60 protein-coding genes (1 of these 60 cut by a window edge) are annotated in these 54,322 nt (G+C 60.7%); 40 read left to right on the top strand and 20 right to left on the bottom strand.

Annotated elements, in window-relative coordinates; genetic code table 11:
- The 4 genes from ahpF to galU all read right to left on the bottom strand — a co-directional run.
- Positions 1-1,170: the 5' portion of an alkyl hydroperoxide reductase subunit F gene (ahpF, locus tag ACLK1G_RS24490; RefSeq protein WP_420767717.1), read on the bottom strand. Its footprint begins 393 nt before the window's first position; 1,170 of the gene's 1,563 nt are visible here — the first part of the coding sequence; its start codon is at positions 1,168-1,170; the stop codon falls past the left edge of the window.
- A gap of 123 nt (positions 1,171-1,293) precedes the next feature.
- The gene (gene ahpC, locus ACLK1G_RS24485) at positions 1,294-1,857 is read right to left on the bottom strand and encodes an alkyl hydroperoxide reductase subunit C (RefSeq protein ID WP_011061677.1); all 564 of its coding nucleotides are present in this window, start codon (positions 1,855-1,857) and stop codon (positions 1,294-1,296) included.
- Positions 1,858-2,091: 234 nt separating this feature from the next.
- Entirely contained in the window at positions 2,092-3,447 is a 1,356-nt protein-coding gene (gorA, locus tag ACLK1G_RS24480) for a glutathione-disulfide reductase (RefSeq protein WP_420767716.1), read from the bottom strand.
- Between the two features lie 175 nt (positions 3,448-3,622).
- Complete coding sequence (gene galU, locus ACLK1G_RS24475) at positions 3,623-4,462, bottom strand: UTP--glucose-1-phosphate uridylyltransferase GalU (protein ID WP_039592970.1); 840 nt, start codon at positions 4,460-4,462, stop codon at positions 3,623-3,625.
- 233 nt (positions 4,463-4,695) lie between these two features.
- On the opposite strand from galU, the gene ACLK1G_RS24470 reads away from it, so the two are divergent.
- Positions 4,696-4,911 carry a hypothetical protein gene (locus tag ACLK1G_RS24470; protein ID WP_420767715.1) on the top strand — a complete coding sequence of 72 codons (216 nt, stop codon included), beginning with the start codon at positions 4,696-4,698 and terminating at the stop codon, positions 4,909-4,911.
- Positions 4,912-5,027: 116 nt separating this feature from the next.
- The gene (locus tag ACLK1G_RS24465; RefSeq protein WP_420767714.1) at positions 5,028-5,309 is read left to right on the top strand and encodes a hypothetical protein; all 282 of its coding nucleotides are present in this window, start codon (positions 5,028-5,030) and stop codon (positions 5,307-5,309) included.
- A gap of 14 nt (positions 5,310-5,323) precedes the next feature.
- Here the strand turns inward: ACLK1G_RS24465 and ACLK1G_RS24460 are convergent, their stop codons facing one another.
- A complete protein-coding gene (locus tag ACLK1G_RS24460; protein WP_420767713.1) occupies positions 5,324-5,674 on the bottom strand; it encodes a hypothetical protein in 351 nt (116 codons plus the stop codon).
- Positions 5,675-5,879: 205 nt separating this feature from the next.
- Here ACLK1G_RS24460 and ACLK1G_RS24455 point away from each other — a divergent pair, with 205 nt between their 5' ends.
- From ACLK1G_RS24455 to ada, 5 genes are all read left to right on the top strand, one after another.
- A complete protein-coding gene (locus ACLK1G_RS24455) occupies positions 5,880-6,182 on the top strand; it encodes a DUF1883 domain-containing protein (RefSeq protein ID WP_003182962.1) in 303 nt (100 codons plus the stop codon).
- Positions 6,183-6,209: 27 nt separating this feature from the next.
- On the top strand, positions 6,210-6,380 hold the full coding sequence (locus tag ACLK1G_RS24450) for a hypothetical protein (protein ID WP_420767712.1): 171 nt from the start codon (positions 6,210-6,212) through the stop codon (positions 6,378-6,380).
- Positions 6,381-6,515: 135 nt separating this feature from the next.
- A complete protein-coding gene (locus tag ACLK1G_RS24445; RefSeq protein WP_420767711.1) occupies positions 6,516-7,235 on the top strand; it encodes a 2OG-Fe(II) oxygenase in 720 nt (239 codons plus the stop codon).
- On the top strand, positions 7,222-7,902 hold the full coding sequence (alkB, locus tag ACLK1G_RS24440; protein WP_420767710.1) for a DNA oxidative demethylase AlkB: 681 nt from the start codon (positions 7,222-7,224) through the stop codon (positions 7,900-7,902). The genes ACLK1G_RS24445 and alkB overlap by 14 nt, the downstream gene beginning before the upstream one ends.
- A gap of 87 nt (positions 7,903-7,989) precedes the next feature.
- On the top strand, positions 7,990-9,063 hold the full coding sequence (ada, locus tag ACLK1G_RS24435; RefSeq protein ID WP_420767709.1) for a bifunctional DNA-binding transcriptional regulator/O6-methylguanine-DNA methyltransferase Ada: 1,074 nt from the start codon (positions 7,990-7,992) through the stop codon (positions 9,061-9,063).
- Here the strand turns inward: ada and ACLK1G_RS24430 are convergent.
- Positions 9,027-9,515: a GyrI-like domain-containing protein gene (locus ACLK1G_RS24430; RefSeq protein ID WP_420767708.1), complete on the bottom strand. Its 489-nt coding sequence runs from the start codon at positions 9,513-9,515 to the stop codon at positions 9,027-9,029. The two genes, ada and ACLK1G_RS24430, sit on opposite strands and share 37 nt — an antisense overlap.
- Before the next feature lie 148 nt (positions 9,516-9,663).
- Between ACLK1G_RS24430 and ACLK1G_RS24425 the strand changes: the two genes are divergently transcribed.
- From ACLK1G_RS24425 to ACLK1G_RS24390, 8 genes are all read left to right on the top strand, one after another.
- Positions 9,664-10,725: an NAD(P)H-dependent flavin oxidoreductase gene (locus ACLK1G_RS24425; protein WP_420767707.1), complete on the top strand. Its 1,062-nt coding sequence runs from the start codon at positions 9,664-9,666 to the stop codon at positions 10,723-10,725.
- Between the two features lie 238 nt (positions 10,726-10,963).
- On the top strand, positions 10,964-11,713 hold the full coding sequence (gene modA / locus ACLK1G_RS24420) for a molybdate ABC transporter substrate-binding protein (protein WP_420767706.1): 750 nt from the start codon (positions 10,964-10,966) through the stop codon (positions 11,711-11,713).
- Positions 11,713-12,393 carry a molybdate ABC transporter permease subunit gene (gene modB / locus ACLK1G_RS24415; protein ID WP_420767705.1) on the top strand — a complete coding sequence of 227 codons (681 nt, stop codon included), beginning with the start codon at positions 11,713-11,715 and terminating at the stop codon, positions 12,391-12,393. Before modA ends, modB begins: the two co-directional genes overlap by 1 nt.
- Before the next feature lie 3 nt (positions 12,394-12,396).
- Positions 12,397-13,476, top strand: a complete 1,080-nt coding sequence (gene modC / locus ACLK1G_RS24410) for a molybdenum ABC transporter ATP-binding protein (RefSeq protein ID WP_420767704.1) — start codon at positions 12,397-12,399, stop codon at positions 13,474-13,476.
- 121 nt (positions 13,477-13,597) lie between these two features.
- Complete coding sequence (locus ACLK1G_RS24405; protein WP_420767703.1) at positions 13,598-14,635, top strand: DNA topoisomerase IB; 1,038 nt, start codon at positions 13,598-13,600, stop codon at positions 14,633-14,635.
- 133 nt (positions 14,636-14,768) lie between these two features.
- The gene (locus ACLK1G_RS24400; RefSeq protein WP_030142235.1) at positions 14,769-15,332 is read left to right on the top strand and encodes an ATP-dependent Clp protease proteolytic subunit; all 564 of its coding nucleotides are present in this window, start codon (positions 14,769-14,771) and stop codon (positions 15,330-15,332) included.
- 223 nt (positions 15,333-15,555) lie between these two features.
- The gene (locus ACLK1G_RS24395; protein ID WP_003182983.1) at positions 15,556-15,735 is read left to right on the top strand and encodes a con-10 family general stress protein; all 180 of its coding nucleotides are present in this window, start codon (positions 15,556-15,558) and stop codon (positions 15,733-15,735) included.
- 61 nt (positions 15,736-15,796) lie between these two features.
- Positions 15,797-16,021 (top strand): hypothetical protein, encoded by a 225-nt coding sequence (locus ACLK1G_RS24390; protein ID WP_420767702.1) that lies wholly within the window; start codon positions 15,797-15,799, stop codon positions 16,019-16,021.
- A 179-nt stretch (positions 16,022-16,200) separates the two neighbouring features.
- Here the strand turns inward: ACLK1G_RS24390 and ACLK1G_RS24385 are convergent, their stop codons facing one another.
- Positions 16,201-16,953 carry an OBAP family protein gene (locus ACLK1G_RS24385; RefSeq protein ID WP_420767701.1) on the bottom strand — a complete coding sequence of 251 codons (753 nt, stop codon included), beginning with the start codon at positions 16,951-16,953 and terminating at the stop codon, positions 16,201-16,203.
- Positions 16,954-17,040: 87 nt separating this feature from the next.
- Positions 17,041-17,577: a DUF3087 family protein gene (locus tag ACLK1G_RS24380; protein ID WP_420767700.1), complete on the bottom strand. Its 537-nt coding sequence runs from the start codon at positions 17,575-17,577 to the stop codon at positions 17,041-17,043.
- A gap of 217 nt (positions 17,578-17,794) precedes the next feature.
- Here ACLK1G_RS24380 and ppnN point away from each other — a divergent pair, with 217 nt between their 5' ends.
- On the top strand, positions 17,795-19,168 hold the full coding sequence (gene ppnN, locus ACLK1G_RS24375) for a nucleotide 5'-monophosphate nucleosidase PpnN (RefSeq protein ID WP_420767699.1): 1,374 nt from the start codon (positions 17,795-17,797) through the stop codon (positions 19,166-19,168).
- A 52-nt stretch (positions 19,169-19,220) separates the two neighbouring features.
- Here ppnN and ACLK1G_RS24370 read toward each other — a convergent pair whose 3' ends face one another.
- Positions 19,221-19,883: an HAD family hydrolase gene (locus tag ACLK1G_RS24370; protein WP_420767698.1), complete on the bottom strand. Its 663-nt coding sequence runs from the start codon at positions 19,881-19,883 to the stop codon at positions 19,221-19,223.
- A 78-nt stretch (positions 19,884-19,961) separates the two neighbouring features.
- Positions 19,962-21,308, bottom strand: coding sequence for an MATE family efflux transporter (locus ACLK1G_RS24365; RefSeq protein WP_420767697.1), 1,347 nt, complete (start codon positions 21,306-21,308; stop codon positions 19,962-19,964).
- Positions 21,309-21,585: 277 nt separating this feature from the next.
- On the opposite strand from ACLK1G_RS24365, the gene ACLK1G_RS24360 reads away from it, so the two are divergent.
- From ACLK1G_RS24360 to ACLK1G_RS24305, 12 genes are all read left to right on the top strand, one after another.
- On the top strand, positions 21,586-22,803 hold the full coding sequence (locus ACLK1G_RS24360; RefSeq protein ID WP_420767696.1) for a methyl-accepting chemotaxis protein: 1,218 nt from the start codon (positions 21,586-21,588) through the stop codon (positions 22,801-22,803).
- A 9-nt stretch (positions 22,804-22,812) separates the two neighbouring features.
- Complete coding sequence (locus ACLK1G_RS24355) at positions 22,813-23,181, top strand: response regulator (protein WP_003180343.1); 369 nt, start codon at positions 22,813-22,815, stop codon at positions 23,179-23,181.
- Positions 23,182-23,196: 15 nt separating this feature from the next.
- Positions 23,197-23,481: an STAS domain-containing protein gene (locus tag ACLK1G_RS24350; protein WP_420767695.1), complete on the top strand. Its 285-nt coding sequence runs from the start codon at positions 23,197-23,199 to the stop codon at positions 23,479-23,481.
- Positions 23,482-23,520: 39 nt separating this feature from the next.
- A complete protein-coding gene (locus tag ACLK1G_RS24345; protein WP_420767694.1) occupies positions 23,521-25,617 on the top strand; it encodes a chemotaxis protein CheA in 2,097 nt (698 codons plus the stop codon).
- A gap of 32 nt (positions 25,618-25,649) precedes the next feature.
- Entirely contained in the window at positions 25,650-27,308 is a 1,659-nt protein-coding gene (locus tag ACLK1G_RS24340; protein WP_420767693.1) for a methyl-accepting chemotaxis protein, read from the top strand.
- Between the two features lie 39 nt (positions 27,309-27,347).
- Positions 27,348-27,884: a chemotaxis protein CheW gene (locus tag ACLK1G_RS24335; RefSeq protein ID WP_420767692.1), complete on the top strand. Its 537-nt coding sequence runs from the start codon at positions 27,348-27,350 to the stop codon at positions 27,882-27,884.
- Positions 27,881-28,717, top strand: coding sequence for a CheR family methyltransferase (locus ACLK1G_RS24330; RefSeq protein ID WP_420767691.1), 837 nt, complete (start codon positions 27,881-27,883; stop codon positions 28,715-28,717). Before ACLK1G_RS24335 ends, ACLK1G_RS24330 begins: the two co-directional genes overlap by 4 nt.
- Positions 28,714-29,211 carry a chemoreceptor glutamine deamidase CheD gene (gene cheD, locus ACLK1G_RS24325; protein WP_420767690.1) on the top strand — a complete coding sequence of 166 codons (498 nt, stop codon included), beginning with the start codon at positions 28,714-28,716 and terminating at the stop codon, positions 29,209-29,211. Before ACLK1G_RS24330 ends, cheD begins: the two co-directional genes overlap by 4 nt.
- A gap of 2 nt (positions 29,212-29,213) precedes the next feature.
- Entirely contained in the window at positions 29,214-30,293 is a 1,080-nt protein-coding gene (locus ACLK1G_RS24320; RefSeq protein ID WP_420767689.1) for a protein-glutamate methylesterase/protein-glutamine glutaminase, read from the top strand.
- A gap of 483 nt (positions 30,294-30,776) precedes the next feature.
- The gene (locus tag ACLK1G_RS24315) at positions 30,777-31,304 is read left to right on the top strand and encodes an HvfA family oxazolone/thioamide-modified RiPP metallophore (RefSeq protein WP_420767688.1); all 528 of its coding nucleotides are present in this window, start codon (positions 30,777-30,779) and stop codon (positions 31,302-31,304) included.
- A 68-nt stretch (positions 31,305-31,372) separates the two neighbouring features.
- Entirely contained in the window at positions 31,373-32,224 is an 852-nt protein-coding gene (locus ACLK1G_RS24310; RefSeq protein WP_420767687.1) for an HvfB family MNIO-type RiPP peptide maturase, read from the top strand.
- Positions 32,217-32,957: an HvfC family RiPP maturation protein gene (locus tag ACLK1G_RS24305; RefSeq protein WP_420767686.1), complete on the top strand. Its 741-nt coding sequence runs from the start codon at positions 32,217-32,219 to the stop codon at positions 32,955-32,957. Before ACLK1G_RS24310 ends, ACLK1G_RS24305 begins: the two co-directional genes overlap by 8 nt.
- Positions 32,958-32,984: 27 nt before the next feature.
- Here the strand turns inward: ACLK1G_RS24305 and ACLK1G_RS24300 are convergent, their stop codons facing one another.
- Positions 32,985-33,956, bottom strand: a complete 972-nt coding sequence (locus ACLK1G_RS24300) for a GlxA family transcriptional regulator (RefSeq protein WP_420767685.1) — start codon at positions 33,954-33,956, stop codon at positions 32,985-32,987.
- Between the two features lie 152 nt (positions 33,957-34,108).
- Here ACLK1G_RS24300 and ACLK1G_RS24295 point away from each other — a divergent pair, with 152 nt between their 5' ends.
- From ACLK1G_RS24295 to ACLK1G_RS24275, 5 genes are all read left to right on the top strand, one after another.
- Complete coding sequence (locus ACLK1G_RS24295) at positions 34,109-34,999, top strand: MBL fold metallo-hydrolase (RefSeq protein ID WP_420767684.1); 891 nt, start codon at positions 34,109-34,111, stop codon at positions 34,997-34,999.
- A gap of 190 nt (positions 35,000-35,189) precedes the next feature.
- Positions 35,190-35,492: an ArsR/SmtB family transcription factor gene (locus ACLK1G_RS24290; protein ID WP_420767683.1), complete on the top strand. Its 303-nt coding sequence runs from the start codon at positions 35,190-35,192 to the stop codon at positions 35,490-35,492.
- Between the two features lie 61 nt (positions 35,493-35,553).
- A complete protein-coding gene (locus ACLK1G_RS24285) occupies positions 35,554-36,528 on the top strand; it encodes a zinc-dependent alcohol dehydrogenase family protein (protein ID WP_420767682.1) in 975 nt (324 codons plus the stop codon).
- A 41-nt stretch (positions 36,529-36,569) separates the two neighbouring features.
- Entirely contained in the window at positions 36,570-36,863 is a 294-nt protein-coding gene (locus ACLK1G_RS24280; RefSeq protein WP_420767681.1) for an antibiotic biosynthesis monooxygenase family protein, read from the top strand.
- A gap of 270 nt (positions 36,864-37,133) precedes the next feature.
- Positions 37,134-38,066 (top strand): hypothetical protein, encoded by a 933-nt coding sequence (locus ACLK1G_RS24275; RefSeq protein WP_420767736.1) that lies wholly within the window; start codon positions 37,134-37,136, stop codon positions 38,064-38,066.
- A 28-nt stretch (positions 38,067-38,094) separates the two neighbouring features.
- Here ACLK1G_RS24275 and ACLK1G_RS24270 read toward each other — a convergent pair whose 3' ends face one another.
- The 3 genes from ACLK1G_RS24270 to ACLK1G_RS24260 form a co-directional block, all read right to left on the bottom strand.
- Entirely contained in the window at positions 38,095-38,349 is a 255-nt protein-coding gene (locus ACLK1G_RS24270) for a colicin E3-like toxin immunity protein (protein WP_420767680.1), read from the bottom strand.
- 10 nt (positions 38,350-38,359) lie between these two features.
- Positions 38,360-39,583 (bottom strand): colicin E3/pyocin S6 family cytotoxin, encoded by a 1,224-nt coding sequence (locus ACLK1G_RS24265; protein ID WP_420767679.1) that lies wholly within the window; start codon positions 39,581-39,583, stop codon positions 38,360-38,362.
- Positions 39,584-39,736: 153 nt separating this feature from the next.
- A complete protein-coding gene (locus ACLK1G_RS24260) occupies positions 39,737-40,477 on the bottom strand; it encodes a gamma-glutamyl-gamma-aminobutyrate hydrolase family protein (RefSeq protein WP_420767678.1) in 741 nt (246 codons plus the stop codon).
- Between the two features lie 146 nt (positions 40,478-40,623).
- Between ACLK1G_RS24260 and ACLK1G_RS24255 the strand changes: the two genes are divergently transcribed.
- From ACLK1G_RS24255 to ACLK1G_RS24245, 3 genes are all read left to right on the top strand, one after another.
- Positions 40,624-42,390, top strand: coding sequence for a S8/S53 family peptidase (locus ACLK1G_RS24255; protein WP_420767677.1), 1,767 nt, complete (start codon positions 40,624-40,626; stop codon positions 42,388-42,390).
- Between the two features lie 96 nt (positions 42,391-42,486).
- Positions 42,487-42,648, top strand: coding sequence for a DUF2986 domain-containing protein (locus ACLK1G_RS24250; protein WP_420767676.1), 162 nt, complete (start codon positions 42,487-42,489; stop codon positions 42,646-42,648).
- A 4-nt stretch (positions 42,649-42,652) separates the two neighbouring features.
- The gene (locus tag ACLK1G_RS24245; protein WP_420767675.1) at positions 42,653-43,453 is read left to right on the top strand and encodes a DUF6630 family protein; all 801 of its coding nucleotides are present in this window, start codon (positions 42,653-42,655) and stop codon (positions 43,451-43,453) included.
- A 106-nt stretch (positions 43,454-43,559) separates the two neighbouring features.
- Here ACLK1G_RS24245 and ACLK1G_RS24240 read toward each other — a convergent pair whose 3' ends face one another.
- The 4 genes from ACLK1G_RS24240 to gabT all read right to left on the bottom strand — a co-directional run bounded on the left by ACLK1G_RS24240 (position 43,560) and on the right by gabT (position 46,566).
- Positions 43,560-43,967: an ester cyclase gene (locus ACLK1G_RS24240; protein ID WP_420767735.1), complete on the bottom strand. Its 408-nt coding sequence runs from the start codon at positions 43,965-43,967 to the stop codon at positions 43,560-43,562.
- A gap of 74 nt (positions 43,968-44,041) precedes the next feature.
- Positions 44,042-44,530: an Lrp/AsnC family transcriptional regulator gene (locus ACLK1G_RS24235; protein ID WP_420767674.1), complete on the bottom strand. Its 489-nt coding sequence runs from the start codon at positions 44,528-44,530 to the stop codon at positions 44,042-44,044.
- A gap of 45 nt (positions 44,531-44,575) precedes the next feature.
- Positions 44,576-45,232 (bottom strand): HAD family hydrolase, encoded by a 657-nt coding sequence (locus tag ACLK1G_RS24230; protein WP_420767673.1) that lies wholly within the window; start codon positions 45,230-45,232, stop codon positions 44,576-44,578.
- A gap of 38 nt (positions 45,233-45,270) precedes the next feature.
- Entirely contained in the window at positions 45,271-46,566 is a 1,296-nt protein-coding gene (gene gabT, locus ACLK1G_RS24225) for a 4-aminobutyrate--2-oxoglutarate transaminase (protein ID WP_420767672.1), read from the bottom strand.
- 287 nt (positions 46,567-46,853) lie between these two features.
- On the opposite strand from gabT, the gene ACLK1G_RS24220 reads away from it, so the two are divergent.
- The 3 genes from ACLK1G_RS24220 to ACLK1G_RS24210 all read left to right on the top strand — a co-directional run bounded on the left by ACLK1G_RS24220 (position 46,854) and on the right by ACLK1G_RS24210 (position 49,589).
- On the top strand, positions 46,854-47,780 hold the full coding sequence (locus ACLK1G_RS24220; RefSeq protein ID WP_420767671.1) for a 2-hydroxyacid dehydrogenase: 927 nt from the start codon (positions 46,854-46,856) through the stop codon (positions 47,778-47,780).
- A gap of 201 nt (positions 47,781-47,981) precedes the next feature.
- Complete coding sequence (locus tag ACLK1G_RS24215; RefSeq protein ID WP_420767670.1) at positions 47,982-48,839, top strand: GNAT family N-acetyltransferase; 858 nt, start codon at positions 47,982-47,984, stop codon at positions 48,837-48,839.
- A gap of 42 nt (positions 48,840-48,881) precedes the next feature.
- Positions 48,882-49,589 carry a cupin domain-containing protein gene (locus ACLK1G_RS24210; protein WP_420767669.1) on the top strand — a complete coding sequence of 236 codons (708 nt, stop codon included), beginning with the start codon at positions 48,882-48,884 and terminating at the stop codon, positions 49,587-49,589.
- A 378-nt stretch (positions 49,590-49,967) separates the two neighbouring features.
- Here ACLK1G_RS24210 and ACLK1G_RS24205 read toward each other — a convergent pair whose 3' ends face one another.
- Positions 49,968-51,110: an HlyD family secretion protein gene (locus tag ACLK1G_RS24205; protein WP_420767668.1), complete on the bottom strand. Its 1,143-nt coding sequence runs from the start codon at positions 51,108-51,110 to the stop codon at positions 49,968-49,970.
- Positions 51,107-52,768 carry an MFS transporter gene (locus ACLK1G_RS24200; protein ID WP_420767667.1) on the bottom strand — a complete coding sequence of 554 codons (1,662 nt, stop codon included), beginning with the start codon at positions 52,766-52,768 and terminating at the stop codon, positions 51,107-51,109. Before ACLK1G_RS24200 ends, ACLK1G_RS24205 begins: the two co-directional genes overlap by 4 nt.
- A 403-nt stretch (positions 52,769-53,171) precedes the next feature.
- On the opposite strand from ACLK1G_RS24200, the gene ACLK1G_RS24195 reads away from it, so the two are divergent.
- Positions 53,172-54,322 (top strand): OprD family porin (locus ACLK1G_RS24195; RefSeq protein ID WP_420767666.1); only part of this gene is annotated, 1,151 nt, incomplete at its 3' end.

Raw genomic sequence — 54,322 nt, 5'->3', positions numbered from 1 at the left:
GGCACGCAATTGCACATCGAACTCCAGCAACGTGACGTGGGACACGATACCCGCCAGGTCGATGGCCGCTTCGACGCCGGAGTTACCGCCGCCGATTACCGCGACCCGCTTGCCCTTGAACAGCGGACCGTCACAATGCGGGCAGTACGCCACGCCTTTGTTGCGGTATTGCTGCTCGCCCGGCACGTTCATTTCGCGCCAGCGGGCACCGGTCGCCAGGATCACGGTCTTGGCCTTGAGGCTCGCGCCGCTGGCGAACTTGACTTCATGCAGCCCACCGGCCGTGCCTGGCACCAGTGCGTCGGCGCGTTGCAGGTTCATGATGTCGACGTCGTATTGCTTGACGTGTTCTTCCAGGGCGACAGCCAGTTTCGGCCCTTCGGTTTCCTGGACCGAGATGAAGTTCTCGATGGCCATGGTGTCGAGCACTTGGCCGCCGAAACGCTCGGCCGCCACACCGGTACGGATGCCTTTTCGTGCCGCATAGATGGCCGCCGAGGCACCGGCCGGGCCACCGCCCACCACCAACACGTCAAAGGCATCCTTGGCGCTGATCTTCTCAGCCTGGCGCTCGATGCCACTGGTGTCGATCTTGGCGAGGATTTCTTCCAGGCCCATGCGGCCCTGGCCGAAGTTCGCACCGTTCAAGTACACGCTTGGCACGGCCATGATCTGGCGTTCATCGACTTCAGCCTGGAACAGCGCGCCGTCGATGGCGACGTGCTTGATGTTCGGGTTCAGCACCGCCATCAGGTTCAGCGCCTGGACCACGTCCGGGCAGTTCTGGCACGACAGCGAAAAATACGTCTCGAAGTTGAACTCGCCCTTGAGCGAGCGGATCTGTTCGATCACTTCGACACTGGCCTTCGAAGGGTGGCCACCGACTTGCAGCAGGGCCAGCACCAGCGAAGTGAATTCATGCCCCATGGGAATGCCGGCGAAACGCAGGCTGATATCGGCTCCCGGGCGGTTCAACGAAAACGATGGCTTACGCGCATCGGTGCCGTTGTCGAGCAAGGTAATCTGGTTGGAAAGACTGGCAACGTCTTTGAGTAACGCAAGCATTTCCTGGGATTTCGCACCGTCGTCGAGGGATGCAACGATCTCGATCGGCTGGGTGACCCGTTCCAGGTATGACTTCAACTGAGCTTTAAGATTGGCGTCCAACATACGGGCGATTTCCATTTTTGAATTTCAGAAAAAACAACGCCCAGGCGAATCTCGCCCGGGCGTTTTTTGGGGCGAAGCGGCTTACTTGGCTAAGAGCGGATCGCCCTCGGGTAACGCATTGGTTTAGATCTTGCCGACCAGGTCCAGGGACGGAGCCAGGGTGGCCTCGCCTTCTTTCCACTTGGCTGGGCAGACTTCACCTGGGTGAGCGGCAACGTACTGGGCTGCCTTGATCTTGCGCAGCAGCTCGGAAGCGTCACGGCCTACACCACCGTCGTTGATTTCAACGATCTTGATCTGACCTTCAGGGTTGATCACGAAAGTACCGCGGTCAGCCAGGCCAGCTTCTTCGATCAGCACGTCGAAGTTGCGGGAGATGGCCAGGGTCGGGTCGCCGATCATGGTGTACTGGATCTTGCCGATGGCTGGCGAAGTGTTGTGCCAGGCAGCGTGGGCAAAGTGAGTGTCGGTGGACACGCTGTAGATTTCGACGCCCAGCTTCTGGAACTCGGCGTAGTTGTCGGCCAGGTCTTCCAGCTCGGTTGGGCAAACGAAGGTGAAGTCAGCTGGGTAGAAGAACACGACAGACCACTTGCCTTTCAGGTCGGCGTCCGATACTTCGACGAAAGCGCCGTTTTTGAAAGCGGTGGCTTTGAACGGTTTAACTTGGCTGTTGATGATAGGCATCGTTGACTCTCCGTCAGTGGTTGAAAAGTTGATGGGGTGAATCTTAGCCATTCATTGCGCTGTTGGCTCATTGCCAAAGCTCATGCAAATGATTGGTTTTGACTATCAGGAATCTATATAGATAGAAGAAATCTGTGGAAGCTGCCGAAGGCGGCGATCAATTGATCGTGGCAGCTGCCTGACAGTTCACGGGGCTGGATCAACGGATCACAGCCCCATGGACGAAAAGCCTGATCAGGCGATAGGCGTACGCATGGTGACGAATTCTTCGGCTGCGGTTGGATGCACGCCGATGGTTTCATCGAAATCGCGCTTGGTAGCACCGGCCTTGAGGGCAATCGCCAGCCCTTGGATAATTTCACCGGCGTCCGGCCCGACCATGTGGCAGCCCAGGACCTTATCGGTCTTGGCATCGACCACCAATTTCATCAGGGTGCGTTCCTGGCAATCAGTGAGGGTCAGCTTCATCGGCCGGAAACGGCTTTCGAAAATCTGCACCTCATGGCCGGCTTCCCGAGCCTGTTCTTCCGTCAAACCTACCGTGCCGATGTTCGGCAGGCTGAACACCGCCGTGGGGATCATTCGATAATCGACCAGGCGGTATTGCTCAGGCTTGAACAGGCGCCGCGCCACCGCCATGCCTTCGGCCAGGGCGACAGGCGTGAGCTGCACACGGCCGATCACATCGCCAATGGCCAGGATCGACGGTTCGGCCGTCTCGTATTTTTCGTTGACCTGCACGAAGCCTTTCTCGTCCAGCTTGACGCCCGTGTTCTCCAGCCCAAGATTGTCCAGCATCGGCCGGCGGCCGGTGGCGTAGAACACACAATCGGTCGACAACGTGCGACCGTCCTTGAGCGTCACTTTCAGGCTGCCGTCGGCTTCTTTGTCGATGCGTTGGATGTCTGCGTTGAATTGCAGGTCCAAGCCACGACGCTGCAGCTCTTCGGCCAGATGCTTGCGCACCGCGCCATCAAAACCGCGCAAGAACAGGTCGCCGCGATAAAGCAAGGATGTCTGCGCGCCCATGCCGTGGAAGATCCCGGCGAATTCCACGGCGATGTAGCCGCCTCCCACCACCAGCATGCGCTTGGGCAGCGTCTTGAGAAAAAACGCTTCGTTGGAACCGATGGCGTGCTCGCTCCCGGGAATATCCGGAATCACCGGCCAGCCGCCGGTGGCGATCATGATGTGCCTGGCGGTGTAGCGCTCGCCGTTGATCTCGACTTCATGAGGGCTGGTAATCCTGGCGTGGCCTTCATGCAAGGTCACACCGCTGTTGACCAGCAGGTTGCGGTAGATGCCGTTGAGGCGATTGATCTCACGATCCTTGTTGGCGATCAGCGTGGCCCAGTCGAAACTCGCCTCGCCCGCCGTCCAGCCGTAGGCCGACGCTTGTTCGAAATCCTCGGCGTAATGCGCGCCGTAGACCAGCAGTTTTTTCGGCACACAGCCGACGTTGACGCAGGTTCCCCCCAGGTAGCGGCTTTCCGCCACGCCCACTTTCGCGCCGAAACCCGCGGCAAACCTCGCCGCCCGCACACCGCCGGAACCGGCGCCAATCACATACAGATCAAAATCGTAGGCCATCATCTATCTCCTTCGGCAGGTTGTCAGCATACCTGCTGTTTTCACCTGAGGCAGCGTTGCAGCGCAAACAGCGACTTTGTTTGTGTGATTGATGATTGGCGGAAGGTTTTTTTTGCAGAAAAAAAAACGCCCCGAACCAGTCGGGGCGTTTTTTCAAGGCGCGACGCAGGCTGAATCAGTAAGCCTTGCCGGTCTTGTAGAAGTTCTCGAAGCAGAAGTTGGTTGCGTCGATGTAACCTTCGGCGCCACCGCAGTCGAAGCGCTTGCCCTTGAACTTGTAGGCCATGACGCAGCCGTTCTGGGCCTGTTTCATCAGGGCGTCGGTGATCTGGATCTCACCGCCCTTGCCTGGCTCGGTCTGTTCGATCAGGTCGAAGATGTCCGGAGTCAGGATGTAGCGGCCGATGATCGCCAGGTTCGACGGCGCATCTTCAGGTTTTGGTTTTTCAACCATGCTGTGAACGCGGTAGATGTCTTCGCGGATCATTTCACCGGCGATGACACCGTACTTGTTGGTTTCCTGCGGATCCACTTCCTGGATCGCCACGATGGAGCAACGGAATTGCTTGTACAGCTTGACCATCTGGGTCAAAACGCCGTCGCCTTCCAGGTTCACGCACAAGTCGTCCGCCAGGACCACGGCGAACGGTTCGTCACCGATCAGCGGGCGGCCGGTCAGGATCGCATGGCCCAAACCTTTCATTTCGGTCTGGCGGGTGTAGGAGAACGAGCACTCGTCCAGCAACTTGCGAATGCCGACCAGGTATTTTTCCTTGTCGGTGCCCTTGATCTGGTTTTCCAACTCGTAACTGATGTCGAAATGGTCTTCCAGGGCGCGCTTGCCACGGCCGGTGACGATGGAGATTTCCGTCAGGCCCGCATCCAGGGCTTCTTCGACGCCGTACTGGATCAGTGGCTTGTTCACCACCGGCAGCATTTCTTTGGGCATGGCTTTAGTCGCTGGCAGGAAGCGAGTACCGTAACCGGCTGCTGGGAACAAGCATTTCTTGATCATATAAGTCCTTGAAAAGGCGGTGTGTACAAGTTTCGGCGCAGTCTAATCAGCCGGCAGGCACCTTACAATGCCTGCGCTGGCCAACCGATGCCATCATAGAGAAATAAACCGGCGGATAGTTCAATCGCCTTTCGCTTCGATGGTTCCAGCGGTCCCCACTGTACGCCCATCAGCACGGTTTGCGAGCATTTGGCGTATCATGGCCGCCTTGATTCCGCCAACGAGGCAGCTAGATGTCGGCAACACAGAACGCAAACGGTTATTCGGTCAGCCAGGACAAGGACGGCCAGTGGTGGATTATCAACTACCACGGCGAGCAGGTCGCCGGTCCCTTGCCCACCAAGACAATGGCGGTGGAAGTCGCCGCGGTCTTTCAGGACGAACGTTCCGCCCCGGCGCCCCGGGAGCGTGAACAGGCGCCAGCGCGCAATACTCGCCGCAAGAAATAAACAGACGGCCCCGCCGAAGCCCTGGTGCTCGGAAGGGGCCGCGGGTTTAGCTGTACCGGAATGGCCATTCGCTATAATCTCGCGCCATTCCTCCCCATCCTGATGACAACCCCCCCATGAAGACAATCCTGGCGCTGTTTGCAGTTCTGGCCCTGGCAGGCTGTGCCTCAGCCGAAAAAACCTATCTGGATACCGGTGAACAAGGCTTGGCCATCGACTGTTCAGGCGAAGCCAATTCCTGGGCGACGTGTTACGAGAAAGCGGAAGCTTCCTGCGCCGGTACGGGCTACCGCATCGTCGGCACGGATGGCACGCCACAGGCCAACGACAGCGAAAAGACCCTCGGTGTGGACGTGGGCAACTTCACCAGCCGCAGCGTGGTGGTCGTCTGTAAATAAAGGACGGGCCCTGCTTAACCGGATATACAAGCGTTGGCCGCGTCCTGAACGTCGCCCGGGCGCACCGGTACGTTGGAGAGGCTTTCGTGCAGCTTGATGCTGGAGCCGCTGGAGCGTTCGTCGATGTCGAACACCGCGGCCGGTAGCGCCGACAGCTTGCCGGGGACGATCACCCGCACGCCATTCTTATGCGGCTCCATTTGCAGCGGGCCACGGCTCTCCAGAAGCTTGTCGGCAACGCACTTGGCATATTCATGAGGTTTCTTGCCGGAGATGACGCTCATGGTGGGCGGCGTCTGGTTGATGTCCGATACCGATGCACATCCACCCAAGGCCAAGGCCAATACCCACACGCTGCGCTTCATATGAATCCTCCAATAAAGACCCTCCGACAATGCAAACGTCGATTTTCTCCAACGTCCTCTCATTTTTTATTCGCCACCGCCTGATAAATGAAGACACCCAGGACAGGGGCCGGATATTAACCCGCGGTGCTGATAAACTGCGCTCCATTATCATTGCTTCATCTTACTGTCCTGATTTGCAAGAAATGCCCTTCTGGAGGCGCCCATGAAATTCATCCACCAGCGCGAGCACCTCAACGAAGACGATATCGTCGTGATCGAATGCTCCCAAATGTGCAACATCCGTTTGATGAACGACGCCAATTTCCGTAGCTTCAAGAATGGTGGCCGCCACACCTACCACGGCGGCGCGTTCGACACGTTCCCGGCCAGGATCACGGCCCCCAGCACCGGCTTCTGGAATATCACCATCGACACCGTCAACCGTCGCGCCATCAGCGTTACCCGCAAGCCGACCCTGACCCACAAGATCAAGATCATCCGGCGCTCCAGCTCGAAGCTGAGTTGAGCCCCCCCGTCCAAGATAGGTAAAACCGTGGCCCAGACAACCAAATACGTTATCAAGTACAAACTCAACGGCGAGCGCCGCTTCGAGTTCGCCCAACTGCAGACCGGCACCGAGGAAGAAGCGCTGGTCGCGCTGCAAAAGTTGCATGGCGAGACCGATGATCAGATCACCGACCTCAAGGTCAGCAAGGCACTCTGAAGCCTGCCAGCTGGCTTTTTGTGGTGAGGGAGCTTGCTCCCTTTCTACAAAAAGCGCTTCACATCGCAAGAATCGGAGTGCCCGGCAGCGCTGCACTCTTCAGGCTGAACAGTCCTTTTATCCAGGATTGCAATCATGTCCTCAACGCCTCTATTGACCCAACCCCTCCCCCACCTCGATTGGCCCACCATGGTGGATAACCTCGATGAGGACGGCTGCGCGATCATTCGCAACCTGCTGCCGACCGTACAATGCCGGCAGTTGAGCGGTTTGTATGAGGACGCCGGGGTTTTTCGTTCGCGGGTAATAATGGGGCGCCACGGATTCGGGCGCGGTGAGTACCAGTATTTCGCTTATCCGCTGCCTGAGATCGTCCAGCAATTGCGCCAGTCGCTCTATCCGATGCTGGTCCCAGTGGCTAATCGCTGGAACGATTGCATGGGCCTGGAAACGCGATACCCCGATAAGCACACGGATTTCATCCGCCGTTGCCATGCCGCCGGGCAGCAGCGTCCCACACCGTTGCTCCTCCAATACGGCCCGCAGGATTACAACTGCCTGCACCAGGACCTTTATGGCGAACAGGTGTTCCCGCTACAGGTAGCCATCCTGCTGTCGGAACCGGGAGACGACTTTACCGGGGGCGAGTTCGTCCTCACCGAGCAACGCCCGCGCATGCAGTCACGCCCCCAAGTCATCGACTTGAAACGAGGCGACGCCGTAGTGTTCGCCGTACACCAGCGGCCGGTCAAAGGCGTTCGCGGGTATTATCGGGTTAACTTGCGCCATGGCGTCAGCCGCGTACACAGCGGTCGCCGGCATACACTCGGGATCATTTTTCATGATGCGCAATGACGACACCCCCGTCACTCTCGACCTGTTCGCCGACCAGGCGCCCACCACGCCTGGCCAGGTCGAACAGATCGGCCAGCAATCCTTCGTGCTACGCGGGTTTGCCCTGCCCTGGCTCGACCGTTTGTTGCCAGCGCTGGAAACAGTCTTGCAGGCCGCACCGTTCCGGCAGATGGTCACGCCTGGTGGCTTTACCATGTCGGTGGCCCTGACCAGTTGCGGCGCACTCGGCTGGACCACCGACCGCAGCGGCTATCGCTACACCGCCCATGATCCACAGACAGGCGATCCCTGGCCCGCCATGCCGCCAGTGTTTCGCGAGCTGGCCCAGGCCGCCGCCCGGCAAGCGGGCTTCGAGCACTTCGAGCCCGATGCCTGCCTGATCAACCGCTACGTGCCCGGCGCGCGGATGTCGCTGCACCAGGACAAGAACGAGCGCTCCCTGACGGCCCCCGTCGTCTCGCTTTCCCTTGGCCTGCCGGCGACATTCCAGTTTGGCGGATTCGAGCGCAGCGACAAAAGCCAGCGCATTCCGTTGTTTCATGGCGACATCGCAATCTGGGGCGGCGTGGACCGGTTGCGCTACCACGGCGTGCTGCCGCTCAAGCCGGGACAACATACACGTCTGGGCGCCCAACGCATCAACATGACGTTCCGCATGGCCGGATGACAATGCAGAATTCAACCGCAAGACCCGGAGTGTCGCCACTTGGATGGCTCAGTAATCTAGCCAAAACGGGCCAAAGGAATCACGACCATGAACAGCACTTCAAGTACGCTCGCCCCTGATCAGGACCCTCGCTGGGCCGCCGTACTCGCCCGGGATCCGCGCGCCGATGGCACCTTTGTCTACGGCGTGAAGACCACCGGCATCTATTGCCACCCCAGCAGCCTGTCGCGCCTGCCCAACCCGCGCAATGTCGAATTCTTCGACACGCCGGAACAGGCCCAGGCAGCCGGTTATCGTCCCAGCAAACGGATGGCCAGGGACCAGACCCAGATCGCCGCGCAACAAGCGGCGCGGGTGGCGGCGGCCTGCCGGCAGATCGAGGCGGCCGAGCAACTGCCAGGCTTGAATGAACTGGCACAAAGCGCCGGCCTGAGTCCCTTCCATTTTCATCGCGTCTTCAAGTCGATCACCGGCCTGACCCCCAAGGCCTACGGCGCCGCCCATCGCTCGCGCAAAGTGCGCGAACGCCTGGCCGACGCCGGAACGGTGACCGAAGCGCTTTACGACGCAGGCTTCGGTTCCAACAGCCGCTTCTATGAAGCCGCCGACAAAGTCCTGGGTATGAAACCTGGCGAGTATCGCGCCGCCGGGCTGAACACCGATATTCGCTTCGCCCTCGGCCAGTGTTCCCTGGGAGCGATCCTGGTGGCGCAAAGCGAGCGTGGCGTGTGCGCGATCCTGCTGGGGGACGACCCGGATGCGCTGCTGCGTGACCTGCAAGACAAGTTCCGCCGCGCCAACCTCATCGGTGCCGATCGGGAATTCGAGCAACTGATTGCCCAAGTGGTGGGCTTCATCGAGGCACCGGCCCTGGGCCTGGACCTGCCCCTGGACTTGCGTGGCACGGCGTTCCAGGAACGGGTCTGGCAAGCCCTGCGAGAGATCGCGCCCGGCAGCACCGCCAGCTATGCCGAAATCGCCCAGCGCATCGGCATGCCCAAAGCGGTGCGCGCGGTGGCCCAGGCCTGCGGCGCCAATAGCCTCGCCGTGGCGATCCCCTGCCATCGAGTGGTGCGCAGCGACGGCAACCTGTCGGGCTACCGCTGGGGCGTTGAGCGCAAGCGTCAGCTATTGGCGCTGGAACGCTCGCCCGAGGATTGAACACCGATATAGATCGCCACCGAGTCGGGTGCGTTATAGACCTCGAAATCGGTGGTGAACCGGCGCACGGCCTGCGGATTGTCGGCGAAGTACGCCCAGATCAGCCCCCAGGTCTGGATCACGCAATCGGGCATTTCGCCCTTGGCCGAGAACACCAGGTAATCCCCGCCCTCGACTTCCACGGCGGGGTAGCCTGCGCTCGTGGCGTCGACCTGTACGCCCGCCGTCACATTGAAGTAGCCGGTGGCATCGGACTCGTAGCCGGAGTACACACCGTAGACGAACGACTCCGACTGCCGCGCCGGAACTCGCTCGAACAACCCTTCGGTGAAGAATTGCTGCCACATCGGGCCGATTTTCGCCGTATCGCCCTGTTGCTCCTCGGCGTTGCGGGTGCGTACCTGCAAACCGGCGACCGTGAAAGGTTCGACGGTCTTGAGTTTCACGTCCATGGGTTCGGCTCCTTGATAAGTGGTGTCCCATGGTACCCATCCCGCCGTTGGTATCAAACCCGGGCAGCGATTGAAAAACTCGACTGGCCCTGGCCGGGTCACACCTGCTAAAAACACCGTTTCCTTCTGCCGTCGGAGACACCCGAACATGAGTCAGTGGCCAGACACCCGCATTCTTGACCTGCTCGGCATCGAGCATCCCATCATCCAGGGGCCGCTGGCCGGGGTGACCGGTCCGGCGATGGTGGTCGCCACTTGCAATGCCGGCGGACTGGGCTCGATGCCCGCGGCGATGCTTGACGTGGAGCAACTGCGCCAGGCACTGACGACCATCGCCGAGCAGACCGACAAGCCGTTCAACGTCAATTTTTTCAGTCATCAGCCGCCCGCTTTCGACGAACAACGGGCCGAGGCCTGGAAACAGCGCCTCAAGCCTTATTACCAAGAGCTGGGGGTGGATTTCGACGCGCCGACGCCCGTATCCAATCGCACGCCGTTCGACGATACGGCCTGCCGGGTGTTGGAAGAGATGCGACCCAAGGTGGTCAGCTTCCACTTCGGCCTGCCGGAAAAATCGTTGCTCGATCGGGTCAAGGCCACCGGGGCGAAAGTCCTCTCTTCGGCCACCACCGTGGAAGAAGCCATCTGGCTCGAGCGACACGGCTGCGACGCGATCATTGCCATGGGTTATGAAGCCGGCGGTCATCGAGGGATGTTCCTCAGCGACGACCTCGATACTCAGGTGGGCCTGTTCGCCTTGCTGCCGCAAGTCGTGGACGCGGTGACCGTGCCGGTGATCGCCGCGGGCGGTATCGGCGATGCGCGGGGCATCGTCGCCGCATTTGCCCTGGGTGCGTCGGCGGTGCAGCTGGGCAGCGCCTACCTGTTTACCCCGGAAGCGAAGATCACGCCTTCCCATCACCGGGCGTTGCGCACGGCCAAGGAAAGCCAGACTGCAATCACCAACCTGTTCACCGGTCGGCCGGCCCGAGGGATCGTCAACCGGGTGATGCGCGAGGTCGGCCCGATGAGCCCACTGGCGCCAGCATTTCCGCTGGCGGGCGGCGCGTTGATGCCCCTTCGCGCGAAGGATGAAGCTGACTTCGCCAACCTTTGGGCCGGCCAGGCGTTTCCCCTGGGGCGGGAGCTGCCCAGTGGCGAACTGACGCGGCGCCTGGCTGAGGAGGCTCTGGCTCGGTTCAAGGGCTGAGCGCTAGCCTGACAGTCTCCGGCGCTTGACCGGACGCTATCGCGAGCAAGCTCGCTCCCACAGGGGTTCAGTGTGAATATCAATCATGCATTCATCCCGAAATCCTGTGGGAGCGAGCTTGCTCGCGATGACGGCAGCCCTGCCACCGCTGACTTCTGACAAAATGCCACGTTCCGTTTGTCAGCCTTTCGCTATATATTCCGCTATATAGCGAACCCATTTCCACGGAACCCTGCCCATGCGCCTGACCCCACTCGCCCTGCTGCTTGCTACTTGCTTTTGTATCAACGCCGCCCAAGCCGATGAAGTGCAAGTCGCCGTCGCGTCCAACTTCACCGCCCCGATCCAGGCCATCGCCGCCAGCTTCGAGAAGGACACCGGGCATAAACTGATTGCCGCCTACGGCGCGACCGGGCAGTTCTATACCCAGATCAAGAACGGCGCGCCATTCGAGGTGTTCCTGGCCGCCGACGACACCACGCCGGCGAGGCTGGACAGCGAAGGCGACACCGTGCAGGGCTCGCGCTTTACCTACGCCATCGGCACGTTGGCGTTGTGGTCGGCCAAGACCGATTACGTCGACGCCAAGGGGCAAGTCCTGCGGGACAATGCCTTCCAACACCTGTCCATTGCCAATCCGAAAACCGCGCCGTATGGCCTGGCCGCCACACAGGTGCTGGAAAAGCTGGGGCTCACCCATCAGGTCAAGGGCAAGATCGTCGAGGGCCAGAACATCACCCAGGCCTATCAGTTCGTTTCCACTGGCAATGCCGAACTGGGTTTCGTGGCCCTGTCCCAGGTGTTCAAGGACGGCAAGCTGACAAGCGGTTCCGCGTGGGTTGTCCCGGGCGAACTGCATGATCCGATCAAGCAGGACGCGGTGATCCTGGCAAAGGGACGGGGCAACCCCGCCGCCCAGGCATTGATGAGCTATCTGAAGGGCCCGAAAGCCGCCGCCATCATCCAGGCCTACGGTTACCAACGCTGATGCCACTGACCGACGCCGATTACGCCGCCATCTGGCTGACCCTGAAACTGGCGTCGCTGACCACGGTGATCCTGCTTTTCATCGGCACGCCCATCGCCCTGTGGCTGTCGCGCACCCAATCGCGGCTTCGCGGTCCGGTGGGTGCGGTGGTCGCCTTGCCGCTGGTACTGCCGCCTACCGTGATTGGCTTCTATCTGCTGCTGGCGCTGGGACCCAACGGCTGGATCGGCCAATTCACCCAAGCCCTCGGGCTGGGCACCCTCACCTTCAGCTTTACCGGACTGGTGATTGGCTCGGTGATCTACTCAATGCCCTTCGTGGTGCAGCCGCTACAAAACGCCTTTTCCGCTATCGGCAGTCGTCCTTTGGAAGTCGCCGCCACCCTGCGGGCCGGGCCGTGGGATACCTTTTTCAGCGTCATCCTGCCTTTGGCCCGACCGGGTTTCATCACCGCCGCAATCCTCGGCTTCGCCCACACGGTGGGTGAGTTTGGCGTGGTGTTGATGATCGGCGGCAACATCCCCGAGAAGACCCGGGTGGTGTCGGTGCAAATCTACGACCACGTCGAAGCCCTTGAGTACAGCCAGGCCCATTGGCTGGCGGCGGCGATGCTGGTGTTCTCTTTCCTGGTGCTGCTGGCGCTGTACTCTAGCCGCCGAACTCGCGCCGGTTGGAGCTGATCGATGATCGAGGCAAGGTTTCAACTCGACCGTGGCGATTTTTCCCTGGACCTGGACCTGCAATTGCCCGGTCGTGGGGTGACGGCGCTGTACGGCGATTCCGGATCCGGCAAGACCACCTGCCTGCGCTGCATGGCCGGGCTGGACCGACCGACGCGGGGTTTCGTCGAGGTCAATGGCGAGGTCTGGCAAGACAGTGAGCGTGAGGTGTTCGTCCCGCCTCACAAGCGAGCGCTGGGGTACGTTTTCCAGGAGGCGAGCCTGTTCGATCACTTGTCGGTGCGCGACAATCTTCTGTTCGGCCTCAAGCGCGTTGCCGCGGCGCAACGGCGCGTGGACATCAACCACGCGACGGAACTGCTCGGCATCGGCCATCTCCTCGACAGGCAACCCCACAACCTTTCCGGTGGCGAACGCCAGCGCGTCGGCATCGCCCGCGCCTTGCTGACCAGCCCGCGCCTGCTGCTGATGGACGAGCCTCTGGCCGCCCTCGATACACGCCGCAAAAACGAGATTCTGCCTTACCTGCAACGGCTGCACGATGAGCTGGATATCCCGGTGCTGTACGTCAGTCATTCCCAGGATGAAGTGGCGCGGCTGGCCGATCATATCGTGGTGCTGGACGCTGGGCGGGCCTTGGCCAGCGGGCCAATCGGCGAGACCCTCGCCCGGCTTGACCTGCCATTGGCGTTGGGGGATGACGCAGGCGTGGTGATCAACGGAAAAGTCGCCGGCTACGACCCGGACTATCAGTTGCTCACCCTGACCCTGCCCGACAGCCAGTTGAACGTGCGGGTTGCCCACACGGCGCTGGCGGTCGGGCAGCCGCTGCGCTTCAAGGTCCAGGCCCGGGACGTCAGCCTGAGCCTGGCGAGCGACGGGCAGACCAGCATCCTCAATCGCCTGCCAGTGGCGGTCGTCAGCGAACTGGCCGGCGACAATGCCGCCCATGTGCTGATCCGCGTGGAGGCCGCCGGCACACCGCTGCTGGCGCGGATCACTCGGTATTCGCGCGATCAGTTGAAGCTGCATCCCGGACAGATCGTGTGGGCGCAGATCAAGGCGGTGGCGGTGTTGGCGTAGCCTTCGCGCCTGTAGGGCCAGCACACAAGCGTCCCAAGTGACATGAGAATCTCGGCACGACCGCAACGGGCGGAGGTCAATGAGTTCACAGGCCATTTGAATTCATCGCCAAGGATCAACCATGCCCGACACACCGCTGCCCGATGCACTCCCGGCCGACTTGCACTATGTCGATGACACTGCGCCGGGCATCACCCGCAGGAAACTGCGAGGCAAATTCTGCTATTTCGATCCTTCGGGCCAGCGCATCACTGACGCGGCCGAAATCCAACGCATCAATTCCCTGGCCGTTCCGCCGGCCTACACCGACGTCTGGATCTGCTGCGACCCGCGCGGCCACCTCCAAGCCACCGGGCGCGATGCCCGTGGGCGCAAGCAGTACCGTTATCACACGCGCTGGCGCGAAGTGCGCGATGCCGACAAGTATTCACGCATGCTGGAATTCGGCCGCACCCTGCCCCGGCTGCGCAAACGCCTGGAAGAGATCCTCGCCACCCCCGGCTTCAGCCGCGACAAAGTCATGGCGACGGTCATCACCTTGCTCGACGTCACCCTTATTCGCGTCGGCAATACGCAATACGCCCGGGACAACCGCTCCTACGGCCTGACCACCCTGCGCAACAAGCATGTCGCGGTCAATGGCAGCGCCATCGCTTTCCAGTTCCGGGGCAAGAGCGGCATCGAACACCAGATCACCGTGAAGGACCGGCGCCTGGCGCGGATCGTCAAGCGCTGCCAGGAAATGCCCGGGCAGAACCTGTTCCAGTACCTGGATGAAAACGGCGAGCGCCACGCCATCACTTCTTCGGATATCAACGCCTACCTCAAGACCCTCACCGGCGCCGATTTCACCGCCAAGGACTACCGCACCTGGGCAGGCAGCGCGGCGGCGCTGGAGGGCCTGCGCACACTGCAGTGGGAAACCGAAACCGAGGCCAAGCGGCACGTGGCCGAGATGGTCAGGCAGGTCGCCCGACAGTTGGGCAACACGCCCGCCGTCTGTCGTAAATGCTATATCCACCCCGCCGTTGTGGAGGGTTTCATGCGCGGCGTCCTGCACGAACTGCCCAAGCCCCGGGTTCGCAAAGGCCTGAGTGCCCAAGAAGCTGCGCTGACGATGTTCCTGCAGCGCATGGCCCAAGCCGTCGAAGCCTGTTGACCAAAGCAATCGAGCGCTGCGGGCCTCGATAAGCGAGTGACGGAAGTGGAACATCCGACAGCCGGCGGACTCCCAACTGTACAGAGCCGCTGATCCGCAGACTCGTCAACGCGTAAGTCGAGAGGAGTTTCAGATGTCCGAACACATCGTCCATTTCCATTGCCAGATCGATCAAGGAACCACCGAGCGCTTTCGGGACAATTGCCTGGAAGCCATTGAAAAAGGCGCCGACTCGCTGATGCTCAACCTCTCTACGGTCGGCGGTAGCACGAACTTCGGTTTCACCCTCTACACCTTCATCAAGTCTCTTCCCGTGCCGGTGCGCGCCGTGAACGCCGGCAACATCGAGTCGATGGGCATCGTCATGTACCTGGCCGCCAGCGACCGCACCACCACGCCCCACTCGCGCTTCCTGATCCACCCGATGAATTGGTATTTCGGCCAGAAGTCGGTGGATCACTCGCGCTTGCGCGAATACCTGTCCAGCCTGGACAACGACGTGGCGCGGTATGTGGAAATCTACGTCAAGGAAACCGCCGGTGCCGCCACGCAACTGGATATCTTCAAGTGCCTGTGCGCCGAGGAGCGTGTGATCCCGGCGGAAAACTCACTGGCCTTTGGCATTGCCCACAGGGTTGAACAAGTGGTGTTTCCACCCGAAGCCAAGCATTGGAAAGTGAGCGGCGGTGAGGACTGAGTTATTCGATGAATAAATATCATTTGCCGCCGCTTTGTTAATTAATCTTTTTGAAGTTGTATAAGCTCAAGCGAAACGGCTGTATAAGTTTTTTCACCAACACTTTTCAACTCACTACCGTTCGTCGCCAGCGAAACGTTTTTTCTAAACTTCCATCCGCCGTTTTCTTTCACAATACTGCGAGGCACGTTTTACTCGCTTAACCAAAATGAGGATTCTCGAAATGGCTAATAGCGGAAACAAAAACCCAGGTAACTTCGCAAACGACCGTGAGAAAGCATCCGAAGCCGGCAAGAAAGGCGGACACGCTTCCGGCGGCAATTTTGCAAATGATCGGGAAAAAGCCTCTGAAGCAGGCCGCAAAGGTGGCGAACGCAGCCACGGCGGCGGCAGGAAGTCGTAACCCGAGAACCGTTGGGGCGCAGCTCTGCTGCGTCCTGGCGCTTGACTTGTCGAGGTAACGAATGAGCCAGGATCGATTCATCGTCAGTTTCATCGCCGACGGCCAACCCGATAGCCGGGTATTGGCAGGCGACACCGAGACGCTTACCACCGAAGAAGCCGAGGCACTCTTGCGAGTGTCCTTTACTGAATTAAAGAGCGTCAAGATCAGCGATGTTCAAGTTCAGAAAAGAACCAAGCCAAACGAAACGGAACATGATGTTCCGGGGCATTTCAAACAGCCGTAGTGTATATAACCTTTGTTTTCAACTCCCTGCCCCCGTGGCGAGGGAGTTTGCTCCCGATGGGCTGCACAGCAGCCCAACTCGTATTAACAAAACATATATATCTAGGTGGATTGCCCTGGGCCGCTTCGCAACCCAGCGGGAGCTAGCTTCCTCGCCACAAAGCATTTGTTCAAATAACTTTAATGGGTATGCCCCGTCGGATCCTTTATCTGCCAGACCTGCCCTTTGCGCCACGCATCTGCGCCAGGATCGATGTCCGGTGCGCTGATCGATTCGCGGGCGTGTTTCTTCGCTTCGCTGTCGATGCCCATCCGGCGGTCGCGTTCGCGCACCAATTGCGGATCGATCTGCCCATCGGCGGTGAACCCCATCATCAACTGCGGAACGCCGTAAGGCAGAGCGTTGCCCTGCTCGGTGTGCCAGGTGTGCCAGGTCTTGCCGTAAGTGCTGACCAGGTTCTTCATCAAGCGGGTTTCCGCCACCTCCGGTATGCCCGGCGCGACCAGTTGTCCAGACTTCACCTCATGCACATGGCTGTGCCACAGCTGCTTTTCGGCGGCGGGCAAGCTTTCGAACAGGCGCTTACTGATGATGTATTCCACGCCCATCAATTTGGCCTTGGCGCTGTTGGCATCGAAGATGGCGCACTGGAACACTTCTTCGTTCAGTGCCGTGCAGTAATGGTGCGCTTCCATTTGCCCGGACATCCGGCCGTTATAAAAATGAAAGCCGTCCAGGTAGGTATCCAACGCTTGCAAAGGGGGTTTGTTCTGCATGATCCCGGCCCCCGCTTCCAGCGTCGCGGTGGTTGGGCTTTTCGTGGCGCCTGGCGCGTCTACCGGTGAGTGGCTGTTACCGCCCGCGCAGCCCGCCAATCCCACTGTAGCCACACACAACAGGGCCCAGGTTCCATGAACCATCTTTCCAGTCATCTCGACTCTCCTTTCCATGACTGCTCATGAGAAAGGCATTGGAAGACCGGGGTTTATTTTTTTCCCGAGGCAACCGATGAGCGGCCGTTAGCGGCGCTCGCCGTAGGCCTGTTTGACCGAGTCTATCCAGGTCGGGTCCAGGCGTGATTGCTCTGAATCCAGGCCCAGCGCCTGCATGTTTTCCAAATGCTCGTCGGCCTCACGGACCAACGAGGCGTGGTCGCTGGAGTTGGCATCCAGCCGGTGCATCTGGGCCAGGCCCAGGTGATAGAAACGCAGTAGCTTCATCGCTGCCGGATCCCGGGCCTGCACACCGGCCTTTACCTGGTGCATCACGTTGGTGACGCTCATCAGGCTGCGCTTGAGCTGCCAGCCATACACCGCAGCGGCCATCCACGGCTGCGACCAGAAATAGCCGCGCATCAGCCCGACCATCACCAGCACGGCAGCGAAAACGCCGCCGACATTGAAGCGAAAATTATCGCCCCCGGATGTACCGAACAGCATCACCGCCAGGCTGGACAACAGCATTGCCAGCGCCAGGAACACCACGGCCACGATGAGGGTGCTGCGACGGGTCTGTTGCCGGTAGTCGGCGGCGTCCCACGGTTTGATCTCGAACATCGCGTCGCAATTTCCTTGTATGGCGTGAAAAGACTCGCGCATTATCGCCTGCCCGGTCGATTTAGCTATGCTGGGGCTCATTTTGTGTTGCAACCGACCCGATGGATCCGGATCAAAGTCCATGGCGATACCGCAAGGATCGTGCGATCTTCCTGCGTGGACGTTTTTTTCAAGATGCCGCCGTCGTGCGAGCGGCATCGTTTTCAAGGAAAGCTGAATGACTCAAAGACATGTAATCAACGCTTCGGTAAGCCCCAAGGGCAGCCTGGAGACTTTGTCCCAGCGCGAAGTGCAGCAACTGAGCGAAGCCGGTTCCGGCAGCATCTACGATCTTTTCCGCCAGTGCGCCCTGGCGATTCTCAACACCGGCGCCCATGTCGATAACGCCAAGACCATCCTGGAAGCCTACAAGGACTTCGAGATCCGCATCCACCAACAGGACCGTGGTGTACGCCTGGAGCTGCTGAACGCGCCGGCCGATGCGTTCGTCGACGGCGAGATGATCGCCAGCACCCGGGAAATGCTCTTCAGCGCCCTGCGCGACATCGTCTACACCGAGAACGAGCTGGACAGCCAGCGCATCGACCTGAGCTCGTCCCAGGGCATCAGCGACTACGTGTTCCACCTGCTGCGCAACGCCCGCACCTTGCGCCCTGGAGTGGAACCGAAAATCGTCGTGTGCTGGGGTGGCCACTCGATCAACACCGAAGAATACAAGTACACCAAGAAAGTCGGCCACGAACTGGGCCTGCGCAGCCTGGACATCTGCACCGGCTGCGGTCCCGGCGTGATGAAAGGCCCGATGAAAGGCGCCACCATCGCCCACGCCAAGCAGCGCATCCAGGGTGGCCGCTACCTGGGCCTGACGGAGCCGGGCATCATTGCCGCGGAGGCACCGAACCCGATCGTCAATGAACTGGTGATCCTGCCGGATATCGAAAAGCGTCTGGAAGCCTTCGTGCGCGTCGGCCACGGCATCATCATCTTCCCGGGCGGCGCCGGTACGGCGGAAGAATTTCTCTACCTGCTGGGCATTCTCATGCACCCGGCCAACCAGGACCTGCCGTTCCCGGTGATCCTCACCGGGCCTAAAAGCGCCACGCCGTATTTCGAGCAGTTGCACGCGTTCGTCGGCGCGACCTTGGGCGAAGCCGCGCAGAAGCACTACCAGATCATCATCGACGACCCGGCCGAAGTGGCGCGGCAGATGACCCAGGGGCTCAAAGAAGTGAAGCAGTTCCGCCGCGAGCGCAACGACGCCTTTCATTTCAACTGGCTGCTGAAAATCGACGAAGGTTTCCAACGCCCGTTCGACCCTACCCACGCCAACATGGCCAGCCTGGGCTTGAGCCGCGACCTGCCCTCCCACGAACTGGCCGCCAACCTGCGCCGCGCATTTTCGGGGATCGTGGCCGGGAACGTGAAGGACAAGGGCATCCGCCTGATCGAAGAACACGGCCCGTACGAGATCCATGGTGATCCCGCGATCATGGAACCGCTGGATCGCCTGCTCCAGGCCTTTGTCGCGCAACACCGGATGAAACTGCCGGGCGGCGCGGCGTATGTGCCGTGCTATCGGGTAGTGACCTGATCCCGAAATCGCTGAGGTTAAAAATGTGGGAGCGAGCTCGCTCCCACAGGGGCTAGCGTTGGTTTGAGAAGCGTATCAATCCATCGTCCACCACAATGCTCAGCCCACGGTAATCCGCGATCTGCGAATGCACCGTCACCACCGGGTGCGTATGCGTGGCCGTCACTACCATCACGTCCATGCCCGCCGCCTCGCCAGCCTTGATTCCGGCTTCTGCGTCCTCGAACACCAGGCATTCCCGCGGAGCAACTTGCAAGCGTTGTGCGGCCAATAGGTAGCACGCTGGATTCGGCTTGCCGGCGCTCACGTCCTCGGCGGTCACCATCACGTCGGGGCGCGGAATCCCGGCCGCTTCCATGCGACGCAAAGCCAAGGCCATCGGCGCCGAGGTGACAATCGCCCATTGCGTCGGCGGCAGGCTCTTGAGAAAGCCCAGCGCACCGGGCACCTCGACCACCCCTTCCACGTCCTCGATTTCTTCGATGGTGAGCTGCGCGGCCTCGGCCTGGGCATCCACTCCTGGCAGGTTCTGGCGGGCAACGGTGTCGACGGCGCGCACGCCATGGATAGTCGGCAGGAATTTAGCCACGTCCAGGCCATGGCGCATGGCCCAGCGGGTCCAGATCCGCTCGGTGGCGGCGACGGAATTGAGCAGCGTGCCGTCCATGTCGAAGAGGAAGGCGCGATAGGCGACGGTGGGGAGTTCTGCGGACATCGGGATCCTCGTAAATCGGAAAAGGTGACTAACCCTGTGGGAGCGAGCTTGCCCCCCAAGGGTTCCATGTCGGGCCGGTTACACCAACCGCTCGATCCGCTGGTGCTGCCAGACCCGTTTGTAATACAGCGTCTGCAGCAACAGCATGCTCAGGTAAGCCACCGGAAACGCCATCCACACCCCTTGCAGGCCGAAGTGTGCGTCCAGCAGGTAGGCGACCGGAACTTGCACGCCGATGATGCAGAAAATCGAGATCGCCACCGGCATCAGCACCGTGCCGCTGGCGCGCATGATGCCACCGATGATGGCCTGGAAGCCGAACACCAAAAGGCTCCATAACATGATGTGCAACAGATGCTCGGCCTGGACCCGCGCCGCCGGATCGGTGATGAACAGGCCCAGCAACCAGTGGGACAACAGGTACCCCAGCAGCACCAGCCCACCGGTCAACCAGACGTTGATCAGCATCCCGGTGCGCAGGATCGGCCCCAGGCGTTCCAGGCGTCCGGCGCCGATGGCCTGGGCGCCGAGGATCGACGCGGTGATGGCAATCGACAGCGCCGGGAACTGCACGTAATTGACAATCTGCGTCACCGCGCCATAGGCGGCCGTGGCTTGGGACCCGTGGCGATTGACCAGGGCCAGGATGACCAGCTCCGACAGCGAGATCACCACCATCTGCAATCCGGTGGGCAGGCCGATGCGCAGCACTTTGCCGAGGATGCCCCTGTCCAGGCGCATCGCCGCGAACAGCGCCCGATCCGGCGCCAAGGCATGAGCCCGTCGATTCAGGCGCCACGCCAGCATCGCCATCGCCGACGCGGTGCCCACCAGCCCCGCCAGCGCCGCGCTCTGGATGCCCATCTGCGGCAACCCCAGCCAGCCACGGATCAACCCCGGCGTCAGCGCCATCCCGACGCTGGTGGACACCAGCAACGCCAGCAACGGCGAAACGGTATCGCTGACACCACGCAATAGCTGGGTGAAAAGCACAAACACCAGCAGCATCGGGAGGATCCACATCATCACCCGCGCATACGACACCGCATCCTCCAGCACGTCGGCGGGCGTTCCGAGGCCTTGCAGCCCCTCGCGGGCAAAAACACTGCCGAGGATTGCCGCGGTCAGTCCGATGATTGCCCCCAGCAGCAGCGTCGAGCCGGCAATCGCCTTCACGGTTCCCGTCTCGCCGGCGCCGTAGGCCTGCCCGATCAAGACCCCTGCCCCCGCACCCAGGCCAATCACCAACGCGATGAAGAAAAACAGGATGGGAAACATCCCCGACACCGCCGCCAGGGCCTGGGTGCCGAGCATTTGGCCGATGTAGATGCTATTGAGCGTACCGGACATCGATTGCAGGAAATTGGACAAGACCATGGGGGCCAAGAACAGCAGGTAGGTTTTCCAGAGAGGCTGGGTGGGCATGAGGGCTCGATGGCAGGTTCGAAAACTGGTGCGGGTAATTTAGCTCAATCCTTTCATTGTGTTTCACAGAATGATCTGACGAACACTGTTGAGGTTCACCGTGATTTCTTCCACAGGTCAGACCACCTCGACATTTCCAGGATCTGGTCTATTCTGCGATAGCAATGTGCCACTTTTTTTCCAAAACCGGACGACTGGTCCTCAAGACCGGGTCGACTTTGCAGATAACCAGTTATTCGCAAATATCCTGTCAGCAATACTGTTCAAGGACCGAACCATGATGTCGTATTCCCACGACCATTCCCTTGCCACATCCCAGACGCACACCTCCTGGCACGCCTTGATCGTTGCCATCATCGCCTGCGCCGGGCTGCTGGTATTCAATGGCACGAGCGCTCAAAACATCGGTTTCAGTGCTGTGCTTCTGGTCCTTGGCGTGGGTGCCGGTATCTGGGGCGCGCGCTCGCAGCGCCTGCAATTGGACAAGGTGGCCGCAGCGGCCATCGCCCATCATGAACTGCAAGCAGCCGACCATGGCGCTCACAAAAGCAGCGCGCAACTCAACGAAGTGATCCTCGGCGCGATGCCGATCTGGGCCAAGCAAGTCGAAAGCTCACGGCAGCAGACAGAAACCGCGATCGTCTCGTTGACCAGCCGCTTCACCGGCATTTCCTCGCGTCTCGAAGAAACCGTACAAGCCTCGCAACTGGCCGCTGGCGAGTTGGCGGGCAGTGGTGGCGGCGGTGCCGTCCAGGTGCTGGCGCAGAGCGAAGGCGAGCTGGTGAAGGTGATCGATTCGCTGAAGTGCACCCAGGCCAGCCGTGATGAAACCTTGGCCCAAGTGCGCAACCTGACGGCCTACACTGGCGAGTTGCGGACCATGGCCGCGGATGTCGCTGCGATTGCCGCCCAGACCAACCTGCTGGCCCTCAACGCCGCCATCGAAGCCGCCCGCGCAGGCGAAGCCGGACGCGGTTTTGCGGTAGTGGCAGATGCCGTGCGGGCCCTGTCGAGCAAGTCCAGCGAGACCGGCCAACAGATGTCGGCCAAGGTCGATGTCATCAACACCGCCATCACCCAATTGGTGCAGGCGGCTTCCAGCGGCGCCGACCAGGACAGCCAGTCCGTGGCCGTGTCCGAAGGCAGCATCCAACGCGTGCTGGAACGCTTCCAGAGCGTCACCGGCCGCCTCGCCGATTCGGCCGACATGTTGCAACGGGAGAGTTTCGGTATTCGAGACGAACTCACCCAAGTGCTGGTCAGCCTGCAATTCCAGGATCGGGTCAGCCAGATCCTCAGCCACGTGCGCGACAACATCGAGGACCTGCATGTGCACATGCAGCAAGCCAGCCAGTCGCCCGAACAGGCCATCTCCATCGACGCCCGCCAATGGCTGGCGCGCATGGAAACCACCTACGCCACCGACGAGCAACGCCGCAACCATCACGGCGACTCGGCCGCGCAACAGACTTCACAGGAAATAACCTTCTTTTAGGAGCCCCTCATGGCGAAAAATGTATTGGTTGTCGACGACTCCGCGAGCGTTCGGCAGGTCGTCGGCATCGCGTTGAAAAGTGCAGGCTACGACGTGATCGAGGCCAGCGATGGCAAGGATGCACTGGGCAAGCTCAACGGCCAGAAAGTGCACCTGATCATCAGCGACGTGAACATGCCGAACATGGACGGCATCACCTTCGTCAAGGAGGTCAAGAAACTGGCCAGCTACAAGTTCACGCCGATCATCATGCTCACCACCGAATCCCAGGAATCGAAGAAGCAAGAGGGCCAGGCCGCAGGCGCCAAGGCCTGGGTGGTCAAGCCGTTCCAGCCAGCGCAGATGCTGGCGGCGGTGTCCAAGCTGATTCTTCCCTGATGGCTGGAGGCTTCAATGCCGCTGCTGTACGAAGTAGAAAATGACACCGCGCAGGTGCAGATCGACGGCGAGCTGACGATCTACACCGCCGCCGACCTGGCCGCGCAATTGCTGCCACGGTTGGGGGCCACGCCCGCCATGGTGCTGGACCTGTCGCAGATCACCGAGATGGATGGCGCCGGCCTGCAATTGCTGCTGATGGTTCAGCGCGAGGCGCCCAAGGCCGGGACCCAACTGACGGTGGCCGACCCAAGCAAAGCCGTCACCGAAACACTGGCGCTGTGCAACCTGGTTGCGTAGTCCCTTTGCAACACGTCGGACACGACAAAGGATATGAGCGTGAGCATCAATCTCGATCAGGCACAACAAACCTTCATCGTCGAGGCCCGTGAACAACTGCAGGCGATGGAAGAATCGTTGCTGCAATTGGAAAACGACCCCGGCGACGATGACGCCATCGGCGCGATTTTCCGAGCGGCCCATACGATCAAAGGGTCGGCTGGACTGTTCGGCCTGGAGCCGATCGTCAGCTTTACCCACATCGTCGAGGACGTGCTCGATCGCCTGCGCGAGGGCAGCGTCGCGGTGGACCCTGGCTTGATCGCGGTGCTGCTCAAGTCCGGCGACCACATGCTCGAATTGATCGACGTGGTCGCCAACCAGGGCTCGACGTTGCAGCCCCCTGCCCTGGCGCGGGAAATGGAACTGTGCCAGCTCCTGCAGGAGTACCAGGCGCCCCCGACCGCGACCGAACCGGATCGGGAAACCCAAGCCGAGCCAACCGGCTCAGCCGAAGCGTGCCTCTGGCACATCTCCCTGCGCTTCGGCCAGGACGTGTTCCGCAACGGCATGGACCCCTTGTCGTTCCTGCGCTACTTGCAGACCCTGGGTGAAATCGTCGACATCACCACGCTCACCGAGGCGATGCCGGCCATCGACACCTGGGATGCCGAATCCTGCTACCTGGGCTTCGACATCGCTTTCCGCTCCGCCGCCGGTTATACCGCGATCAATGAAGTGTTCGATTTCGTCCGAGAAGACTGTGCGATCGAAATCGTCGCCCAAGACGTCGAGGCCCAGGCAAGCATCGGCGAGGTCGCGACATCCCAGGCACAGAGCGACGAAAGCACCGCCATGGTCACCACGGGCGAGCTGATGCCGGACCAACGCAAGACCCCGCGCATGCCTGCCCAGGTCGCGCCTGACAAGCAGGCCGTGGTCAGTGACAGTAAAACCAAGGACGGCGCGTACGTGCGCGTCAATGCTGACAAGCTCGACGAACTGATCAACCTCGTCGGTGAATTGGTGATCGCCAGCGCCGGCGCCAGCCTGTTGGCCCGTAACTGCCAGAACGACCCATTGCAGGAAGCCACCTCGTCGGTATCCGGGCTGGTGGAGGAGATTCTCGACGGCGCCTTGCGCCTGCGCATGATCCCCATCGGCGAGACCTTCAACCGCTTTCGTCGGGTGGTGCGCGATGTCAGCCAGGAGCTCGACAAAGACATCGACCTGATCATCAGCGGCGCGGAAACCGAGCTGGACAAGACCGTGGTGGAAAAGATCGGCGACCCGCTGATGCACCTGTTGCGCAACGCCATGGACCATGGCATCGAAACCGCTGAGGCGCGGCTGGCGGCAGGCAAACCGGCCAAGGGGCATTTGCACCTCAACGCTTACCACGACTCGGGCAGCATCGTGCTGGAAATCGCCGACGACGGCGCCGGCCTGAACCGCGACCGCATCCTGGAAAAAGCCCACGAACGTGGGCTGATCGCAGCGGGCGCGAACCTGACCGACCAGGAAATCTACAACCTTATTTTCGAACCGGGCTTTTCCACCGCCCAGGCCGTCACCAACCTGTCCGGGCGCGGCGTGGGCATGGACGTGGTCAAGCGCAACATCACGCTGCTGCGCGGCACGGTCGACCTGGACAGCCAGCCGGGCAAGGGCACCGTGGTGCGCATCCGACTGCCGCTGACCCTGGCGATCATCAACGGATTCCTGGTCGGCATCGGCCAGTCCACCTATGTCATTCCGCTGGACATGGTCCAGGAATGCATCGAGCTGAGCGAAGACGATGGCATCGCCAGCCGCGAACAAGGCTACCTCGACCTGCGGGGCGAGGTGCTGCCATTGGTGTACTTGCGCGATCACTTTCATCACGAAGGTCCGGCCTCGCGCCGGCAGAACGTGGTGGTGGTGCGCTACGCCGAACTCAAGGCCGGGCTGGTGGTGGATGACCTGCTGGGTGAATTCCAGACCGTGATCAAGCCCCTGGGCAAGCTGTTCGGCGCACTGCGCGGCATCAGCGGCTCGACCATTCTGGGCAGCGGCGCCGTGGCGTTGATCCTCGACGTACCGGCCCTGCTCACCCAGATTGCACAAATAGAAAACCGCTACAACTCGACCCCATTACAACAAGCCAACGCTCGCTGACGCTTCAACACTCCATGGAGAGGTATTCCCCAATGAAATGGTTCTACGACCTTAGAATCGCCACCAAACTGATCGCTTCATTTCTCGTGGTGTTGGCGCTGACCGCCGTCATGGGCGTGTTCTCGATTATCCAACTGGGCCAGGTGAACGGCACCGCCCTTGATATCCGTGAGAACTGGATGCCGTCCATGCGCGCCGCTTCAGGCATGCGCTTTTTTGCGGCGAGCTATCGCCTCAAGGAGAATCGCCATATTGCCGCCGACTCCGAACAGGAGCGCGTCACCCTCGAGCAAGAAGCCGAGGAAGCCAAAAAGGCCTTCGAAACGCGCCTGGGCACTTACGAGAAACTGCTCTCCAGCGCTGAGGATCGTCAGGCATTCGAAACCACCCGCGGTGACTGGGCTTCTTACCTTGCAATCAGCAAAGACCTGCTCGTATTGTCCCGGCAGAACCTGACCGAGCAAGCCCAGGCGATGCTCAAGGGCGAATCCAAGAATCGCTTCGACCTGGTGACCAACGACTTGCAAAAACTTGTCGAGCTCAACGCGGCCGGCGCTGACGTCGCCAGTGCGCACGGCACCCGCTTGTATGAAAACGCACGTCTGTCGATCATCGCCGTGCTGGTCGCGGCCCTGCTGGTGGGCCTGGGATTGGCGCTGTTCGTCTCACGCATCATTTCCCGTCCGTTGAAACAGGCGGCGGTGGTGGCCGAGCAACTGGCCGAGGGCAACCTGAACGCGAAAATCGATGGCGGTTCCAAGGACGAAACCGGCATGGTGCTCAACGCCATGCAGAACATGGTCGGCAAGCTGTCGCACATCATCGGTGAAGTGCGCAACGCGGCGGACAACCTCGCCAGCGCTTCCGAGGAAGTCAGCGCCACCGCCCAATCGATGAGCCAGGCGACCAGCGAGCAGGCGGCCAGCGTCGAGGAAACCAGCGCATCCATCGAGCAGATGAGCGCCAGCATCAACCAGAACACCGAAAACGCCAAGGTGACCGATGGCATGGCCAGCAAGGCTGCCAAGGAAGCCACCGACGGTGGCGAATCGGTGCAGCAGACCGTGGTGGCGATGAAGAAAATCGCCCAGCGAATCAGCATCATCGACGACATCGCCTACCAGACCAACCTGCTGGCGCTCAACGCCGCCATCGAAGCGGCCCGCGCTGGGGAACATGGCAAAGGCTTCGCAGTGGTCGCTGCCGAAGTTCGCAAACTGGCCGAACGTAGCCAGGTCGCGGCACAGGAGATCGGCGAGCTGTCGTCCAGCAGCGTCGAGATGGCCGAGAAGGCCGGCAACCTGCTGAACGAGATGGTCCCGTCCATCAACAAGACCTCGGATCTGGTGCAGGAAATCAGCGCCGCGTCCGAAGAACAGGCCGCCGGTGTGGCGCAGATCAACACCGCCATGACCCAACTCAACCAGGTGACCCAGCAGAACGCCTCCAGCAGCGAAGAGCTGGCCGCCACCGCCGAAGAGATGAGCAGCCAGGCCGAACAACTGCAACAGGCCATGAGCTTCTTCACCTTGGACACGCCGCCCAAGGCCGTTCTTCAGGTCGCCCGGGTCGATAACACGCCCGGCCCGTCCAGCCGTAAACCGGCCCGGGCGCCGGCACCGGTGATGCCCAAGGCGTTTGCCTACAACATGGCCAGCGCGCCGGACGAATCGGAATTCACCCGGTTCTGATGGCTCGGTTCCATAGGCTTGCTTAAAGGAGAAAAGGCAATGGGCGCCATCGCGACCACACGTCAGACCGCCAGCGCGGTCGAGGAAGAAGCGCAGTACCTGACGTTCATGCTTGGCACAGAGATGTTCGCCATCGGCATCTTGTGCATCAAGGAAATCATCGAGTACGGCAACCTGACCGTCGTACCGATGATGCCGGCCTTCGTTCGCGGGGTGATCAACCTGCGCGGCGCGGTCGTGCCGGTGGTGGATCTGTCGGCCCGTTTTGGCCGGCCGAACTCCACCATCAGCCGCCGTAGTTGCGTAGTGATCATCGAGGCCGCCAGCGCTGACGGCCTGGCCCAGGACATCGGGCTGCTGGTGGACACCGTATCGGCGGTGCTGGAAATCCCGGCCTCGCAGATCGAACCGCCACCGAGTTTCGGCGCGAAAATTCGCGCCGACTTCATCAGCGGCATGGCGAAGGTCGAGGGCAAGTTCGTCATCGTCCTGGAGGTGGATCGGGTGCTGTCCATCGACGAAATGTCCGAACTCGCCCAAGCCAGCCCCGCCGCACTGGAAGCGCCAGACTCATGAGCACGGACACTTGCAAGGAACGCACAGTGAATTCAATGGCGCTCACTGACCGGGAGTTCGGCCAGTTTCAATCCTGGTTGTACCAGGCCGCCGGCATCAACCTGTCGCCGGCCAAGAAAGCCCTGGTGGCCGGGCGCCTGTTCAAGCGCCTCAAGCACTATGAGCTGGACAGCTACGGCGAGTATTTCAAGCTGATCATGAGCGGCCAGCGCAGCGACGAATTACAAGTGGCGCTGGACCTGCTCACGACCAACGAAACCTACTTTTTTCGTGAGCCCAAGCACTTCGATTTTCTACGCGATCACGTGCTGCCCCATGCGACGCCGGGCAAGACCTTTCGCCTGTGGAGCGCGGCCAGCTCGTCCGGCGAGGAGCCCTACAGCCTCGCCATGACCCTGGCCGAAAGCCTGGGCACCACGCCCTGGGAAGTCATCGGCTCGGACATCAGCATGCAAGTGTTGGCGAAGGCCCGTTCCGGGCACTATCCGATGGAGCGCGCCCGCAACCTGCCCCATTCGTTACTCGTGAAATATTGCCTCAAGGGCACCGGCAATCAGCAAGGCACCTTCCTCATCGATCGGGCGTTGCGCAACCGGGTCAACTTCATCCAGGTCAATCTCAACGACACGCTTCCGGAGTTGGGGGAGTTCGATGTGATTTTCCTGCGCAACGTGATGATCTATTTCGACCAGCCCACCAAAAGCAAAGTGGTTGCCCGACTGATCCCCCGGCTCAAGCCCGGTGGGTATTTCATCGTCAGCCATTCGGAGAGCCTCAACGGCGTTTGCGATGCGTTAAAGCTGGTCGCCCCTTCGATTTATCGCAAGCCATGAACGCCGCGATAAAGCCAGTCGCCGAAGTCTATCTGGGGCCTGGGGAGTTTCGCTTTGCGACCTGCCCGACCCGGCTGCGCACGATCCTTGGCTCATGCGTTGCCATCACCCTCTGGCATCCACGGCGCAAGATCGGCGGCATGTGCCACTTCATGCTGCCCAACCGGGTACGCTGCTCCACGGCGCTGGATGGGATGTACGCCGATGAAGCCTTTGAGTTGTTCGTCCGCCAGGCGCGGGCCCATCGCACCGAACCCGAGGAATACCAGCTCAAGCTGTTCGGCGGCGGCGAAATGTTTCCCGAGCTGCAACGCCACGTGGCGTTCGGCGACGTGGCGCGGTTGAACGTCAACGCCGCGCTGGAAATGGCCGCCCTCTATCGCCTGGACCTGATTGCCCAGGACATGGGTAGCACTGGCTACCGAAGTATTGTTTTCGACCTGTGCAATGGCGATGTCTGGGTCAGGCACCAACCGATAAGGACCTTGAATTAACCATGCCAGGCAGAAAAATCAATGTATTGCTGGTGGACGATTCCGCCGTGGTCCGTCAGGTATTACTGGCGATCCTGAGTGACACGCCGGACATCAACGTTATCGGCGCGGCGTCCGATCCGATCTTCGCCATGGATAAACTGGCGAAGGAATGGCCCGACGTGATCGTGCTGGACGTGGAAATGCCGCGCATGGACGGCATTACCTTTTTGAAAAAGATCATGAGCGAACGGCCCACGCCCGTGGTGATCTGTTCTTCCCTGACGCCCAAGGGCGCGGAAACCACGCTGCAAGCCATGGCCGCCGGCGCGGTGGAAATCATCACCAAGCCCACTAGCGGCCTGAAGAACTTCTTGCTGGACTCGGCGTCGGAACTGGTCTCGGCCATCCGCGCCGCCGCCCAGGTCAACGTCCGCAACCTGGGTAAACGCCCGGCCCCGGCCGCCCCGCTGACCCCGGCGGCCAAACTCAGCGCTGACGCGATGCTGCCCGCCGCCAACGGCCACGCCATGGCCCAGACCACCGAACGCATCGTCGCCATGGGCACCTCCACCGGCGGCACCCAGGCCCTGGAGGCGGTGCTGACGGCCCTGCCGCGCGTGTGCCCGGGCATCGTCATCGTCCAGCACATGCCGGAAAAATTCACCGCCTCATTCGCCGCCCGGCTCAACAGCCTGTGCCAGATCGAAGTGCGCGAAGCGAAGAACAACGACCGCATCCACCCGGGCCTGGCGCTCATCGCCCCCGGCGGCAAGCACATGATGGTGACCCGCAGCGGCGCGTTCTATCACGTGCAAGTGGTGGACGGCCCGTTTGTCAATCGCCATCGCCCTTCGGTGGATGTGCTGTTTCGCTCGGTGGCCAAGTTCGCCGGCCGTAACGCCACGGGCATCATCATGACCGGCATGGGCGACGACGGCGCCCGCGGCCTCAAGGAAATGCTCGATGCCGGCAGCGCCACCGTTGCCCAGGACGAGGCCAGTTGCGTGGTTTTTGGCATGCCCAAGGAAGCGATCAAACTCAACGCCGCCCAACGGGTGATGCCGTTGCTGGACATTGCGCAGGTGATCTTGCACCGCTGATCCGCGCATCTTTTCTCAAGTGAAAGCTGTATGGCGAGGGAGCTTGCTCCCTCGCCACCCAAAAGCTGCTTTAAACAGGCGAGATCGTCGCCAGCACACCAATCAGCAGCGTCAGCGCCAGGAAACCACCCAGAAAAATCGCCATCTTCGCCATGAGCTTTCTCCCAATAGAGCCATTGCGGCACGATCGAATTGTGGGGCGAGAACTGAGACCGTTACAGACGCACCTGTAAGCGAAAAATACGGATCAGCGGAAAAAGGTTCGCAGCGCTCTGTATCCACGACACACAGCAATACAAACACACCGCCGCATGACACATCCCAGATACACGACAAGCGCCAAATGGCCCCGTCCGAACAGGCCAGTCCCGCCTTGCTTCGACCCGACGTGCCGAGCACCGGGCAAGCAACGTGACACCGCCACGGCACACGCCCCGCGCAACGCTTGCCAGGGGCCACACAGCTCTTATCTGGAGAAATCTCATGACGCGTACAAAAAATTCGAACTCCGCTCGCCTCGCCCTCGCCGCCCTGGCTTTGTCCGGCGGTTTGGGCCTGGCTCAGTCCGCTTTCGCCGTTGACACCCTGGCCCAGGGTTATCAATTGGCTTCGGCAGAAAAGACCTCCGAAGGCAAATGCGGTGAAGGCAAATGTGGCGCTGCCGAATCGGCCAAAAAGGCCACACAGGCTGAAGGCAAGTGTGGTGAAGGCAAATGCGGTGCCGCCGAATCGGGCAAAAAAGTCACCGCGGCGGAAGGCAAGTGCGGTGAAGGCAAATGTGGCGACGCGTCCTTCGCTCGTACCGACACTGACGACGATGCTCGTGTGTCGCTGAAGGAATTCCTCACCGTCGCGCCGACCCAGCAAGCCGAGTTCGAAAAGATTGACAGTAACCACGACGGCTACCTGTCCGAGGCGGAAACCTACAAATACCGCACCGGCCAATACACAGCCAATGGCAAGAAAGTACCGACCGAACTGTTCATCCATATGAGCCAGGCCAAGGAGTAAATCCCCCTTCGCTCCTCCCTCCTGGCCGCTCAGGCCGGGAGGGTTTGGCCATCCCCTGGAGAAGCGCGATGAGCACGTTCACTTCACCCTCCGGCGCCGGTCTCGGCCTGCGCCGTGCCCTGTTAAGCGACCTACTGGAAATGGCCCCCAGCGCCGTGGATTTCCTTGAGTGCGCCCCGGACAACTGGATCGGTGTCGGCGGCGTCTACGCCGAACAACTCGACCAACTCGCCGCGCGGCACCCCATCACCTGCCACGGCCTGTCCCTGTCCCTCGGCGGTCCGCAGCCCCTCGACATTGAACTGCTGCGTGGTACTCGCCGCTTCCTCGATCGCTACGCCGTGGCGCTCTACAGCGAACACCTGAGTTACTGCTCCGACAGCGGTCACCTCTACGACCTCTTGCCGATCCCCTTTACCGAAGAAGCCGTCCATCACGTCGCCGCCCGCATTCGTCAGGCTCAGGACGTATTGGGCCAGCGCATCGCGGTGGAAAACATCTCCTACTACGCCGCGCCCTTCCAGGCCATGAGCGAGATCGACTTCATCACCGCCGTGCTACAGGAAGCCGACTGCGACCTGCTGCTAGACGTCAACAACCTCTACGTCAACGCGATCAATCACCGTTACGACGCCGAGAAATTCCTCGCCGCCATCCCGGCCCAACGCGTCACCTACCTGCACGTCGCCGGCCATTTTGACGAAGCCGAGGATTTGAAAATCGACACCCACGGCGCGGCCGTCAAGCAAGACGTCTGGGCGCTGCTACACCAGGCATATAAACGATTCGGCTCGGTACCAACCCTGCTGGAACGCGACTTCAACTTTCCACCCTTGTCGGAACTGCTCGCTGAAGTCGGGCAGATCAAACACCTTCAAAAACTCGCTTGCCCGGCAACACCGGAGGCCCGCCATGCCTGAACAACTGCTCGACCAACTCAACTGCATGGCCAATTACGTCCGCAATCCTCAAAACCCACCACCGCCGGGAATTGAAACCCGACGCCTGGCCGTCTACCGGCAACTGTTCATCGGCAGCATCGAATCGCTGCTGGCCGCCAGCTTCCCGGTCATCCACCAAACCCTGCCAGACGCTGACTGGCGATGGCTGGTCCACGACTTTTACGCGAACTACCGTTGCCAGACGCCACTGTTCACGCAGCTGGGCGGGGAGTTTGTCAGCTATCTGGAACAACGTGCCAGCTCGCAGAACCACCCCGCCTGGCTGCCCGAGCTGGCGCAACACGAATGGAGCGAAAGCGCCCTGTTGCTGAATGATGCGGTGGAGCCCGCACACAATCCCCACGGCAATCTGGTTGAAGGCACGCCCGTGATGTCGGAACTCGCGTGGGCACACGCCTATGAATGGCCGGTGTGCGACATCGGGCCGGATCATCGGCCCATCGACAAACCAACGGCCCCGACGTTGGTCCTGCTTCAGCGCCGTGGTGGGCACGTGACGTTTTCACGCCTTGCGCCAATGGCTTATGCGCTGCTGGTTTCGCTGACGGAGCATAGGCGCAGCGGGCGGGAGCATCTGGTTGCGTTGGCCGAGGCGGCAGGAGTGACGGTGCGTGAGTTGATGCCGGTGGGGGTCGCGGCCCTTGAGGGGTTCAAGGCGCAGGGGATTGTGTTGGGAACGCGTTGGGGGTGAGCAAGACCATCGAAAGATACATCTCCATCAACGCTTGCGCCCCACCCCAAGGCAAAACATCTTCCGATAATCAGAAGGCGACGTCCCCAGATGCGCGCCAAAGTGCTGCCTCAACGACAATGACGTCCCAAACCCCACCTCCCCTGCGATGCATTCGATGGGCAACTCAGTCGTTTCCAGCAATGCCTGCGCTCTGGCCACTCGTTCAGCAGTTAACCATTTGGACACGGTTGTGCCCGTCGCCTCCTTGAACCGACGGGTAAACGTTCGCCTGCTCATCTTCGCCATGTCTGCCAGAGCGTCGAGAGACAGGTCACTGGACAGATTCATTCGGGCCCATGTCAGGACGTCGGATAAATGAGTCTCGCCAGCGAATGCTGGCACTGGGTGTTCAACATACTGCGCCTGGCCTCCCGGCCTGTGAGGTGGCGTCACCAGCATCTTCGCGGTGCGATTCGCCACGTCCGCACCGAGGCGCTCGCGCACCAGGTGCAAGCAACAATCGATTGCCGCTACGGTGCCGGCGGACGTCACGATGTTATCGGCACTGACGTAAAGCACCTCGGGTTTGAATCGAACCTTGGGAAAACGTTGCGCAAACTGGTCACGGGCAGCCCAGTGGGTAGTGGCTTCCTTTCCATCGAGCAGCCCGGCATCGCCGAGGACGAATGCCCCCAAACACAATCCCACAATGAGCTTGCCTTGCGTGTTGGCTAGCTGCAGCGCTTCCACGAGCTGGGGCGATGCAATCAGGGATTGATCGCCCCATGCCGGGATGATGATGACGTCGCAGGTTTCCATCAGCTCCAGGCCGAGGCTTACCGACAGCCCAATGTCTTGGTCGGTACCGACCATTCCGGGCACTTCTGCGCAGTAATTGATTTCATACCGAGGCCCATCGGGCGCAGGCTGGGCGGTTCCCAATACCATTCCCGGCACGGAAAGGTGGAAAAGGCTGACGCCTTCGAAAGCTAAAACAGCAACGCGTATGGAGAGCATGGGGGCAGCCTCGGTTCGCCCCGTAGGGCTCAAGGTGACCAACGTTGATCAGTTGGCCCGATTATATCGAAATGTGTCGTTCGGGCCACTGTTGACCCCCGAGACATTCGGCAAGAATGGACCCCTCGTGGTAAACAACAGGAATGATTTTTATGAAACTCAGAACGTTACAGCTTGCCCTCAGCATTGCTTGCGCCGTGGCCGCTACCCCTTCGTTCGCCGATTCAACTACTCCCAAGGCGCCTGGCGCCCCTCATAAACTGGATTTGCAGCAGGTCCGCAACGCGACGGTAAAAATCACCTTCGGTGACACCACCTTCCTGATCGATCCGATGCTGGCAAAAAAAGGCGCCTATCCGGGTTTTGAAAACACCTATCGAAGCAACCTTCGCAACCCCTTGGTTGATCTCACCCAATCGCCGGAGAAGGTCATAGCCGGGGTCGACGCCGTCATCGTCACCCATACACACCTGGACCACTGGGACGATGCCGCACAAAAAGCGCTGCCTAAAGACATTCCGTTGTTCGCTCAACATGAAGCAGATGCGCAACTGATTCGTTCCCAAGGTTTCAAGAACGTACGCGTACTAACTGACGAAGCGGAATTCGGCGGCGTCAAAATCACCAAGACCGGCGGCCAGCATGGCACTGACGAAATGTATGCCGTGCCAGCGCTCGCAAAACCTCTGGGCGAAGCCATGGGCGTGGTTTTCCAGGCGCCAGGCTATAAGACTCTCTACCTTGCCGGTGACACGATTTGGCGTAACGAGGTAGACCAGGCCATCAACCAGTACCGTCCGGAAGTAATCGTGCTCAACGCCGGCAAAGCAAAAATGGCGGGATTCGAAGGTTCGATCATCATGGGTGAAGATGATGTGCTTCGCGCCTCAAAAGCCGCGAAAAACGCACACATTGTCGCGGTGCACATGGACGCGATCAACCATATGTCCCTCACTCGTGAAGAACTGCGCGCCTACGTTAAGAAGCAAGGGATTGAGGGGCGTGTAGACATTCCGGAGGACGGTGCTTCGCTGGAATTCTAAGCGAAAAGGGGCAGGTTTATTTAATCAATAAATCTGCCCCTTTCTCGATGCCGGCGCGGTGGCGGCGCTTGAAACGTTCAAGGCGCAGGGATTGTGTTGGGGGGGACCCAAAGCGCGGAGTTCTCTACCGCCCAAAGGATTCATTGAAAATCGTATTGATATATCGGTAAATCTCGATATTATCCACTCCATGGAATTGATCGAAGTATTTAAAGCCCTATCGAACCCTACACGCCTTCAAATCTTGAAAGGCCTGAAGGACCCGACAAAGAACTTCCCTGCGCAGGATGAAGGTGACGTTCTCACGGTGGGCGTTTGCGTCAGCAGTATCCAGGAAGGCATCGGATTGTCCCAATCCACGGTGTCTGGTTATCTTGCGACGCTGCAACGAGTGGGCCTGGTGGAAGTCAGGCGCATCGGTCAGTGGACTTACTACAAGCGTAATGAAGCGGCCATCAGCGCCCTTGCTGAAATCATAGGGAAAGAGCTCTAATTTTTTGCCGTAAGATATCGAGATATCTCGATATCCCTTTTTATAGATATGAGGTGTCATTATGAAAGCGATGGTATTGAAATCATTTGGCGGGGCGGAATCGTTTGAACTTCGCGATGTGCCCAAACCCGTGCCGCATGCAGGGCAAGTCCTGGTCCGGGTGCATGCCACCTCCATCAATCCCTTGGATTACCAGGTCCGACGCGGCGACTATCCGGACCTGGTGCCACTGCCGGCCATCACCGGACACGACATTTCGGGCGTTGTCGAAGCAGTTGGGCCGGGCGTGACAGCCTTCGCTCCCGGAGACGAAGTCTGGTACACCCCGCAAATATTCGATGGCCCGGGAAGTTACGCCGAGTACCACGTAGCTGCTGAGAGCATCATCGGCAAAAAGCCTCCCTTGCTAAGCCACCTTGAGGCGGCGAGCCTGACATTGGTTGGCGGGACGGCGTGGGAAGCACTGGTCGTGCGTGCGTCGCTCAGAGTGGGAGAAAGCATTCTGATACACGGCGGCGCGGGAGGTGTCGGTCACGTGGCGATCCAGTTGGCGAAAGCCATCGGAGCACGGGTATACACGACCGTGCGCGAGGCGAACTTCGAGTTCGCGCGCAGTATGGGGGCCGATGTCGTCATTGATTACGAGAAGGAGGACTACGTCGAGGCCATCATGCGGGAAACCGAAGGCCGTGGGGTTGACGTCGTGTTTGACACCATCGGCGGCAATGCACTGTCACGCAGCCCCGACACACTTGCACAGCTTGGTCGCGTAGTCAGCATCGTGGACATTGCACAACCGCAAAACCTGGTTCAGGCCTGGGGCAAGAACGCGAGTTATCACTTCGTTTTCACAAGGCAGAACCGAGGCAAACTCGATGAGTTGAGTGCATTGATAGCACGAGGTCAGTTGCGGCCACACGTTGGCGCGGTCTATTCCCTTGCCGACATCCCGCTCGCCCATGCACGGCTGGAAAGTCCCAACAACGGCGTTATAGGAAAAATCGCGATCGCCGTTGAGCCATCGCTCATCTCATAAGCCCGTACTTTTTAACCGTTCATGTCATTTCGAGGTACGCCATGATTTACGAGATCGCCCTGCTCCCCGTTCACAAGGACCGCATTGAAATGTTCCGACGTGCGTTTGCCGAGGTCGCTCCTCTGCTCACCCGTGCAAAGGGATACGGCGGTCACTTGCTGGCGCCCGGGATTGAGACCCCCGAACAATTCAACCTGATCGTGAGATGGCAGTCACTTGAAGATCACACGCCGGGTTTCGAAGAGAGTGAAGACCATCGGATATTCATGATGGGATTGGAGGAATATTTTTCGGATGAACCGAAGGTCTACCACATCGAGGGAGGCAGTTTTTAGGACAGATGGACATCTCCACCCCAACGCCCGATACACCGTATCGGGCGTTTTGGCGTTTGACTTAGGCCCCAATTCATTCCGAATGCCTGCCTGGCGGTGTTCCGGATCGACCGAAAACTGGCAGGGCGGCGGTGGTTATGCCTACGCGCACACGCCATCAAGCATGCCGAGAACCCGCCGAAAGAGGTATTCTGCGCGGCTAGAAAACAGCCATGGCCAACGGCTTCGCAGCTTGAAGCGGTCTTGAAAATGGTGCGCCAGGAGGTCTGCATGTTGATCGGATATCGATTCGAGCGTACCGCGCGGGATGACCTGCATATCCACTCGATCAAATGGGTGCAGGGCGGATTCGTGCTGCTGACAAGCGCGATGACTTTCATTTTTCCAGTGGCGGCCGTGCTCGCAATCACAGATGCCGACTTGTCGCCGACAGGCATGGATCCATTGGCCTCACTCCTGCTCGCGCTCGGGCTGCTGCTGATTCCTGCCCTAGGCTTGGCGCTGATGCTTTACACCGGCACCCGCGAAACCTTGCTGTTGTCGCGTATCGACGGTGAAGGCAAGCGCCGTACCCGGAACTTCTTTGCACGCCGCGAACGGGTGCATTCGGTGTTTAGGTTCGACGCCGTCAAGCACCTCGAGCTCCGCCGCCATCAACAGGCCAAACCAGCCAACACCCAACTGTGGCTGGTGATGCGCGATGGCGCCACCCACCGCCTGACAAGTGACAACGTTGCGGTGGTGCCGGGCAGTGAACGCACCGAGCGGTGGCTGCGTGAGCTGAGCGACTACCTGCAGGTACCGATGCCCACGGAGGTTGCTGTCGGTTCGACGGCCGTTTCGAAAGTGCCCTACAGGCCTACTCCGACGCCGGCGAAGATCGCCAGGCAACGCAAAGCGAAGGCTCTCACGCCTTCGGCTGAGTCGACCGAACAACTAGGCATCCCCGCACGCGCCCTGCTCGCCTTGATTGGCGCTTTCCTGATTGTGCTGGAGCTGACCCGTCTGATCGCATGGACGCCGTCGCTGTTTACCGGACGGATACGCATCGGCAGCACTCGCCCGACGATTTTCTACTGGACCGAACAGCCCGTGGCCTTTTCATTTCACTTGATTATCGGCCTGGCAGAGTTGCTGATCATCGGCGTCATCGCCTGGGGCTGCGTGCGCGTGGCGATCGAGGGGCGGTTGAAGTCAAAATAGATCTGTCCCGTTTTCTCTCTCATCTCGATTACCAGTTATCTAGATATTCAAAAGCTATTTGATAGTCGTAGCTCACCCAATCAATTGAATGCTGAAAGTACGGCTGGATAATTCCTACCCAGTCCAACAGAAGATCAAACCCCCCGTTATTTATGTTGTTATCGAACGGAATGCCTAACGCCTCCACGACCGAGCCATCATCACCCAGATCTTCTGTATATTCTTCTCCTTCGAAGGATTCGGTTTGCTTGCTATACCACTCAAGTCGCAATTTGAGTCCCATCTTTTCATCCTCACAAATACTTTTTTATGCTGCGATTTTTCTTAGGGCCATCTGTCTGTTCGCCAGTAATTGGATCGAATGCACCTAAATGACTTCCGTCGCTTGCTCGGTAAGCTTCCAGTTCACCGTGCGAGGCATCCCATTCGTAAATGGTCCGGCCTTTGGCGTCGAGCCAGCGATCTCTTAAGCCTCCGCCGCCTTGCACCGGAGTTTTCTTCTTGCCTTTCTTCAGACCAGAGAAGCCCGTAATTTCATGTGTCTTCGGAGCAGGATGATAGTCGTGGCCCGCCTCGGCCAGACCCTTTCGGCGGATGCTCAAAACCACATAAACCGGCCGAACCCCCGAGTCCACCGGGAACACCAGAATGAAATCCTTGTACTCCGGCGGATAGATCGGATTGACGATGATGCTGTCCGCCATCGGCGTCGGCGGGTAGATCCAGATATGCGGGGTTTGGGGGGCGGCTTCCAGGGCGGGGATGCCGAGGGTTTCGGAGGGGTCGGTGGCTGGGGTCCAGATCAGTTCGATGCCATCGCCCAGGTCAGCGATGTATTGGTCGGCGCGCGGCGTCAGGTGGACGACGTCGACCATTTCCCAGCCGCGGTTCTGACCGGTGTAGAAACCGTAACCCTTGATACTGCCGTCGGCCTGTTGCTCGATGCTCAAGCGCATGCGGCTGCGGGCCTTTTTTAGCTGGCGTAGCTGGTCTTCGCTGTAGAGCGCGCTGTCGCCCAGGCTGGAAGGCCAAAGCAAGGCGACGATCCCCGTTAACAGCGCCGCGCCAACCGTGCCTGCGGCGGCTCCCGCAGTTGTCGCGGCGCAGCCGCCCAGGGCGAGTCTGCCTAATGTAGCGGGAATTGCACTTGAGCCGATCTGCTTGAGGGGGACAGTCCCGGAATCGTCGGCCCCGCGGCCGCCAAGCCACTTCAAGTCGCCGTACTGCTTGACCAGCTCCGGCGGAATGAAACCATGGGGGTTGTTGTAGTCGATGATGCCGTTGGGGAGCTCGCAGCATTTAGCGAAAACGGACCCGGTGATGGGCAGGGATTTTTTTTCGACCTCGGCCCATCTTTCCTTTTCGTAGGCGGCCTGTCGCGCAAGCATGGCGGCATGACTGCGCTGGAGTGCCTCGTACTCGGCCAGCTCGCTGGACGTCATGTCCCGATAGGAAATATTGTGCCCTTCGCCGGAACGTGGATTTTTGACTTTCGGCAGATTTTTTTGGCGCGTCACGAATCGCGATTCTCATCCTGAAAATTCAGGACGGACGCTATCGCAAGGGACTCATGCGGCGCTGTCAGACGCTTCTCGAATTGCCCGTTCCGTTTTCCTCAGACGGTGTGGGCCGGCAAGGCAACAAGATCTGCGTCTGTGTCACGAACCGGATTAGCTCGCCCGCTGCCTGCACGCCTCTCCGAACGCGCGAAAGATCGCCCGATAATCCGGATGCTCCGTCACTTCCCATTCCGGGTGCCATTGCACCCCCAACGCAAACGCCCGGCTGCCCTCCACCGAAAGCCCCTCCACCAGGCCATCCTCCGCCACGGCTTCGATGCGCAAACCCTGCCCCACCCGCGCGATGCCCTGGCCGTGGACGGAGTTGACTTCGATCTGTTCCTTGAGCCCCAACCGCGCCAACACCCCGCCCGGTCGCACGGTCAGTGCATGGTTGCGGGCGTATTGGTCCTGGACCGGCTCGTTGCTCGGCGGCTCGTGCTCGGCGCCGGGGCCGTTGAGTTGTTGATGGAGCGTGCCGCCAAAAGCGACATTCATTTCCTGGAAGCCGCGGCAGATGCCAAGCACCGGAAGACCGGCCTCGACAGCGGCGCGCCAGAGCGGCAGCGCCAGGTTATCCCGGGCCGGGTCGTGCTCGGTGCCAGGCGGGCTGGGTGGGCCGCCGTAGTGATGGGGTTCGATATTGGAAGGCGAGCCGGTGAAAAGCAGCCCGTCCAGGCCGGCGATGACGTCAGCCGGATCGATCAGCGACGCAACCACCGGAAGGATCACCGGCAGTGCCTCGGCGGCGGTCGCGACGGCTTGTGCGTATTTGTCGTTGCTGAGCTGGACGGTGTGTGGGCCGACCTTGCCTGAACAGGCGATGATTCCGATCATGGGTGGACGAGACATAGGGTTCCCCAGTTTTTCAGTTGCCTATGGATCGGATTTCGGCGCGGGTTCGGTTGTTCAATTTTGATGACGGCTGGCGCCATTGCCTGAACGAAGCCATCGGCACAGCGGTCGGAACAGCAAACCCCGGCAAAGAAACCTCACCCATGCCCTTACGATCCGCTGTCCTCGTCACCTTGATCGCGTTGTCTGCCGGCACGTCTGCAATGACGCAAGAGCCGTTGCGCCTGGAAAGCCTGAAGCGCTGCGGCGACTTGCTCGAAATCGAGCGCCAGGAGTGGTGCTTGACCGCGCAAGGGCTGGGTGAAGCAACGCCGCAACTGAAGCTCGGTGAAAAAGCGATTCCCGCTGACAGGGTCCAGCGTGACGGCCAACGCCTGCGTCTGCATTTGGACAAGGCCGACTACCAAAGCGGGCCGCTCTGGCTGGAAGACGGTCCGCGCGCCAGCAATGCCGTTTGGTTGACCCTGCGCAGCAGTCATGTCGTCGCGGCCGGGCCGGATGAGGTGACCAAGAACATGGACGGCCTGACCACCTATGTGGATCTGGTCAGCGTGTTGATCGAGGAAAGCCACGATGGCCGCCAGGAGGCGGAACGTCTCGCCAACAAGTACGGGGCCAGGGTGGTCGGCAGCATCGCGCCGCTCAACGTGTATCAATTGCGCCTGCCGGCCAGGGACCTGATGCAGCGCGACGCGTTGGTGCTGCGCCTGGGCGGCGAAACCAGCGTCGATGCCGTAGTGATCGAAGAGTCCGGGGCCGAAGAAACCGAGCAAGCGCCCACCCAGCCCGAAGAGCCCAAGAAACCGGCCCAGGGCTCCGATGAATGGGCCGCGAATCGCTTTCTCGACGCGGTGCATTACTACCAGCGGCGCATCCCCGGGCAGCAGTCGCCGATCCAACCGCAGCCGGTGCGCATCGGCTTGATCGAGCGTGACGTGGATTTCGACACGGCGGATTTCGCCGACTATCTTGGCCCCTGCTCCATGCCGCGCACCTGCGTCTACGCCCGTGATGCGAACAAACCCGACAACCATGGCACGACCGTCGCCGGCATTCTCGCCGCGCGCTGGAACGATGGTGGCAACACCGGTTTGCTGCGGGGCCTGGACAAGGCGAGCGGCGGCTTCGAAGTGATCGTCGAGCGAAATTCGGACGCGGGGATCACAGCCAACATCGCCGCCTCGGTGAACCTCGTCGAGGATGGCGTCCGTGTGCTGAACTGGAGCTGGGGCATCCACCGCGTGGGAGCGAAAGACGTCAATGGCGATGACGTCGATTCGCTGCTGCGTTCGGGTATTGCCATGAGCGGCTACGAAGAACTGCTGGAAGAGTTTTTCCTGTGGCTGCGCAAGGAACATCCCGACGTGGTGGTGGTGAACTCCGCTGGCAATGGGTCGTCATTTTCCGGCACCGATGAATACCGCCTGCCCTCCTCGTTCATTACCGAACAGTTATTGGTGGTCGGCGGACACCAGCGCAGCGAACGGGCCGGCGTCGCCGTCGATGACCCAGGCTACGCGGTCAAGCGCAACTCCTCGAATATCGACATGCGCGTCGACATCACCGCCGCCGCGTGCACCCACGCCTCGACGCCCAATGCCGGCGAGGATGGCGCGGTGCATTGCGGCACATCGTACGCTACACCCATGGTCACCGGCCTGCTGGCAGCGATGCTGTCGATCAACCCGCAACTTCACCCCGAACAGCTGCGCATGCTCCTGCGCCGCAGCGCCATGACCATTGGCGACAATCACGACTTCGAACAAATGGACGGCGAAGACCTCACCGCACCCATCCTGCCGTCGGAGCGCAATTACCAGCTCAACGACAAGGACGTAGGGCGTTCGGCACGGCTGGACATGCAAAAGGCGCTGGATCTTTCGGTGCAGAGTCGCAGCCGGGTGCGTTGATGCAGGGCTCAAAATCAGCGCTACACTTTCGGCGATAACTTATTCGACTGGCGGTATGATCGACCCCCAGCCTCTTACGCGCCCAAGTGGAACAACATGAATCGTCGCAAGAAAATAAACCAGTTGCTCAAGGCCAACGCCAAAAAAGCCAGTGCCAAGCTGGCACCGAAAAGCAAAGACCGATACATCAGCAAAGCCGACCGACTGAAAATGGCGGCTGAAGCCGGACCGGACTCGACCGTTTCCCCTGAGAGCTGATTCTTTGAACCCCATTGACCCCCTGTCGCTTCAACGCGTCATCACCGCCCACGGCACACTCGAAGGCGCGGCCTACTTCGACGCAGAGGAAAGCCTCGTCCACGACATATTCGTGGACCGCATCGTTTTCCAGACCAACTACCTGGACCACAGCAGCTATAAGGCCGACCTGGCCGAGGGCGCGGTACGTGTGCGCAAGACGCGGCTGGATAACTACCACCGAGGCCACAAGGCCCAGGTGATCGACGATGCCATGGACGAGGACGATTGGCTGGAATTGGGCAGTCTGTGGCAGCGTCTGAGTCGTGACCTGGACACTCAGGGGCAAACGCCACCACCGGATCCGGCCGATACGCTGGCGGACCTGTTCGACTGCCTGTTCGACGAGACGCACGCGCAAGCGCTGATCGAAAACATGCCGGCGGCTACCGGCCAATGGGACTGGGCGTGGACCCAGCTGCAATCGGCCCTTGTCAGCACCCATCGGATGGCTGAGTTCGAGTGGAAGGAATGGTCGTTGTCTGGCGTCTACGCCATCAACGCCCTCGCCCCCCTGCGCGAACGGGGCATTGAAATCCCCACACCCGACGGCACAGTCGTCGATGCAGTCAATCACGCCGACGATTGGGAGCGGGCGCTGCTCCAGTATTTCAATGCACGACTGGAAATCCACGATTTGAAGCTGTTGGCCATCGGCACGCATTTCGACGAGTACCAAGCGTTTGCATGCCTGCCGATGGACGGTCTGGGCCTGGCCAATGCGTTGGAAATCATGGGCAGGCTGGGCATCGTCTACAAATACTGAGCCTGCTGTTTTGTGGCAAGGGAGCTCCCTTGCCTGGAATGAGGCCCGGGTCGCCCTGGACGGTAACCCCTGTGGAGCGAGCCTGCTCGCTCCCACATGATTTTGCTCAAGGCCCTTCTTCGAAAGGGCTTTGGCGTTGCAGCGCCGCCTCCACCGCCGCCTTGTCGATCACCGACCACACCCGAACGATCTTGCCCTGCTCGAAGGTATAAAACACGTTCTCGGAAAATCGAATCCGCCGACCGTGGGTGTCCAATCCGAGGAAACGTCCGCGCGGCGAGCAATCAAAAAGCAAACGACTCGCGACATTCGGCGGTTCGACCACCAGCAGGTCGATATTGAAACGCAAGTCCCCGATCGTGCCCACATCGTTTTCCAGCATCGCCCGATAACCCGCCAGGCCCACCGGGGCTCCGTTGTAGTGCACGCTGTCGTCGACGAAGCTGCCCAGGTCTTGCCAGCGACGGGCATTGAGGCAGGCGATGTAGTTGCGGTATTGCTCGGCCAGGTCCATGTCCAAGTCCTCCATCAGCGAGGGTTACCTGGCAATGACCGCAGACAAAGGCCAGTGGTTCTGGACGAACGCCTTCAATGCCGCAACAGTTTGCGCAACGGAATCTCATCCTTGCGAACCGGCGACTTGATGACGATGTAGCTGAAGTACTTGGAGATGCCGATGTTCTTGTCCAGCAGGCTTTCCATCACGTCCTGGTAATCCTGGATGCTGCGGGTCATGAAACGGACCAGGTAATCGTAGCCGCCACTGATCAAGTGGCATTCGAGCACTTCGTCGACGAGGCGAATATTGGACTCGAACTTGGCGAAGTCCTCACGCTTGTGGTCGCTCAGGGTGACTTCGGTGAACACCGTCACCGAATCGGTGATCTTGGCAAGATTGAGATGGGCCTTGTAGCTGGAGATATACCCCGCCGACTCCAGGCGCTTAACCCGTTGCAGACATGGGCTGGCTGACAGCCCCACAGCGTCGGCCAGGCTGACGTTGGTCATGCGACCGTCTTTTTGAAGCTCGACCAAAATGCTGATGTCGATCCGGTCCAGTTTCGCTAAACCTTCCATCGCATACCCCTCGCCTGCCGTTTGTAAGACAATCTTCTAACAAAATCAGCGCCGTAAAGACAGCTGATGCTGAGCCACCAGGTCCGCCATGCTGTTGATGCAGTAGTCCGCCGCGCAGGGTGCCGGGGAGGTGTCGAGGTCGCGACAGATCAGGCACACCGCCCCAACCGCCCGCGACCCTGTGCCAGGGCGGGTCACGTGAAGGATCGCCGCCGCGTCCAGCCCATTGGCGTCCAGCCAGTCACGATCCTGCAGCGGCGCGCTCGCCAGCGAAATGAAATCCTCCGGCTCGATGCCCAGGCGCTCGCACAACACGCCACGGTCCTCGGCGTCGCGGTCGCCCAATACCAACAACCGATAGAACTTGCGCAGGTAAAGCATCGCTCCCGGTGCGTCCTCGAACAGCGTCCAGCCCGCGGCCGAGCGGGCGAAGCTCATGCCCTCCTCCCAACTGGCCTTGAGCTTCCAGCGCTCGGCCAGTTGACGGTGGGCGAAACACAGCAGGCCACTGAAGCCCAACTCGCCGAAGTGCGGATACAGGGATTGCAGCACCTCGTTGAAATCGGCGAGCAGCGCGGCTTTGTCCAATGGTCCGGCATGGTTTTCCAACAACGGCTGCAAGGCCGCCCAGACACCTGAATCACGATCCACCAGGACCTCATCGCAGTCGATCAGCAACGCCTGGTATTCAGTCAGCTTCATCTGTAAGCCTCCGATGATGTCCCATCGATCAACGCTCCCTAAACGGCACAGACCCGTGCCAAGGCGCCTTCGAGAATCTGCAACGCTTCGTCGATCTGCGCTTCGGTGGTCACCAGCGGCGCGAGGAAACGCAGGACGTTGCGGTACACCCCGCACTTGATCACCAGCAGCCCACCGGCACGGGCTTCGTCGATCAACCGCTGGTTGAGCTCCGCATCCGGCGTACGCGCATCGTCCTGCTTGATCAGCTCGATCGCCAGCATGAAACCCTTGCCCCGCACATCGCCAATGCACGGATAGCGCGTTTGCAACGCCAACAGGCCCTGGCGCAACCGTTCGCCCAACGCCTCGCCGCGGGCCAAAAGCTGTTCCTGCTCGTAGGCGTCGATCACCGCCAGCGCCGCCGCGCACGACAACGCGTTGCCGCCATAGGTGCCGCCCAGGCCACCGGGCAGCGGCGCATCCATGATCGCGGCCTTGCCGACCACGCCCGACAGCGGCAAGCCACCGGCCAGGCTCTTGGCGACGGTGACCAGGTCTGGCTGGATGCCGGCATGCTGGAAACCGAACCATTTGCCGGTACGTCCGAAGCCGGTCTGGATTTCATCGAGGATCAGTACAATCCCGTGTTTGTCCGTCAGCGCGCGCAGGCCCTGGAGAAACTCGGTGGGCGCCGAGAGGAAACCGCCGTCACCTTGCACCGGTTCGATGATGATCGCTGCCACTCGCTCGGGCGCCACTTGGGTTGCCAGCAGCTCGTCCAGCGCTTGGAGCGCCATTTCGCCGGTGACGCCTCGATACGCGTTTGGATAAGGCGTGTGGAAGACTTCCGGCGCGAACGGCCCGAAGTTCTGTTTATAGGGCTGGCTCATGCCGGTCAGGGTGGTGCCAAGCAACGTCCGGCCATGGAAGCCGCCACGAAAGGCAATGACTGCCGAGCGGTTAGTGTGGGCACGGGCGATTTTCACGGCGTTTTCCACGGCTTCGGCGCCAGAGGTAAAAAACGCTGCCTTATAGTCATGCTGGCCGCCGATCATTTCACACAGGCGCTGAGCCAGATCCAGATACGGCTTATAGGCCACGACCTGGAAACAGGCATGGGAGACTTTCTGCAATTGAGCCTGCACCGCCGCGACAACTTTCGGGTGGTTGTGGCCGATATTGAGCACACCGATGCCCCCGACGAAGTCCAGGTAGCGCTTACCGTCCACGTCCCATAACTCCGAACCCTGGGCCCGATCGATCACCAACGGGTGCGCGGTCACCAGCCCACGGGGCACGAATTGATCACGCTGACGGAGCAGACTCGGGGTTTCTTCGACTTTACTGTTCATTGGCATTTCCCATCGTGAGCCGCGCAACCAGGAAGCGGCTGCGGTGTGTTCACAGGTTAAGCGTTCGACGCAACGGTCTACGCCGAACTTGCTCGTTGAGAAATCCGGATCGACTGTTTACACCCCGGCAAACAGCAGAATCCGCCAACGGCCTCGCGCCCCAACGATTCTGCCGCCATGGGCGCGCTACAGCACCGCCCCGTGCCCCCCTGCGCATGCCTTTCGACAGATCCTGCTTCGCCATTCAGGCATGCTGAACACTCTGGAATCTGACGCGAGAACTGTCCATGGCCCTGCTCTATAAAGCTGACCCGATACGCGGCGAACAGTGGCGACGCCTGTTCGCCGAACAGGCACCCGACATCCAATGGCGGGCCTGGCCAGATATTGGCGATCCTCGGGATATCCGCTACCTCGCCGCCTGGCAGGCACCGGATGACCTCGAGACGCTGCTGCCCAACCTTGAGGTGCTGTTCGCCCTCTCGGCCGGCGTCGACCAACTCGACCTCGCACGTTTGCCACCCACGCTGCCCGTGGTGCGGCTGCTGGATCCAGGCATCAGCCAGGGCATGTGCGAATACGCCAGTTTCGCCGTGCTCAGCCTTCATCGAGACATGATGCGCTACCGCCAGCAACAGGCCGAACGTCGCTGGCAGGCGCATCGCCTGGTGCCGGCCCGGCAACGTCGGGTGGGTGTCATGGGTCTTGGTCTGCAGGCGCGACAGATACTCGCCACCTTGAAGCCATTCGGCTTTGCCTTGTCGGGGTGGGCCCGTAGCGAACATCACATCGATGGCGTGACCTGTCACGCCGGCGCCGAGCAATTGCCCGCTTTCCTCAGCCAGTGCGACATCCTCCTGTGCGTGCTGCCGCTCACCGAACAGACCCAAGGCATCCTCAACCGCCAGCTATTGGAGCATCTGCCCAAGGGGGCAGCCTTGATCAACATGGGCCGGGGGGGTCACCTCGTCGAGGCGGACTTGCTCGACGCACTCGCCAGCGGGCAACTGAGCGCGGCAGTGCTCGACGTGCTGACGCAGGAACCGGCCGATCCCGGGCATCCTTTCTGGAACCACCCGCAGATCCTGCTGACGCCTCATATCGCGGCGATGACCCAGCCGGAGACAGCCTTTGACGGACTGCTGGAGAACATTCGACGGCACCAGCGGGGCGAATCGATGCTGGGCCTGGTGGATCGCGAGCGCAATTATTGACATGGCTATCGCGCAAATCGGCTCGGTATTTCCTGCTGGGCTGACGCCCCGTTGGGGCAAGAAATTCGGCCGGCACCGCTGCGGCTTATCGAAGCTGCCGAATTCACTGGCGGCTATTGTCAGCCCAGGCGACAGGTGAGATACAACCATTCTGCACGGACAATTGCGTCCGGCTCCACGTCAATTTCCAGGGGACCCGCCATGTCCATTTCGCAACGCCCTGCTTACGTTTATCGCGCCATGACCGACGCTGATGTTCCCTCGGCGCATGCCTTGTCCGTGCAGCTGAAATGGCCCCATCGCCTGGAGGATTGGGCCATGTTGCAGCGGCTCGCCCAAGGTTTCGTCGCACTGGATGGGGATCGCTTGATCGGCACTGCGTTCTCCTGCGCCCAGGGCAACTACGCCACCATCGGCCTGGTTATTGTCGACGATGAATACCAGGGCCGGGGCATTGGTCGCAAGTTGATGGAGTTGGCGATCGAGGCTTGCGGTTCGCGGACCGCCGTTCTCAATGCGACGTTGGCCGGCACGCCTCTATACGCCAGCCAGGGCTTCGTTGAGTTCGGGCAGATCCAGCAACATCAAGGGCACACATCGTCACCTGTCCCGCCGACCCTGGGCAACGGCCAACGCTGCCGTGCGCTGGCACCGGCCGATCGGGCCGAGTTGATCAGGCTGGCCAACCTTGGCAGCGGCCTGGATCGCGAGGCCGTGCTGAACGATCTGTTCGATGTCGTTGAACAGGGCGTGGGCATCGAGCAGGACGGCCAGTTGCGCGCCTTCGCCCTGCTTCGCCCTTACGGACGCGGACGCTGCATCGGCCCGGTCATCGCCCAGGACGCCACGCAGGCCCGGCACCTGGTCGCGGCATTGCTGGCCCACGTGCCGGAGGCGTTCGTGCGCATCGATATTCCCGCCGACTGCGGCTTGGGGCCCTGGCTCGAAGAGATTGGCCTCAAGCACGTCGACACCGTCGCCCAGATGGCACAAGGCACTGCGCCCCAGGCCAGTGGCGGCGTGCGCCAATTCGCACCGGTGACCCAGGCCATCGGCTGACAGACTCTTCATTCCATGCCGTTAATTCCGGAGCAATGTTTCATGCTTGAACCCACTGCAATGCTGTTGGCGCGCGCCGATGGCAGCCCCGCCTCCACCTCATTCAAGCCAGGTTCATTGGGTGCCAACGACCCCTTCGACCGGCTCATTGCCTACGCTGGGGTTGATGGCATGGCCGCCGGCGTGGTCCGGGCCGGCGGACGAATCAGCGTCGAGGAGTATCCGTTCAGCGAAACGATCGTCGTCCATGCCGGGGCGGTCACGCTGCGCAGCCAGGCGCAAACGCTGCGGCTCAATCCGGGCGAAAGCGCTGTGATAGCCCGTGGCACCGCCCTCGAAATTGATGCGCAACCGGCTTCGCTGTGGGCCTTTTGTGCCGATACCCAATCCGTCGAGGCCAATCAACCGGGACTCACCGCCCTGCCCGCGCCGACCTTGCTTGCACCCTCCGCGGCGCCCGACGAAGAGATCCTGCTCAGCCCGGCGCCGCAGTGCCGCTCGCACAACCTGTTCGTCGAGCAAGCGACGAACCTGCGCATCGGCATCTGGGATTCGACCCCCTACACACGCAAGTCACGGCCGCACAAGCTGCATGAACTGATGCATCTGCTCGAAGGCAGCGTCACCTTGCAACTGGCCGACGGCACCGAGCTGATCGTCGGCACCGGCGATACAGTGTTCGTTCCCTTGGAAGCCCCTTGCGCCTGGAAAAGCAGCGTCTACGTGCGCAAGGTCTACGTCGTGAGATGAGCGCCAGGCACTGAATTCAAAGATTGCACCGGGTTCTTGTGGGAGCGAGCCTGCTCGCGAAGAGGCCGGCACATCCAGCATCTTCATCGCCTGGGGGGCCGCCATCGCGAGCAGGCTCGCTCCCACATTGGATTTGTTGGTAGCCACAGAACTCACATAATCCACATTGGATTTGTTGGTAGCCACAGAACTCACATAATCCACATTGGATTTTTGGTAGCCACAGAACTTACATAATCCACATTGGATTGTTGGTAGCCATAGAACTCACATAATCCACATACCCTTGTGGGCGCGAGCCTGCTCGCGACGGGGCCGGCACACCCAGCATCTTCATCGCCTGGGGTGCCGCCATCGCGCGCAGGCTCGCTCCCACAATTATTCTGTTTTTTCTGCATTACCCGCCGTATCGATACTCACCACCACCGACATTCCCGGCCGCAGGCGTTCGCTTTCCGGCTGGCCTGGATCGACTGTGATGCGAACCGGCACGCGCTGGGCGATCTTGACGAAGTTGCCCGTGGCGTTGTCGGCCTGCAACAGGCTGAACTCAGAACCGGTGGCCGGGGAGATCCGTTCGACATGCCCATGGAATCGGCGATGGCCGAGGGCATCCACGGTGAAACTTGCCGGCTGGCCAACACGCACCTTATCCATCTGGGTTTCCTTGAGGTTGGCGATCACCCATTTCTGGTTCGGGACCAGGGCCATCAGCTGTGCACCGGAGTTGACGTAGGCCCCGAGGCGTACGCCGATCTGCCCCAACTGACCGTCCCGGGGCGCGACGACTCGGGTGTTGGACAGGTCGATGCGCGCCAGTTGCACCGTCGCCTCGGCACTGGCGACGGCGGCTTCGAGGGAGCCACGGTTGACGACCACCGTTTGCAGATCCTGGCGGGCGATTTCCAGGCTGGCCTGGGCTTGCGCCACGGCGGCGCGGGTTTGTGCGCTGGCCGCGCGGCTCAGGTCCAGCTCACGCTGGGACACCGAACCGTCTTTGATCAGTTCCTCGTTGCGGCGCAGGTCGGCGGCGTTTTTGCGTGCCTGGGCCTGGCTGTCCGCCAGCGCGGCCTGGCGCAGCTTGATGGTGGCTTCGGCGCTGTTGCGTTGTTGCACGACGTTGGCGAGGGCCGCTTGCTGCACGGCCAGTTCCGCCAGTGCCTGGTCGAGACGTTGTCGATAGATGCGGTCGTCGAGCCGCACCAACAGATCACCAGCCTTCACGAACTGAAAATCCTGCACCGGCACTTCATGCACGTAGCCGCTCAACTGCGGCCCGATGATCGTCACCTGCCCGCGCACCAAGGCATTTTCTGTGGTTTCCACGGCGCTACCGAACGGCGGCAATTGCCAGGCATAAAGCACCACCAGCACACCGACGATCGCCACTGCCGCGAACCCCAGGGATGAAAGAACTCTTATCCGCAGGGAACGCGGTTTTGTCGCTGGAACGGCGGGTGGCGCCTGGTCCTCAGGCGTATCGGCGATGGCGTTGGTGGTCGTGGAGGTCGGCTCGGTCATGAAGAAGTGGCACCGCTTGGTTGTGTCGAAGGGGCAGGCGCCATGGCGACGTGCTGGGTGGTAGTCATCAGCCACAGGGCGCGGAGGGAGATCCAGATCATGGTCAGCACGGCGATCACCGCGATCAGCATGAACACATCGTTGTAGGCCAGCACGTTGGCTTCGCGGGTGGCGGCCGCGGCAAGGCTGCGAATGCCTTGCAGGTGCCGCAGGCCCGGATCGGCGGTCAGCGAACCCACCGCCGAACCACCGCTGTCCACCCGCGCGGCCACGCGAGGGTCGAACAGGTTGATGTTTTCCACGAGGTGGCTGGAATGAAATTTCTCGCGCACCACTTGGAAGGTACCGAGCACCGCGGCCCCCACCAGGCCACCGAGGTTCTGGCAAATCCCGAACAACACGGAAAAACTCACCAGATTGCGCGGGTTGGTCAGTACATTGCGCACGCCGAGAATCATCGTCGGCCCCAGGAAAAACGTACTGCCAAACGCCAGCAGAAACTGACTGAAATACATGTTCTGCGGGCGGCTCAGGTTGTTCGAGTAGCTGTCCATGACCGAGCCTGTCGCCATCAACGCGAGGGAGATGATCAGGGGCATGAACAGGTGCGCCGGGTTGATCGTCAAGGCACTGGTCACCAGCCCGGCGATGCTGCCGACCAGCATCACCACATAAAGGCTGTGCATCTGTTGGCTGCTCATGTTCAGCGCTTGCAGAAACCCCACCGCTCCAGTGGATTGTTCCGAAGTCACCATGCGAATCAGGATCACCGCCAGGGCCAGGCGGATCATCACCCCACTGCCCAGCCAGCGCGTCATCAGCATCGGGTTGCTGCGGTTATGCTCGATCGCCAGGCCCGCCAGGATCAACACGATGGACAGCGCCGAGGCCACGCCGATCCATGGCGCCTCCAGCCACCAATCGATGCGCCCCAACGACAGCACCGCGCACAACAAGGCCACGCCGCTGGCAAGCACCGTGAAGGTCAGGAAATCGAGTTTTTCAAACGTCTTGAAGCGGTCGCCCGGTGGCAACTTGAGCAGCAGCACGCAACCCAACGAGAGCAGCGCCATCCCCAGTTCGAACAGGTAGAGGCCCCGCCACTCGGCAATTTGCAACAGGTCTTCGGAGAACAGCCGGGCCATCGGCAAGGCCAGCTGCGAAGTCCCCAGGCCCAGCACTAGCGCCTTGAGCCGCCACTTCGCCGGGAAAGCCTGGATCATGTAATACAGGCCCAAGGAGCTGAGGGCAGCGCCGACCATGCCATGGGCCGCCCGCACGGCAATCGCCGAGTTCAGGTCGTTGACGAACAGATGACCGAACGTCACCAGGGCGTACAGCGCCAGGAACACCTCGGTGAACGCGCGCAAGCCGAACTGCTGGCGAAACTTCACCAGCAGGAGATTCATGGAGACGTTGGTCATGACGTAGGCGGCGGGCAACCAGGCCATCTCGGCGGTGGTGGCGCCGAGGGCCCCTTGCAAGTAAGGCAAGTTGGCGATCACCAGCGAATTGCCCAACCCCCCGGTCAACGCCACCAGCACGCCCACCAGCGCAAAGGCGAGCCGTTTGGGCGTGGGATGCAGTGGCGTCGACGGGGAGCCTGGCAGCGTCGGCCTTTCGTGGGGCTCCCAGGCGCGTGGGGTGTATTGATCCATTCAGAGACCTTGCAGGGACATGTCGGCTCGTTTGCCACGGGTCAATTCCCGTTCGACGATGGGAAGGTGCAAGAAGTGCCCGGGGCTTTTGCGTGGCGAGGGAGCTCGCTCCCTCGCCACCCCACTGCCTTTTTCGAGGCCATTCGACTAATGTCTTACGCCGGTCATCGCATGACCTGCGCCGCTCGTCGCTATCCTGGGGGCACCGTTTTTCCTTGCCGCAACGGCCCGCTTGCCTGCGTTTTGTTAGGCGAAAGCGTTGAAATAGCCCATGGCCGGATCATTCTCGATGAAAATTTGCGGTAATGGCCAGTTGACAACGAGGAACGCTCCACAAATAATCCGCTCCATGTTGTACGACGACGTATGACAAATAAAAACAACAAAAAGTAGGAGCGTCAGAGTGAGCACTCGTGCCCGTTTTTCGTCCAGTAACCGCCCCAGCCGCCGTACCCTTCTCAAATCCACGCCCGCGCTGTCACTGCTCGGCTGCACCGGTCTGGCGCTGTTCATGCCCATGACCGCTGGTGCCGAAGGCTTTGTCGATGATGCCAAAGCCACGCTGAACCTGCGTAACGCCTATTTCAACCGCAACTTCGTCAACGACAACGCCACCCAGGGCAAAGCCGAGGAATGGACCCAGAGTTTCATCCTCGACGCCAAGTCCGGCTTCACCCAGGGCACCGTCGGTTTCGGCGTTGACGTGCTGGGCCTGTACTCGGTCAAGCTCGACGGCGGCCGTGGCACGGCCGGCACCCAGCTGCTGCCGGTGCACGACGACGGCCGCCCGGCCGATGACTTCGGTCGCCTGGGCGTGGCCCTGAAGGCCAAGGTCTCGAAGACCGAATTGAAAGTCGGCGAGTGGATGCCAGTGTTGCCGATCCTGCGTTCCGACGATGGCCGTTCCCTGCCGCAAACCTTCCGTGGCGGCCAGGTGACTTCCACCGAAATCAACGGCCTGAGTCTCTACGGCGGCCAGTTCCGCGCCAACAGCCCGCGTAACGACGCGAGCATGGAAGACATGTCGATGAACGGCCGCGGTGCATTCACCTCCGACCGTTTCAACTTCGGTGGCGGCGAATACGCCTTCAACGAAAAACGCACCCAGGTCGGCGTCTGGTACGCGGAACTGTCCGACATCTACCAACAGCAATATTTCAACCTGACCCACAGCCAGCCGATCGGCGACTGGACTCTGGGCGCCAACCTCGGTTACTTCACCGGCAAGGAAGACGGCAGCGCACTGGCCGGCGACCTTGACAACAAAACCGCCTTCGCCATGCTTTCCGCCAAATACGGCGGCAACACCTTCTACGTCGGCCTGCAGAAAGTCGGCGGCGACGATGCCTGGATGCGCGTCAACGGCACCAGCGGCGGCACCCTGGCGAACGACAGCTACAACTCCAGCTACGACAACGCCAAGGAAAAATCCTGGCAACTGCGCCACGACTTCAACTTCGCCGCCGTCGGCGTGCCGGGCCTGACCCTGATGAACCGCTACATCAGCGGTGACAACGTTCACACCGCCACGGTCGACGACGGCAAGGAATGGGG

This window comes from Pseudomonas algeriensis (assembly GCF_048847255.1).
GTDB lineage: Bacteria > Pseudomonadota > Gammaproteobacteria > Pseudomonadales > Pseudomonadaceae > Aquipseudomonas.
This window is presented reverse-complemented; position numbering and strand designations above follow the sequence as displayed.

Excerpts from the sequence above, each read along its gene's own strand:
- galU (WP_039592970.1), bottom strand. The coding sequence starts at position 4,462 with ATGATCAAGAAATGCTTGTTCCCAGCAGCCGGTTACGGTACTCGCTTC.
- alkB (WP_420767710.1), top strand. The coding sequence starts at position 7,222 with ATGATGCGCAATGACGACACCCCCGTCACTCTCGACCTGTTCGCCGAC.
- ACLK1G_RS24460 (WP_420767713.1), bottom strand. The coding sequence starts at position 5,674 with ATGAAGCGCAGCGTGTGGGTATTGGCCTTGGCCTTGGGTGGATGTGCA.
- ada (WP_420767709.1), top strand. The coding sequence starts at position 7,990 with ATGAACAGCACTTCAAGTACGCTCGCCCCTGATCAGGACCCTCGCTGG.
- ACLK1G_RS24305 (WP_420767686.1), top strand. The coding sequence starts at position 32,217 with ATGCCTGAACAACTGCTCGACCAACTCAACTGCATGGCCAATTACGTC.
- ACLK1G_RS24385 (WP_420767701.1), bottom strand. The coding sequence starts at position 16,953 with ATGACTGGAAAGATGGTTCATGGAACCTGGGCCCTGTTGTGTGTGGCT.
- ACLK1G_RS24380 (WP_420767700.1), bottom strand. The coding sequence starts at position 17,577 with ATGTTCGAGATCAAACCGTGGGACGCCGCCGACTACCGGCAACAGACC.
- ACLK1G_RS24350 (WP_420767695.1), top strand. The coding sequence starts at position 23,197 with ATGCCGCTGCTGTACGAAGTAGAAAATGACACCGCGCAGGTGCAGATC.
- ACLK1G_RS24315 (WP_420767688.1), top strand. The coding sequence starts at position 30,777 with ATGACGCGTACAAAAAATTCGAACTCCGCTCGCCTCGCCCTCGCCGCC.
- ACLK1G_RS24340 (WP_420767693.1), top strand. The coding sequence starts at position 25,650 with ATGAAATGGTTCTACGACCTTAGAATCGCCACCAAACTGATCGCTTCA.
- ACLK1G_RS24370 (WP_420767698.1), bottom strand. The coding sequence starts at position 19,883 with ATGTCCGCAGAACTCCCCACCGTCGCCTATCGCGCCTTCCTCTTCGAC.
- ACLK1G_RS24310 (WP_420767687.1), top strand. The coding sequence starts at position 31,373 with ATGAGCACGTTCACTTCACCCTCCGGCGCCGGTCTCGGCCTGCGCCGT.
- ACLK1G_RS24280 (WP_420767681.1), top strand. The coding sequence starts at position 36,570 with ATGATTTACGAGATCGCCCTGCTCCCCGTTCACAAGGACCGCATTGAA.
- ACLK1G_RS24470 (WP_420767715.1), top strand. The coding sequence starts at position 4,696 with ATGTCGGCAACACAGAACGCAAACGGTTATTCGGTCAGCCAGGACAAG.
- ACLK1G_RS24320 (WP_420767689.1), top strand. The coding sequence starts at position 29,214 with ATGCCAGGCAGAAAAATCAATGTATTGCTGGTGGACGATTCCGCCGTG.
- ahpC (WP_011061677.1), bottom strand. The coding sequence starts at position 1,857 with ATGCCTATCATCAACAGCCAAGTTAAACCGTTCAAAGCCACCGCTTTC.
- modB (WP_420767705.1), top strand. The coding sequence starts at position 11,713 with ATGCCACTGACCGACGCCGATTACGCCGCCATCTGGCTGACCCTGAAA.
- cheD (WP_420767690.1), top strand. The coding sequence starts at position 28,714 with ATGAACGCCGCGATAAAGCCAGTCGCCGAAGTCTATCTGGGGCCTGGG.
- ACLK1G_RS24235 (WP_420767674.1), bottom strand. The coding sequence starts at position 44,530 with ATGGAAGGTTTAGCGAAACTGGACCGGATCGACATCAGCATTTTGGTC.
- ACLK1G_RS24250 (WP_420767676.1), top strand. The coding sequence starts at position 42,487 with ATGAATCGTCGCAAGAAAATAAACCAGTTGCTCAAGGCCAACGCCAAA.
- ACLK1G_RS24395 (WP_003182983.1), top strand. The coding sequence starts at position 15,556 with ATGGCTAATAGCGGAAACAAAAACCCAGGTAACTTCGCAAACGACCGT.
- ACLK1G_RS24430 (WP_420767708.1), bottom strand. The coding sequence starts at position 9,515 with ATGGACGTGAAACTCAAGACCGTCGAACCTTTCACGGTCGCCGGTTTG.
- modA (WP_420767706.1), top strand. The coding sequence starts at position 10,964 with ATGCGCCTGACCCCACTCGCCCTGCTGCTTGCTACTTGCTTTTGTATC.
- ACLK1G_RS24445 (WP_420767711.1), top strand. The coding sequence starts at position 6,516 with ATGTCCTCAACGCCTCTATTGACCCAACCCCTCCCCCACCTCGATTGG.
- ACLK1G_RS24455 (WP_003182962.1), top strand. The coding sequence starts at position 5,880 with ATGAAATTCATCCACCAGCGCGAGCACCTCAACGAAGACGATATCGTC.
- ACLK1G_RS24215 (WP_420767670.1), top strand. The coding sequence starts at position 47,982 with ATGTCCATTTCGCAACGCCCTGCTTACGTTTATCGCGCCATGACCGAC.
- ACLK1G_RS24405 (WP_420767703.1), top strand. The coding sequence starts at position 13,598 with ATGCCCGACACACCGCTGCCCGATGCACTCCCGGCCGACTTGCACTAT.
- gorA (WP_420767716.1), bottom strand. The coding sequence starts at position 3,447 with ATGGCCTACGATTTTGATCTGTATGTGATTGGCGCCGGTTCCGGCGGT.
- ACLK1G_RS24205 (WP_420767668.1), bottom strand. The coding sequence starts at position 51,110 with ATGACCGAGCCGACCTCCACGACCACCAACGCCATCGCCGATACGCCT.
- modC (WP_420767704.1), top strand. The coding sequence starts at position 12,397 with ATGATCGAGGCAAGGTTTCAACTCGACCGTGGCGATTTTTCCCTGGAC.
- ACLK1G_RS24295 (WP_420767684.1), top strand. The coding sequence starts at position 34,109 with ATGAAACTCAGAACGTTACAGCTTGCCCTCAGCATTGCTTGCGCCGTG.
- ACLK1G_RS24285 (WP_420767682.1), top strand. The coding sequence starts at position 35,554 with ATGAAAGCGATGGTATTGAAATCATTTGGCGGGGCGGAATCGTTTGAA.
- ACLK1G_RS24240 (WP_420767735.1), bottom strand. The coding sequence starts at position 43,967 with ATGGACCTGGCCGAGCAATACCGCAACTACATCGCCTGCCTCAATGCC.
- ACLK1G_RS24220 (WP_420767671.1), top strand. The coding sequence starts at position 46,854 with ATGGCCCTGCTCTATAAAGCTGACCCGATACGCGGCGAACAGTGGCGA.
- gabT (WP_420767672.1), bottom strand. The coding sequence starts at position 46,566 with ATGAACAGTAAAGTCGAAGAAACCCCGAGTCTGCTCCGTCAGCGTGAT.
- ACLK1G_RS24390 (WP_420767702.1), top strand. The coding sequence starts at position 15,797 with ATGAGCCAGGATCGATTCATCGTCAGTTTCATCGCCGACGGCCAACCC.
- ACLK1G_RS24255 (WP_420767677.1), top strand. The coding sequence starts at position 40,624 with ATGCCCTTACGATCCGCTGTCCTCGTCACCTTGATCGCGTTGTCTGCC.
- ACLK1G_RS24355 (WP_003180343.1), top strand. The coding sequence starts at position 22,813 with ATGGCGAAAAATGTATTGGTTGTCGACGACTCCGCGAGCGTTCGGCAG.
- ACLK1G_RS24230 (WP_420767673.1), bottom strand. The coding sequence starts at position 45,232 with ATGAAGCTGACTGAATACCAGGCGTTGCTGATCGACTGCGATGAGGTC.
- ACLK1G_RS24335 (WP_420767692.1), top strand. The coding sequence starts at position 27,348 with ATGGGCGCCATCGCGACCACACGTCAGACCGCCAGCGCGGTCGAGGAA.
- ACLK1G_RS24260 (WP_420767678.1), bottom strand. The coding sequence starts at position 40,477 with ATGTCTCGTCCACCCATGATCGGAATCATCGCCTGTTCAGGCAAGGTC.
- ACLK1G_RS24360 (WP_420767696.1), top strand. The coding sequence starts at position 21,586 with ATGATGTCGTATTCCCACGACCATTCCCTTGCCACATCCCAGACGCAC.
- ACLK1G_RS24300 (WP_420767685.1), bottom strand. The coding sequence starts at position 33,956 with ATGCTCTCCATACGCGTTGCTGTTTTAGCTTTCGAAGGCGTCAGCCTT.
- ACLK1G_RS24365 (WP_420767697.1), bottom strand. The coding sequence starts at position 21,308 with ATGCCCACCCAGCCTCTCTGGAAAACCTACCTGCTGTTCTTGGCCCCC.
- ACLK1G_RS24210 (WP_420767669.1), top strand. The coding sequence starts at position 48,882 with ATGCTTGAACCCACTGCAATGCTGTTGGCGCGCGCCGATGGCAGCCCC.
- ACLK1G_RS24200 (WP_420767667.1), bottom strand. The coding sequence starts at position 52,768 with ATGGATCAATACACCCCACGCGCCTGGGAGCCCCACGAAAGGCCGACG.
- ACLK1G_RS24425 (WP_420767707.1), top strand. The coding sequence starts at position 9,664 with ATGAGTCAGTGGCCAGACACCCGCATTCTTGACCTGCTCGGCATCGAG.
- ppnN (WP_420767699.1), top strand. The coding sequence starts at position 17,795 with ATGACTCAAAGACATGTAATCAACGCTTCGGTAAGCCCCAAGGGCAGC.
- ACLK1G_RS24275 (WP_420767736.1), top strand. The coding sequence starts at position 37,134 with ATGTTGATCGGATATCGATTCGAGCGTACCGCGCGGGATGACCTGCAT.
- ACLK1G_RS24270 (WP_420767680.1), bottom strand. The coding sequence starts at position 38,349 with ATGGGACTCAAATTGCGACTTGAGTGGTATAGCAAGCAAACCGAATCC.
- ACLK1G_RS24400 (WP_030142235.1), top strand. The coding sequence starts at position 14,769 with ATGTCCGAACACATCGTCCATTTCCATTGCCAGATCGATCAAGGAACC.
- ACLK1G_RS24330 (WP_420767691.1), top strand. The coding sequence starts at position 27,881 with ATGAGCACGGACACTTGCAAGGAACGCACAGTGAATTCAATGGCGCTC.
- ACLK1G_RS24290 (WP_420767683.1), top strand. The coding sequence starts at position 35,190 with ATGGAATTGATCGAAGTATTTAAAGCCCTATCGAACCCTACACGCCTT.
- ACLK1G_RS24465 (WP_420767714.1), top strand. The coding sequence starts at position 5,028 with ATGAAGACAATCCTGGCGCTGTTTGCAGTTCTGGCCCTGGCAGGCTGT.